Here is a 57,300-nt window from a genome sequence, read left to right on the forward strand (position 1 = left end):
GGAGAATTCATTGATCAAGTCGAAGATAGATTTCTTTTTTTAGTATTCCTCATCTGACGAAATATTGGCTCTCCCTTTTCATCAAAGTATCTTTCCGGCCATATCACATCGGGCGGAATATCTAGTGCCTGTGCGATAAGCAATTCACCTTTGGGCCATGGTCGGGTAAGCGCGTTTGCGAGTGTGGATGAGGAAAGGCCAGCCTTTCGGGACAACCCAGCCAGGCTTGTTCCATTTTTCTTTAGTGCGGCAATGATATCGGCAGGATGCCAGTTCTGATGACGCATTGTGTCCTCCTTACATATGTTTGTTACTTACTTGATTATCCTGTTTTGGGATAAAACCGCGACGAGAGGATATTCGATTTCAGGATATTTGTATGGGATCGGAACAATGGCCTCAGTTTACTCGGACGAATACCAGCGTGTTATCAATGCGTTGAAGAAAGCGCGTAAGGAGAAGGGGATTACTCAGGCACAGCTTGCTGAGGCTCTGGGTAAACCGCAATCGTTTATTGCTAAAGTGGAAAGTGGTGAACGCAGGTTAGATGTGGTGGAGTTTGTGCATCTGGCGAAGTTGGTTGACGCAGATGTACAGAGGATTATCGCCAGTATTTAATTAATGCCTGAAATAGGAATGACCACCTCAGCCGTATGTTCCCCTCACCCTAACCCTCTCCCCAGAGGGGCGAGGGGATAGCTCAGTGCTCGCATTAATTTGTGGGGATCACTCATCCCACGGGGAGAGGGAGAAAAGATTATGCCAGGCGCGGATACGCATCCGCGATCGCATCACCCGTAAACTGGGCAACCCAGCCTTCCGGATTGTCGAAAATACGAATCGCCGTAAAGTTCGGCTCTGAACCCATATCGAACCAGTGCGGCGTACCCGCGGGCACGGAAATCAGGTCGTTTTTCTCGCAGAGCACCTGATACACCTCATCGCCAATATGCAGGCAGAACAGCCCCGCGCCTTCTACGAAGAAGCGCACTTCGTCTTCGCCGTGGGTGTGTTCGTTCAGGAACTTCGCGCGCAGCGCCTCTTTCTGCGGGTTGTCGGCGCGCAGGCTGATCACGTCCCAGCTCTGGTAACCCTTTTCTGCGACCAGTTTGTCGATCGCATGCTGATACGCCTGGATCACGGCTTCGGGCGCAGGATCCTGGCCTAAATCGCGGTCAGCCGCCCAGCGTTCAAACCGCACGCCTTTGGCGTTGAGCTGTTGGGCAATTTCGGCGGCGTCGGTGCTGTGCCACTGGTGCTGACTGGCGTCTTTATCGGAATAAATGGTCAATGCGCTCATGAAGGGATCTGCTCCGGATTAATCTCGTCAAACTGGTGGACCTGATGGTGATGGCTTGCGCCGTCATCATCGCCGCGAATCAGCTGCAGGGTGCGAAAACCTGCCCGTTCAGCCGCGTCCAGCTCCTGATGGATATCGGACAGGAACAGGATCTGCGACGGGGCGATGCCCGTTTGTGCCGCAATGTTTTGATAAGACTGCACTTCGCGCTTGGCGCCGATGTGGGTATCAAAATAGCCGCTGAACAGATGAGTAATATCACCTTCGTCGCTGTAGCCAAATAACAGTTTCTGCGCGGCGACGGAGCCCGAGGAATAAACATAGAGATCAATCCCTTGCGCTTTCCACTTTTCCAGCGCAGGAAGGACGTCCGGGTAGAGGTGGCCGGTAAAGTCGCCGTTCACGTAGCCGTCGTGCCAGATGATCCCCTGCAGGGCTTTGAGCGCCGTGGATTTGCGATCTTCGTCCATAAAGGCAAACAGGGCATCGATAAGCTCGCTGACGCTGGCGTGCGGGTGACCGATTTCATCACGCAGGTTGTCCAGAATGGATGTGACCGGCTCGGCGTACTGCTGCGCGGTGACGAAGGCCGCCAGCCGCTCACGCGCATAGGGGAACAAAACATCATGGACAAAACGGATATCGCTGGTGGTGCCTTCAATATCCGTCACAATTGCGCGAATCATACTCTCTCCAGTTGTCGTAAACGCATTTCACATTCAAACAGGAATTCCAGTCCTTCCAGATGACGGCGGGCTTCGGCCACGTCGCGTCCCCAGCAGGTTAAGCCATGACCGCGCAGAAGAAAACCATAATTAAGCGGGCGTTCCTGCGCGTAATGGGCGATGCGCGAGGCGAGGGCATCGATGTCCTGGTCGTTATCAAATACCGGGATGGAAACCGTATCCAGATGCGTGGTCTGTCCGGTGAGGGATTTTTGCATCTCAAAGCCGCTAATATTCAGTTCAGCCTCTTTCACCAGGCGCGACAGTACCGTGGCGTTGACCGTGTGCACGTGCAGCACGGCATTGGCCTCCGGGAACAGGCGATAAATAAGGGTGTGTAGCCCCGTTTCGGCTGATGGCTTACGACCAGACGGCGCGCGGTTGGTGGCGATCTCCACCTGCAGAAAATCCTCCGTCGTCAGGCTGCCTTTGTCTTTGCCGGATTCGCTGAGCCAGCACAGGCGTTCGTCCTGACGCACCGACATGTTGCCGCCGGTGGCGGGTGCCCAGCCTTTGGCGCCAATCCAGCGGCAGGCGTCGACCAGATGTGTGAGTTGCAGGTTGTCTGTCATTTCCTTTTACCCTCGCGGCCAGGAATATTCATATGGTTTAGACGTCTAAGCGTCTTGATTGCCAAAGACTAACATCGTGTTATAGTGGCAGCAACATAAGTATTACAAGCAGGCACAGCACAATGAGCAATAACGCATTGATTCCGCAGAGTAAACTCCCCAATCTCGGCACCACCATCTTTACGCAGATGAGCGCCCTGGCGCAGCAGCACAACGCCATTAACCTTTCGCAGGGGTTCCCGGATTTCGACGGTCCGACCTATCTGCAGGAGCGTCTGGCGTACCACGTGGCGCAGGGGGCGAATCAGTATGCGCCAATGACGGGCATGCAGGCGTTGCGTGACGCCATTGCGGATAAAACGGCAGAGCTGTATGGCTATAAGCCCGATGCGAACAGCGAGATCACGGTGACGGCCGGGGCGACCGAAGCGCTGTATGCGGCGATTACCGCGCTGGTGCGTGCGGGCGATGAAGTCATTTGTTTTGATCCGAGCTACGACAGCTACGTGCCAGCCATCGAGCTTTCCGGCGGCGTGGTGAAACGCGTGGCGCTCCAGCCACCGCATTTCCGCCCTGACTGGCAGGCGTTTGCCGCGCTGCTGAGCGATAAAACCCGCCTGGTGATCCTGAATACGCCGCACAACCCGTCGGCGACGGTGTGGCAAAAGGCCGATTTCGCCGCGCTGTGGCAGGCCATTGCCGAACGTGAGATTTATGTCCTGAGCGACGAAGTGTACGAGCACATCTGCTTTGCAGAGGAAGGGCACGCCAGCGTGCTGGCGCATCCGCAGCTTCGCGAGCGGGCAATCGCCGTGTCGTCATTTGGTAAAACCTATCATATGACCGGATGGAAAGTGGGCTATAGCGTGGCACCGGCCGCCATTAGCGCGGAGCTGCGCAAAGTGCACCAGTACCTGACCTTTGCCGTGAATACGCCTGCTCAGCTGGCGCTGGCGGACATGCTGCGTGCGGAACCTGAGCACTATCGCGAGCTGCCGGACTTCTATCGAAAACGCCGGGATCTGTTTGTGAACGCGCTGAGCAAAAGCCGTCTGGAGATTTTACCCTGCGAAGGGACCTACTTCCTGCTGGCCGACTACAGCGCGATTTCCGATCTGGACGACGTGAGCTTTTGCCAGTGGCTCACGAAAGAGGTGGGGGTGGCCGCCATTCCGCTGTCGGTGTTCTGCGCCGATCCCTTCCCGCATAGGCTGATTCGCCTTTGCTTTGCGAAACAGGAATCGACGCTGCTGGCGGCGGCAGAGCGCCTTAACGCGCTCTGATTATTTTACCGTCCAGGCTTCTGAGTAACGACGGTCTGCGAAGAGTTCCAGCAGGCCGTTGATTTGCTTGAGGCGCAACACTTCATCGTTATCCATCCCCAGCTCCTTGCCAATCCTCTCGTCGTTCCAGCCAAGCTGAACCAGTTCACGAACAATCTCTGACATGGCGTTGATCTGGTGCCGTCCGCGCGCGCGGTTATGGCGAATGGTCGCCGCCATGCGGTTATGTTTGTCCTGCCGATCTTCGCGCAGGCAGGTGACGGGCAAGTACCCTTTGAGCTGGCGCTTTAACGACGCCCGGTTAGTGCCAATCTCATGGCGATGAAAACCATCGACAATTTCGTAGTGCTGAGATGGATTTTGCGTCACAACGATAGGTTGCGTGAATCCATCAAGTTCCAGTGATTTGCTTAGTAACCGTTTTTCCGGTGGCGCAACGTTATTGGGGTTGTAGTCGTTGGCGGTGATATCGTCCTGTTTCACCCAGAGCACGCAGTCTATAGGTTGCTCGCTAAACGGGCTGTTTTTGTGTATCGCGACTCGCAGGGCGTTAATGGCGTTTATTCGATCCTCTTCGGGAAGTGACTGCAGGTAGATATCTATTTCGTTGATTATTCGCTGTCGCATAAAATGCCCCACTCCTTGCGTTTTGCCTTCACTCTGTCGCTGTAGCGCTGATAATGTTTGGGTTTATTTGGGCTGAACGAGAGCGCCCGGCACCAGTAGTCGTTATTAAGTAAAACCTTACAAATACGTCGCCACGAGGGAATATCTTTTGCGCCGATGTCACCTTCCTGCGTGTCGGGAATATCGTCCATACCTCTCTTTTGATACCAGTGCAGATACACCGCGATTTTATTGCGGTAATGCTCAGCGGTATTTTGCGGCATGCTGTCGAACAGCAGCATGGCGTATTCGCGCCAGCAAAGATGTTCGGGTTTGAGTATTTTGCGGTGACCATAAAAGTGGTTGTCGTGACCTGCGTAAATTCCCCCGCTGCGTACCCCGCTGACGCGTTCGCACATGGCGGCCCAGCGATCGGGTTCGACCACATGGTAGAGCCAGAGTCCCTGACGCTGCTCGGGACCAAAAGGTTCGCAGATACGCATGTAGCGCGGGGGCACGCCGGCCTGGTACATCAGGTCGTAAAGCGGGTTGTAGCAGCAGCCGGTTTTTGCAAACCAGGTCCAGATATCGGCCGTTTTCCAGTCATAAAGCGGGTAGATATACCAGGCGTGCCCGCCCGGTGCGACCGTCGTCCAGGGTTTGTCATCAGAGAACCGTTGTTTACGCGCTGAAGCGATGGCCAGAAAGCGGTTATAGGATTCATCGGCGCGGATCCCAACCATGACTGCTGCAGGGCGTTTTTGTGCGTACCATTCCGCAAAATCGCGGACGAAGGCTTCGAACGTCATACCCTGCTGATAAAAATCGAAATAGTGTGGATCGGTAATGGCATCTTCTGGCGGTTGACGAACCCAGTGAGTGTCGGGCGCCCAGCATTGCCATTCAGGTTGAAACTGAGACAGGGAGTTCTGGGTGGTTATCGGTAGCGCGACCCACCAGAACTGATTAATGACGTCCTGATAAAGCGCTCGCACTGTTTCAATATGCTTAATGGTTAATGAGAACTGCGCTTCCCAGTCCAAAAATAAGATATCTATTTTTCGTTTTAGCCGCCGTGCCTGCCGGGCGACAAGGTGTAGCATCACGGTAGAATCTTTTCCGCCAGAAAAGGAGACGCACACCTTTGGAAAATTGTTAAGCGTCCAGTCTATGCGTTCTACAGCGGCTTCAAGAACATTTTCCCGTAGTGGGATTTTATAGATCGACATGGTTCATCGCATCCTGCGTGGTAAATGCCTAAATGAAATTCAAGCTTATTATGAAAGTAATTTCCCTTACTTTCACGAAATCATTTTTTTCAATGTGTGATTTTTTTATTTCCCATCCTGGAAATGATTCTTAATCAGAGGGCGCAGCAATACAGAGCTTATGCATTTTTTCAATGAATGTTGAAAAAACGCTGCTGTTCAGTGATGAACGACTGTAGAGCATATAAATATGTATTTCGGGCAGTGTAAACGGGGTCTCAACCCTTTTTAATTTCAACGCCTCTTTATATGTTTCATAGATGGATACGGGAATGAAGCCTAAGAGCTCGGATGAGCTAACCATGGAGATAAGCGAACTGACGGAGTCCGTGCGAAAAGCAATGTTTCGTTCCGGGAAAACCCCATTGGCGCGATTCTGAAACTCTTTAACGCCCGGGTGAGCACTCCGATAAAAGGTGTACTTCTCGCGGTATAACGCCTCGGTACTGGCCTGCTCGCCGATCCTCGGATGGTCTTCTCGGCAGATCAGCACGATAGGCACCGTCGTAAAGAGGGTACACACAACAGAGTGGTTTTTCACCGGTGCAATCGTAAAGATCAGGTCCGCTTTACGGTACGCAAGCAGGTCCTCCGCTGATTCCGGAGAGATAAGCATATCACGTTGTTCTACCTCGTAATCTTCCTCAGACATTAACAGCTTCATCGGTTCGAGCATATAACCGGGCGACACCATTTGAGAGCAGTAAATGACGAAGTTTTTCTTGACCCCAGAGTGATGCATCAGGTTGATCGTTTGCTCAATCTGGTTGAGATTCTGTTCAAGATGGTGGTGCAGGTTGATGCCTACCGTGGTCGGTGTAATCCCCTTACCGGAACGGATAAAAAGGGGGTCATTGAGCTGGTTGCGCAGGCGTTGCAGCGATTGGCTCACGGCAGAAGGCGTGATATAGAGCGTCTCGGCGGCCTTACTGATACTGAGATGTTGGTAAATACATTCGAAAATGACTAACAGATTGAGATCGAATTTTTTAAGCTCATAGAGATTTGCCATTTTTAGTCCTGCGGATGCCGGGTTTGCTGAAGTTATCACATTACTGATAACTATAGATTGAAGTTAACCATTTACAATCTTTGTGGTTCACTGACTTAATTTTATTTTAAAATCATCTTAATATATCACGGCGTCAGATTAATGAAATAGAACTTCAAGAGCGATTAAGATAATTTTATCTTTAAAGTCTGATTGGCTTTTTTGAAGGACAAGCGACATTTATATATGGCGGGAAATTCATAATAAAATTAAATCTATAACCTTCCGAAATTATTTTCGATTTTGCCTATCACAGTCATAGGCAGGAATGCCACTCTTATGGATTGCTCAACGCCGGGACGGATGGTGTAATCAAAGCGCTGTTACCGCCTTGATACTCTAGGTTGTAGAGCGCAACGCAACGCCAGTTTCGGCTGGCACTGAATGTACCTGCGGGGAATTCAGGTATCAGGGCCGCCCGTTGAGGCGGCCTTTTTACTTTCAGGCTTTCCTGTAAAAGGTTCACCTTGTTGTCTTGTCGAGGTTGTAAGGTTTGGCTGATTGATTTGATAAAGCATACGCATTAGCCCCGATGAATAAAGTTGGTTACCTTACATCTCAACGAAAACACGGAGGAAGTACAGATGTCTTTGATTAATACCAAAATTAAACCTTTCAAAAACCAGGCGTTCAAAAACGGTGAGTTCATCGAAGTTACCGAGAAAGATACCGAAGGCCGCTGGAGCGTCTTCTTCTTCTATCCGGCTGACTTTACCTTCGTTTGCCCGACTGAACTGGGTGACGTAGCAGACCATTACGACGAACTGCAGAAGCTGGGCGTAGACGTTTACTCAGTGTCTACCGATACCCACTTCACCCACAAAGCATGGCACAGCAGCTCTGAAACCATCGCAAAAATCAAATACGCGATGATCGGCGACCCGACTGGCGCCCTGACCCGTAACTTCGACAACATGCGTGAAGATGAAGGCCTGGCTGACCGTGCCACCTTCGTTGTTGACCCGCAGGGCATTATCCAGGCTATCGAAGTTACTGCTGAAGGTATCGGCCGTGATGCTTCTGACCTGCTGCGTAAAGTGAAAGCTGCTCAGTACGTGGCTTCTCATCCAGGCGAAGTGTGCCCGGCGAAATGGAAAGAAGGCGAAGCGACGCTGGCTCCATCCCTGGACCTGGTCGGCAAAATCTAAGTCTGTAAAGCCTGGCGGCGCTGCGCTTGCACAGGCCTACAGTATCGTAGGCCGGGTAAACGAAGTGCTACCCGGCAATCAATGGGCGCCCCCGCGCCCATTTCATTCCAGCACCATGATGCAAGTTGCATTCAGGCCGCCCGTATAAGGCAGCTTGCATGATGACGTCTTAAGAGAGGGAAGAACAATGCTCGACACAAACATGAAAACCCAGCTCAAGGCCTACCTTGAGAAACTGACCAAACCCGTTGAGCTGATTGCCACGCTGGATGACAGCGCCAAATCGGCAGAGATCAAGGAACTGCTGGCGGAGATCGCCGAACTGTCGCCGAAAGTAACTTTCAAAGAAGACAACGCGCTGGCCGTTCGTAAGCCCTCTTTCCTGATTACCAACCCAGGCTCCGACCAGGGACCGCGCTTTGCCGGATCTCCGCTGGGTCACGAATTTACCTCACTGGTGCTGGCGCTGCTGTGGACCGGTGGTCATCCGTCAAAAGAAGCGCAGGCGCTGCTGGAGCAGATCCGCGATATCGACGGTGATTTCGAGTTTGAAACCTATTACTCGCTCTCCTGCCACAACTGCCCGGACGTGGTACAGGCGCTGAACCTGATGTCAGTCCTGAACCCGCGCATTAAGCACACGGCGATTGACGGCGGTACCTTCCAGAATGAAATCACCGATCGCAACGTGATGGGCGTTCCGGCGGTCTACATGAACGGTCAGGAGTTTGGCCAGGGCCGTATGACCCTGACGGAAATCGTGGCCAAAGTGGACACCGGCGCAGAAAAACGTGCGGCAGAAGAGCTGAACAAACGCGATGCCTACGACGTGCTGATCGTCGGTTCCGGCCCGGCGGGCGCAGCGGCGGCGGTGTACTCCGCACGTAAAGGGATCCGCACCGGCCTGATGGGCGAACGTTTTGGCGGTCAGGTGCTCGATACCGTGGATATTGAAAACTACATTTCCGTGCCAAAAACGGAAGGTCAGAAACTGGCAGGGGCACTGAAAGCGCACGTCAGCGACTACGACGTGGACGTGATCGACAGCCAGAGCGCCAGCAAGCTGGTTCCGGCAGCGGTCGAGGGTGGTTTACACCAGATTGAAACCGCGTCCGGCGCGGTGCTGAAAGCGCGCAGCATCATCATTGCGACCGGCGCGAAATGGCGCAACATGAACGTGCCGGGTGAAGATCAGTATCGTACTAAAGGCGTAACCTACTGTCCGCACTGCGACGGCCCGCTGTTTAAAGGTAAACGCGTGGCGGTGATCGGCGGTGGTAACTCCGGCGTGGAAGCGGCAATCGACCTGGCGGGGATTGTTGAACACGTTACGCTTCTGGAGTTCGCTCCAGAGATGAAGGCCGATCAGGTTCTGCAGGACAAAGTACGCAGCCTGAAAAACGTCGACATCGTGCTGAACGCGCAGACCACGGAAGTGAAGGGCGACGGCAGCAAAGTGACGGGGCTGGAATACCGCGACCGCGTGAGCGGCGATGTTCACAGCGTTCAGCTTTCGGGGATCTTCGTGCAGATTGGCCTGTTACCAAACACCACCTGGCTGGAAGGCGCGATTGAGCGCAATCGCATGGGCGAGATCATCATCGATGCGAAATGCGAAACCAGCGTGAAGGGCGTGTTTGCGGCGGGCGACTGTACCACCGTGCCGTACAAACAGATCATCATTGCCACCGGCGAAGGTGCGAAGGCGTCTCTGAGTTCGTTTGACTACTTGATTCGCACCAAAACCGCATAATAAAAGAAAGTAAGACGACACCTGCAATAGCAAGAGGCCACCGAAAGGTGGCCTCTGTTTTTTTACCGAACCACCATCACCGGAATGTGGGTGTGGCGGATCACGCTGGAGGCATTCGACCCCAGCAGGTGAGTGGTGATCGACGGATTACGCGAGCCAATCACCACCACGTCGGCTTTCAACTCACCGGCCAGTTCGTTTACGGCATCACGCACGCTGCCAAAACGCACGTGGGTTTTGATGCGCGATGGGTCAATGCTGAAGTGCTCAACCATGGTTTGCAGTCGGGTTTCGGCTTCGTGCTGAAGGTGCTCTTCGAAGCGGCGCACGTCGGCGGCAAAACGATGCAGGCTCAGGCTGGCCGAACCCGGTAATACATGAAGAAGATGAATAATGCCGTCCTGCTGCGCAAGGAACTCCGCGTGGCGAACGGCCTTGTCGCTCAACTCCATCTCAAAAACATCAACCGGCATAATGATTGTCTGATACATACCCGTTTCTCCTTGTTTATAAACGCTGAATTCATTCAAACATAAAATATTATCGCTTTCTGTAATCTGAACAGCACTTTTCTATTCCGCCAGGATAAATCTCAAAACGGCCTGATTTCAGGGCTGACCTTCAGAGGACGCTACCCTTTTAGAAGCTTACTCACATCCTTTCGGAGGTCGCATGAAAGCACTCACGTACCACGGTCCACACCATGTTCGCGTGGATAATGTTCCCGATCCCATCATTGAACAACCTGACGATATCATCCTGCGCGTCACGGCGACGGCGATCTGTGGATCCGATCTGCATCTCTACCGCGGTAAGATCCCGAAGGTCGAGCATGGCGACATTTTTGGTCATGAGTTTATGGGTGAAGTGGTTGAAACCGGCAGGGATGTGAAGAACGTGCAGAAGGGTGAGCGGGTCGTGATCCCCTTCGTGATTGCCTGTGGCGACTGCTTTTTTTGCCGTCTGCAACAGTATGCGGCCTGCGAGAAAACCAACGCCGGGCAGGGCGCGGCGCTGAACAAAAAGCAAATACCTGCCCCTGCCGCACTGTTTGGTTACAGCCACCTTTACGGCGGCGTGCCGGGAGGACAGGCGGAATACGTTCGCGTGCCGAAAGGCAATGTCGGACCGTTCAAGGTGCCGCAACTGTTGTCAGATGACAAAGCGCTGTTCCTCTCGGATATTTTACCCACAGCCTGGCAGGCAGCAAAAAACGCGCAGATTACAAAAGGCTCGAGCGTGGCAGTTTTCGGCGCGGGGCCAGTCGGTTTACTGACCATCGCCTGCGCGCGACTGTTAGGGGCTGAACAGATCTTTGTCATTGACCATCATCCGTACCGGCTGCAGTTTGCTCAGGAACGTTACGGTGCCATTCCCATAAACTTTGATGATGATAACGACGCGGCGGAAAAAATCATTGAGCAGACGGCGGGGCAGCGCGGCGTGGATGCGGTGATTGACGCGGTCGGGTTTGAAGCCAAGGGCAGCACCACGGAAACCCTCCTCAGTAATCTCAAGATTGAAGGAAGCAGCGGCAAAGCGCTACGCCAGTGTATCGCGGCCGTACGACGTGGCGGGGTGGTGAGCGTGCCGGGCGTCTATGCCGGGTTTATTCATGGGTTCTTATTTGGCGACGCATTTGATAAAGGGATCAGCTTTAAGATGGGGCAGACACACGTTCATGCCTGGCTGGGCGAACTGCTGCCGCTGATTGAAAAAGGGCTGCTGACGCCGGAGGAGATCGTCACGCATTATTTGCCTCTGGCCGACGCTGAACGTGCGTACAAGATTTTTGAGAAACGGGAAGAGGCATGTCGCAAAGTCATTCTGGTTCCCGGCGCGGAAAGCCCCGAGGCGGCGGAGCAGCAGGTTAAGGGGCTGGTTAACGCTTTCCCCGGCGGGGTAGTGTGAGCGTAGTCGTTTACCAGTGGCGCTCAAGATACAGCACGGCCATGACGATAATCGCCAAAAAAATGAGAAAAATAAGTGTGATAGCCAGTATCTCACTCATAACCGTCCCCGCGGCAACAAAACAGATTAAGCGTGGATTAAGGTGATTTTGAGCGATATAGGACAATCGGGTGAAATGACGAAAAGAGGATGCAAGAGCATCCTCTTTGCAGGGCGGAAAGCGCGGGATTAACGGAGGTAATCGCCTGCGGCTTCTGGCTGGTAGAGCAGCTCAAGCACTTCCAGATGCGTCGACGCGCCACCCGGTAGTTCCCAGTGAATGGTATCACCTGTGCGCAACCCAAGCAGGGCCGCACCCACAGGTGCCAGTACGGAAAGCTGTGTGCTGCTGTCGGTCATTTGCGTCGGATAGACCAGCGTGCGGGTCAACTCTTCGCCCGTCGTCAGGTTACGAAATTTCACCTGGCTGTTCATGGTAACTACATCCTGAGGCATGGTCTCAGGCGTACACATCTGCGCCCGGTCAAGCTCCTCGTTCAGCGCATCGGCTACCGGGAGAGAAGCGAATTCGGGTTTCTCCAGAAGACGGTCAATACGTTCTGCGTCGAGCTCATTAATGATAATTGTGGGTCTGGACATTTTTTACTCCATGTCGTTAATACTGCGTGTAACGCAGAAACCAATCCAAAAGAAAACCCTCGCCGTCTGGCAGCGAGGGTTTAACTCTCCCGATGATACTGGCTGAGCGTGCAAGTTTGAAGTGATGAAGGTCACATTCATGGTCCATATGAATTTTCGCTGAAATTTATTCAGTCTTCATTCCGGGCGGAATACGTTACGCTGAGTCTCCTGAACCTGGGCGTTGCGCCCCATAAATGAGAGAGAACGATGTACTTCTACCAACCGTCTCAGGGTCACGGCCTGCCGCACGATCCGCTGAACGCCATTATTGGCCCGCGCCCGATTGGCTGGATCTCGTCCTGCGACACGAACGGCCTGCTTAACCTCGCGCCGTACAGCTTCTTTAACTGTTTCAACTATCGGCCACCGATCATTGGTTTTTCCAGCAACGGCTGGAAAGACAGCGTGCGCAATATTCATGAAACGGGCGAGTTTGTCTGGAACCTGGCCACGCGCGATCTGGCTGCTGCGATGAACAAAACCTCGGCCATGCTCCCCCATGATGAAGATGAGTTTTCCTTTGCCGGACTCACGCCCGTCGCCAGCCAGCTGGTGAAAGCGCCGCGCGTGGCAGAAAGCCCGGTAAATTTTGAGTGCCGCCTGTCGCAGTGCATCCAGCTGACCGGCGCAGACGGTACGCCGGTGGACACCTGGCTGGTATTGGGAGAAGTGGTCGGTATTCATATTGCTGATACGCTGCTGGAAGAGGGGATTTATCAGACCGCAAAAGCGCAGCCCATCCTGCGTGCGGGTGGGCCGACGGCGTATTACGGCATCAGCGATGAACACCGGTTCGATATGGTACGTCCGGGCGCGGGTCAGTAACCGGCTTTATCAATAACGAACTGTTTGCCGCAGTTGCCTGGATGCGGTTGCGGCGCAAAAGAGGCCGACGAGAGAGGGGCATTAATGGTGTCGGCTTTCAGGGAGATCTGCATCTCGGTCAGATAAGCCGGATTGCCGTTACAGGTAAGCTTAATGGCTTTGACGTTCTGTTTGCCCCAGCTTTTCGCGACGGCATTATCAAAGTCACGGCGGCTGACGGTCTTGCCGTAGTTATCCGCCAGAAATTTACCGACTGCGCTGGTTTTAACATCCTGATTTAAACGCACCATGGTGCCGAAGTAAGCGTCGGGATCAAAACCAAAGCAGACGCCATGTTTGGCATATTCGTAACGTTCCAGGCAGGAGTTCCCGCCCGCGCCGGGCATCACGCTGTTAAGCTTTGCGGCGCCTGAAAGTGACAGCCCGGTTTCTGCGGCAGAACATTTACGGCTTGCTTTTGCTTCAGGCATGTTCGGGACGGGGCGGGTGGCACAGCCAAAGCGCATCCAGCGGCGTTCATCTACCCCGCGTGACGCGATGGATTTTGGCAGGCCAGGCCATAAGCCGTGCACGGTCAGGAAATCAGTTTTGCTGGCGCTCTCTTTTTGCAGGCGACATTCATCGGGTTCATTGCGATTGCGTTCGACCATGCTCTGACAGAATCCGGTTTGCCAGGAGAGCGCCAGAACGTAGCGATCGAAATCGCCATATTGCGTTGCCTTGAGGGGTTCTGCTTGTGCGGAGAGGACACAAAGGGCAAGCGCCATAGCGCCAGATGGGATAGCGATATCCTTACTGAACATTTGATTTCCTGATCGATTGAGTGCAATTAATTTCTGGAAATTATTAAAGCACAAAAAGCGCCCGCAGGCGCTTTTTGGTTATCAGGAATTTCGCTTAGGCAGCGCCGGGAACCAGCACTTCAGTGGCGATGATCACGATGATCAGGCCAACCAGTACGGGTACTGACGTCCGTTTCACGACCTCAAACGGCGAGATTTTTGCCATACCGGCGACGGCAACCACCACACCCGATACCGGAGAGATGGTACGGCCCAGGTTTGAGGCCTGAAGCATCGGGATGGAAAGGTAAGCCGGGTTAATGCCAGAAGAGTGAGCCAGTTTCGGGATCATCTCAACGAAGGCATAAAACGGTGCGTTACCGGAACCCGTGGTCATTGCCGCCAGCATGGTGAGGATCACCAGGACCAGCATCAGGATAATGCTGGCAGAGCCGAACGAGGTGGCGATGGAGATCAGGCTCTGAATAAAGCCAATGGTGCTGAGACCCTGGGCAAACACGCCCGCGGCAACCAGCAGCATCACGACGCCAGCAAACGCATCCGCCATCCCGCGATAGGCTACTTCCAGTCCTGAGAACACCTTCTGCGTGTTAAAGCCGCGCACAAATTCCAGCAAGGCAGCCAGCAGCATACAGATCACCAGAATGGTGATGATGTGCAGCTGTGAACCCCATTTGCCGTCAAAAATCAGTACCCCGATAATCGGGGTGAACGGCAGAATGGCGTAAAACGCGGGCGCAGTGGTGGTGATTTCACTCACGTCCAGCATTTCATGGCTGATGTTCTCTTTCTTATCGAGATAGCGCTGCCAGAAGAAGTGGGCGATGCCCATACCCGCGATGGCAACAATGGAGATGGGCAGCGTGGTCTTAAAGGCGAAATCGATGAGTGACATCTCCGCCGCCTTTGCCGCCAGCACAACGTCGCCGGAGGTTGGGGAGAGAATAATGGCTGCCGGAGAGGCACAAATTGCCGCGGCCGCGCCACGGCTGATACCGACGTTGACCATAACCGGGAACAGGGTTGCCATTAACAGTACGCCAAGGCCGGTTGCAGACGACACCGCAAGGGACATCAGGCAGGCGAGGAAATAGGCTGCGACCATAAGCAAATAGGGGGAGTTGATGTACTGCAGTGGTTTCGACGCCAGTTTGACCACCATATCGTTTGCGCCGATATGGGTCATATAGGCGGCAAAACCGCACAGCATCATAATCATCATGCCCAGGTCGCCACCGCGGCTCATGAGCAGAATTTTTATATATTCAACAATGTCGGTGGCCGTGTAGCCGGTGCTGGCTGCGCTGGCAGGTAACACCTGATGACCCATTAGCGCGCTAACAATCAGCAGGGTTAAGCCGCCGACGAATAACACGCCTGTGGCTGAGTACCCTTTAATGATGTAGCGGGCTACACCGACAATGACGACGACTCCGATAAGGAGTTCGATAAACGTAAGCATGATTTCCCCTGTCTCCTTGCTACCCGAGAGCACAAATAATCAATAAAAAAGAAGGATGAGAATGTGCCGAATAATTGCTCAGTCCTTGCTGATTAAAATCAATAAAAAGACTACTAAAGAAGGCATTGACGCTATTTTTGCCATCACTCCGGCATTTATGTCATATGGGTATTGACCGCCGGATACACCATTATATGTCATTTAGCGCACGACAGGTCGGGAACGTGCGGGGCGCTGAAGCCTGTCTCTTCTGTGCACCTGGCAGCCTTTTCCCATAAGCCATATGATGCGTGTGGTTCAAAATCCTTTATTCTTCTCCGGGTATATTATTATTTTGGCGCAACGTATAAATATCTTTCACATACTATGTAAATTTAAAAAGACTTTGTGGGTTGTATTGAAATTTATATTTTATTGTGCGAATTAATTGTCTTTAATATAGCGTCATTGGCCTTCAGGTTTTGTGGCTGAATATAGTAGTTATGAGGTAGAAGTGCTACGAATATGGACAAAGGTGAGAACGGTTGGCGGGCTTACTGACGAGTGCTAAGGGCGGCGGCAGAGCCCGGCAGGGCTGGAGTGCATCTTCTCATCCTTTTTCTAAGAATATTCTCGGATTTAGGGCCATTAATTAGGAATAACGCTGATGTTGTTAAGGATTCATTCAACTATTCTATGGTAAACTTTGCCTTGAATACTAAGAATGGTAATTGCATTGTGATGGTACGTAATAAATTTTTCCTGATTTTATTGTTTATTTTTGGGCAGTTAACTTTCTCTTCTGTCGCCAGGGCAGAGGATAACGCGGCGGATGAAGGTTGGTTCTCAACGTTTACGGATAACGTCGCGCAAACCTGGAAGGAGCCAGAACATTACGATCTCTATATTCCGGCGATAACGTGGCATGCACGTTTTGCCTATGACAAAGAAAAAACGGACCGCTACAACGAACGTCCCTGGGGGGCGGGTTTTGGTCAGTCCCGTTGGGACGACAAAGGAAACTGGCACGGACTGTACCTGATGGCGTTTAAGGACTCCTACAACAAGTGGGAGCCGATTGGCGGTTACGGCTGGGAGAAAACGTGGCGTCCATTAGCGGATGACAACTTCCATCTTGGCCTGGGCTACACGGCAGGCTTTACGGCGCGTGATAACTGGAAATACATTCCGGTCCCGGTCTTGTTGCCGTTGGCATCCATTGGCTATGGTCCCGCGACGTTCCAGATGACCTACATCCCGGGAACCTATAACAACGGAAACGTTTACTTTGCCTGGATGCGTTTTCAGTTTTAACTGACAAAACGTTACAAACTGGCGAAAAAGTGCACTCTCGTTGAATCGTAAAGGATAAAAATCCGTCAGCGAAAATTAACGCGACTTTTGTCACTTTTTAGCAAAGATCCGCTGGACAAAAGGTTCCACAATTGATGTACTGATACCCGACACAGCATTTGTGTCGTTTTTTAATGTAAAGGTAATTTTGATGTCTAAGATTAAAGGTAACGTTAAGTGGTTTAATGAGTCCAAAGGATTCGGTTTCATTACTCCTGAAGATGGCAGCAAAGATGTGTTCGTACACTTCTCTGCAATCCAGTCTAATGGTTTCAAAACCCTGGCTGAAGGTCAGCGTGTTGAGTTTGAAATCACTAACGGTGCCAAAGGCCCTTCTGCTGCTAACGTAATCGCTCTGTAATTCAGACGCGTCAGCAAGAATTTCAAAACCCGCTCTTTGAGCGGGTTTTTTTCGTTCTGAATCAACCAATCAGATACATTTTCAGGAAGCTGGCGACGATTGCCACGCTCAGCAAAACCATTCCTGCGCTCATCAACTGTTCTTTCATACTGTCACCCTCGCTCCGTATTACGTCCAGAGTGGCAGAGAAAAATTAAGCCAACATTAACGTCGGGCGATTAATGCGCGCTGGCGGAAGAAAAGAGCCAAAATGCGATCCCGGTCATCGCAAATGAACCGAGCATATTGATGGCGATGTTCGTTAATGCCCAGCCAATGCGACCTTCCTGAAACAGGAACACCACTTCAGCAGAGAAGGTGGAGAACGTCGTTAAACCGCCGCAGAAGCCGGTGGTAATCAATACCTTCCACACCGGGTCGATATGTGTCATGCGGTTAAACCAGGCTAGCCCCATACCGATAATAAAGGCACCAATCAGGTTTGCTGCCAGGGTTCCCATGGGAATGGCCTGATGAAGAGGGTTAAACCGCATACTCAAAAACCACCGCGCAACGCTACCCGTGCCTCCGCCAATAAAAACGGCTATAAGTAGTTGTAACACTGTCAATACCTGCTATTGGATGTGTAAGTACGTCGAGTGTAACGCTGTTTTTGACCGGGGGACAAATATGTATGTTGCGGTAGGGCAGTTTGCGGTAACGCCGGACTGGAATGAGAATGCGGGAACGTGCGTCTCCCTGATGGCCCAGGCGCGACAGAAGGGGGCATCCTTGCTGGTGCTTCCCGAAGCGCTGCTGGCACGGGATGATAACGATCCTGATATGTCGGTTAAGTCGGCGCAGTCGCTGGACGGGGCGTTTTTACAGCAGCTGCTGGCAGAGAGCGCTGGCAATCTCATGACGACCATTTTTACGGTGCATGTCCCTTCTGCGCCGGGCCGGGCAGTGAATACGCTTGTAGCTATCCGTGGCGGCGAGATTATTGCACGCTACGCTAAGCTTCATCTCTATGATGCGTTCAACATTCAGGAGTCGCGACTTGTCGATCCTGGCGACAGCGTTTCACCCCTGCTGGATGTCGATGGATTTAACGTGGGATTAATGACCTGCTACGATCTGCGTTTTCCAGAAATGGCACTGAATCTGGCTTTACAGGGTGCCGACGTCCTGGTATTGCCAGCGGCCTGGGTTAAAGGGCCCTTAAAAGAGCACCACTGGGCGACGCTGTTGGCCGCAAGGGCGCTTGATACCACCTGCTACGTGGTCGCTTCAGGGGAGTGTGGGAATAAGAATATTGGACAGAGCAGGGTTATCGATCCGTTGGGTGTGGCCATCGCCTCAGCAGCCGAAGCGCCAGCGCTTTTAATGACGGAGATACTATCAGAGCGAATTGCGCTTGCACGTCGGAAGTTACCCGTTCTTCGCAATCGACGGTTTGCGCCACCGCAATTATTGTGATGTTTTTTTCAACAATGCTTGATTCACCTTGTTACAGATTGCTATTGTGTGCGCGCGTCAAATGTCCGTTAATACGATTGGGTTTTTGGCGCTTAATGCAGCCTGTTTTATGTAAAGAAGGTATCTATGGGTGAGATTAGTATTACCAAACTGCTGGTGGTTGCCGCACTGGTCGTCCTGCTGTTTGGTACCAAGAAGTTACGCACGTTGGGTGGAGACCTGGGTGCTGCCATTAAAGGCTTTAAGAAAGCGATGAATGACGATGACGCGGCCGCGAAGAAAAGCGCCGAAGATAGTGTTCCTGCAGAGAAGCTTTCGCACAAAGAGTAATGGCAATCCTGCAAGGCTTGCATAAAAAAACCGGCTCATGAGGCCGGTTTTTTTGTGTTTCTGTAAAAAGATATTACAGGTTTATTTTACTTCTTCGCCTTTCGCCTGCATATCGGCGTGGTAGGAAGAGCGAACAAACGGGCCACAGGCTGCATGGGTAAAGCCCATCGCCATGGCTTCGGCTTTCATCTCATCGAACTCATCAGGGCTAACATAGCGCTGTACCGGCAGATGGTGACGGCTTGGCTGCAGATACTGCCCCAGCGTCAGCATAGTGACACCGTGGCGGCGCAGATCGCGCATCACTTCGATGATTTCTGCATTGGTTTCACCGAGACCCACCATCAGGCCGGACTTGGTCGGAATATGCGGATGCGCTTCTTTAAAACGCTCCAGCAATTTCAGAGACCAGTTGTAGTCTGCGCCTGGACGCACCTGACGGTAAATACGCGGCACGTTTTCCAGGTTGTGGTTGAATACGTCTGGTGGGGTGGCGGTCAGGATATCCAGCGCGCGGTCCATACGTCCACGGAAATCGGGAACCAGCGTCTCAATCTTGATGCTTGGGCTTTTCTCACGGATGGCAGTAATGCAGTCTGCAAAGTGCTGTGCACCACCATCACGCAGGTCATCACGGTCAACCGAGGTGATAACGACATAACGTAACGCCATGTCGGCGATGGTTTGCGCCAGTTTCTGCGGCTCGTTCACATCTGGCGCAACAGGGCGGCCATGAGCAACGTCGCAGAACGGGCAGCGGCGGGTACAGATAGCACCCAAAATCATAAATGTCGCGGTACCGTGATTGAAACATTCAGCAAGGTTAGGGCAGGAGGCTTCTTCACACACGGAGTGAAGGCCATTTTTGCGCATCGCCGCTTTGATCCCCTGGATACGCGAAGAGTCCGCCGGCAGTTTGATTTTCATCCACTCCGGTTTTCTTAACAGCGCTTCGCGCTCTGTAGCCACGTTTTTAACCGGGATAAGGGCCATTTTATCGGCATCGCGGTATTTAACACCGCGTTCCATCACAATGGGTTTACTCATAGCGTGCGTGTTCCAGTTGCGAATATCGAAGGAAAGCGTTTCAATTCAAGGGAATGTTGCATTTATCAACTATTTTTGAACGAACGACAGGCAGTATATCATTGAAACGGTCGGTAAAGCAGCCTGCCAGGTCGCCAATTTGTAAAATAGTTGTTGTTTTGTGCGTTTTGCCCCGCATACAGCAGGGGCTTGTGCTGCCAGGCGGGTTCAGAAGGCCTGGCGGATAACGTTGATGACGTTTTCCAGTACCGGATCGCGCAGGCTTAGCTTGTTGTAATGCAGCGAAATTTCAAGCGTTTCGTCATTTAACTGATCGAGCGGAATGCTCTCCAGCGGCCAGCATTTGCGCAGCAGGTTAAAGAGGCGCAGAGGCATTACGCACAGCATGTCGCTACTGCCAATCAGGGATGCAACGGTAAACATATTGTAACTGCTGAAGCTCACCTGGCGCTCCGGGAAGAGTTCATCAATGCGCTGCCGTAGCGGGTTGGATCCCTGGCCTTCTGCCATAAAAGAGGAATGCTCGTAGGCACGCAGGTTTTCTAGCGTCAAAGGCGCATTGAACGCGGGATGATGCTGACGGCATACCAGGATCAGGCTGTCGGCGTACAGGACATGCTGGCCTAAAGCCCTTGCACTGAAATTATTGCTGTCAATGATCAGGTCGGTCTGGAACTGCGCCAGCTGGGTTTCAGGATCATTCACGGTGACGTTGCGGATCAACAGCTGCGGCGCATGTTGCTTTATTGTCTTGTAGATAGCAGGCATCACCAGCACGCCCAATGATGGAGAGGTGCCAATAGTGATGGTTCTGTGTTTATCGTAGCTGCCCGTGAGGTCCAGCGCGCCGAGAATCGATTCCAGCCCCTGGCTAATGTATTCATGCAGATGTGTGGCATAAGCCGTAGGGGTTACGCCCTGGCCCTTACGTATAAATAACGGATCCGGGAAAATTGCGCGCAGCTTTTGAATTGACTGGCTAATTGCTGAGGGGGTCAGATTAAGAATTTTCGCAGCGTTAACGATACCCTTATGGACATAAACTGCCTCAAAAATAGTCAACAAGTTGAGATCAATATTACGTAAAGTCCGAAAAATTTGTGGCTTATCTTCACCGCCGGGTTCATTCAGGCGTTTGGCTGGTAAATTAGTAGACTCCACGCTTTCACTCCGTATCCATTCACAATATGAATGATAGTTGAATTTATTTATTATGCTTGCAGAGATTCGTAAAGTGTTTCACATGTTTAACGAAAACAGACAGTTGGGTGATTGTCACGCAAGTAATATGGGATCCGCAGGCGGCACTATCAAATTGATGAATAATATGTATCGCTAATATGCGGGCGCTTCGAAAATATAGAATCTGCTGATTGTTGTAAAGCGTAAATGCGGGAAATAGCCGTGGCCCGTCAAATAATCGAGCCACTAGCAAGCATATATTAAGCAGGGATATATTCGTGAGGAGGATTGTTAAGCAGTGCTAAAAAGTTCTTCAAAAGTACAGGACGAATAATATCCGGGGTGGCGGTGGCTACCCACTGGCACATTTGCGTCATCTCCATACCCGCATAGCCGCACGGATTGATGCGCAGGAAGGGGGCGAGATCCATATTGATATTGAGCGCCAGCCCATGGAAGGAACAGCCTTTACGAATGCGCAGACCCAGCGAACAGATCTTCATCTCTCCCACATATACGCCCGGCGCATCCGCACGCGGATGGGCATCAATGCCGTATTCTGCGAGGGTGTTTACGACGGTTTGCTCCAGCAAGGTGACAAGTTCACGGACACCCAACTTTCTGCGCTTCAGGTTGAGCAACACGTACATCACCTGCTGACCCGGACCATGATAGGTGACCTGCCCACCGCGATCGCTTTGGATCACCGGGATATCCCCTGTCATCAACAGATGTTCGGCTTTTCCTGCCTGCCCCTGGGTAAACACAGGAAGGTGTTCAACTAACCAGATTTCATCGGGTGTGGTTTCATCGCGTGAATCAGTGAAGTCATGCATAGCCTGGGAGACAGGCTCGTAAGGTTGAAGCCCGAGATGGCGGACAAGAATGTTATCCTGGTACAAAACGACGTCTCCGAAGACGGGGAGAAAAGGGTGCGGAAAGTATATCACAGCAGGGAGAGGGGTTACCCGGCAAACCGGGTAACCCCAGAGGGACTACAGCACCATACGAACGATTTCGATATTGCCGAGTTCTTCGTACAGCGTCTCAACCTGCTCAATGTGTGTCGCAGTGATGGTAATAGAAACCGAGTGGTAGTTGCCCTTGCTGCTTGGTTTTACTGACGGAGAGTAGTCACCCGGCGCATGGCGCTGTACCACTTCAACCACCTGATCAACCAGCTCAGGCTTCGCCAGACCCATTACTTTGTAAGTAAATGAGGTAGGGAATTCAAGCAGTTCGTTAAGTTTGGTTTTCATGTCAGCTCCGGCGTAACGTCAAAAAATAATAACTCCCACATCGGGTGGGAGTTATCAGGATACTTAGTATATGGGGATCAAAATCACACTTTCAAGTGTTCATTTTTTAGCCAAACCAGTGGTGGAACATCAATTTAATGTAATCAATGATTTTGCTGAAGAAATTGCCTTCAGGAATTTCATCCAGCACCACGAGCGGACGCTGATCGATGGTTTTGCCGTCAAGCTGGAAGTTGATGGTGCCCACAACCTGGTTCTTCTGCAGCGGGGCGTGCAGTTCGGTGGTGTTGAGCACGTAGCTCGCTTTCAAGTCTTTCATGCGGCCACGAGGAATGGTCAGATACAGATCTTTATCCACACCCAGGGAAGCACGGTCATTATCACCGAACCAGACTGGCTCTGAGGCGAACTCTTTACCCGCTTTCAGCGGATTGACGGTTTCGAAGAAACGGAAGCCCCAGGTCAGCAGTTTTTTGCTTTCGGTTTCACGGCCTTTGAAGGTGCGACCGCCCATCACGGCGGAAATCAGGCGCATCTGGCCTTCAGTCGCAGAGGCCACCAGGTTGTAACCCGCTTTATCGGTATGGCCAGTCTTGATGCCGTCAACGTTCAGGCTGTTATCCCACAGCAGGCCGTTACGGTTGGTCTGACGGATGCCGTTGAAGGTGAACTCTTTTTCTTTATAGATGGTGTATTCGTTCGGGACATCACGGATCAGCGCCTGGCCAATCAGGGCCATGTCACGTGCGGAGCTGTACTGACCGTCTGCGTCCAGGCCGTGTACGGTCTGGAAGTGACTGTTTTTCAGACCCAGTGCGGAAACATAGCTGTTCATCAGGCCAACAAACGCGTCCTGGCTACCTGCTGCGAAATCTGCCATGGCGACGCAGGCGTCGTTACCAGACTGCAGGTTGATACCGCGGATCAGCTGGGAGACGGGAACCTGCATGCCAGGTTTCAGGAACATCAACGATGATCCTTTGAACACCGGGTTACCGGTCGCCCAGGCATCGTTACCGATGGTGACCAGGTCGGTTTCTTTGAATTTACCTGCCTTCATGGCCTGGCCGATAACGTAGCTGGTCATCATTTTAGTCAGGCTGGCCGGATCGCGACGGGCATCGGCATTCTGTTCTGCCAGAACTTTGCCAGAGTTGTAATCGATCAGGATGTAGGATTCCGCGTCGATTTGCGGAACGCCAGGGATCATGGTCTTGATGTTCAGGTCATCCGCGTGAGCTGCAGAGAGAGCAGCTGCGCAAAGGGCCGCGGTCAGCGCCATGCGCTGCACAAAACGAGCAGAAAAAGTGGTCTTCATGGTCAGAACTACGACATCCGTGATGGAATTAAAAAAAGTGCCTTACTATAGCAAATGCTATACAGGCAGGCATCCGACTTTCATCATGAGATTGTGAATGTGTTTTACACAAATTGACATTTCGGATACCGCCGATTCATTACTTCGCAACAGTGATAAATGACTGGAGCTGCGCTTCACTTTGCAAACGCTGTTGCAGGGAAGCTGCCTGAGATTTGCTGGCAAACGGCCCCATCTGAATACGCCAGACCGCGCCGTTTTGCTCAACGCGGCCCGGGACATCAAACTGCTGGGTTAAGCGCTGCTGATACTGTTGCGCACGTGCCCGATCGCTGACGGCGCCGACCTGAACCACGTAACTGCCGCTTGCGGCCGCAGGGGCGGGAGTACTTTGCGTGGTCGCTGGTGCGGTCACGGGAGCAGGTTGCGTGACTGGGGCTGCGACAACCGGGGCTGGCGTGGGTTCACTGCCTTCAAGGACGCCAGAGGATAAAGTTGTCGGCGCACCGAGGAAACCGCTGCTTTTCACCGGGGCACCGGTACTGTCATCGCTTTGTAACGTATCGTTACTGATGGCGCGGACTTCGCCCTGTGGTTGAGCTGGCTCTGTAGGGGTAGACGCGCCTCCCATTCCGCCACTCAGGTCAGGGCGAGCCGGCAGGGCATAGGTTTGTTTCGCGACAGTCGTACAGGCGGTGCCTGGACCTGAAAGGGTACCATCCTGCGCGACGATAATCGGATCGATACGCACTTTGGTGTTGTTCGAGGTGTTCAGACGGTCAGCCGCTGCGCGGGACAGCGAGATGACGCGGTCATTCCCGTACGGGCCACGATCGTTGATACGCACGACGATCATACGGCCGTTCGCGAGGTTGGTGACGCGAGCATAGCTTGGGATCGGCAGCGTAGGATGCGCCGCCGTGATTTGCATCGGATCGAAGGTTTCGCCTGATGCGGTCAGGTTACTGCCCGGCTCGGCATCATAAATGGCGGCAAAGCCAGCCTGGCTGAAACGGGAAGGATCCTGAACAATTTTGAAGCTTTTGCCGTCGCGCTGATAATCCTGATTCGCCGTTGCGTTCAGCGGTTCATAGATCGGATCGGCACCGCTAATTTCGACAATCGGGCCGTTACAGACCGCAGGCTGCGGCGGCGCGACGGTTGCCTGTTGCTGACCATCATCACTTGTGCAGGCTGCAAGTAAACTTGCTGCGATGCAGATCCCCAGCCACTGCTTACGCATTGCGATCCCCTTATTTTTATACGCTTTTGGACAACATTTTTCTGTGGGTATGGATCGACATGACGATACCAAACCCGGCCATCAACACGATCAGTGCCGAGCCCCCGTAACTCACCAGCGGCAGCGGTACGCCTACAACTGGCAGAATACCACTCACCATACCAATATTTACGAAGACATAAACGAATAAAATCAACATCAATCCGCCTGCCATCACGCGACCAAAGGTGGTTTGCGCTCGTGCGGCAATCCACAGACCTCGCATGATCAGCAGCACGTAGAGCGCCAGCAGAATTAAGATGCCAACCAGCCCTAACTCTTCCGCCAGTACGGCAAAGATAAAGTCGGTGTGGCGTTCCGGTAAGAACTCCAGCTGCGACTGTGTACCGTGCAGCCAGCCTTTCCCGCGCAGGCCACCGGAGCCAATCGCAATCTTCGACTGAATAATATGATAGCCCGCACCCAGCGGATCGGTTTCCGGATCGAGGAGCATCATCACGCGCTGGCGCTGGTAATCATGCATCAGGAAGAACCAGAGGATGGGGATAAAGGCGGCAACCAGCACCACCGCGATACCGATCAGACGCCAGCTCAGGCCTGACAGGAACAGGACAAACAGGCCGGACAGTGCGATAAGAATCGAGGTGCCGAGGTCAGGCTGTGCTGCAACCAGCAAGGTCGGCAGGAAAATCAGCACCAGCGCGATCGCGGTATTTTTTAGCGAAGGCGGGCAGACGTCGCGGTTAATAAAGCGCGCGACCATCAGCGGTACGGCAATTTTCGCGATTTCCGACGGCTGGAAGCGGACGATCCCCAGATCCAGCCAGCGCTGTGCGCCCTTGGATATCGCACCAAAGGCATCAACCGCAACAAGCAGGATGATACAGAAAATATAGAGGTAGGGCGCCCAGCCTTCGTACACGCGGGGTGGGATCTGCGCCATCACCACCATGATGACCAGGCCCATCGCGATTTGGCCGATTTTGCGCTCCATCATGCCGATGTCCTGACCGCTGGCGCTCCAGATAACCAGGGCGCTGTATACCAGCAAAGCCAGCAGAATCAATAGCATGGCAGGGTCAATGTGGATCTTGTCCCACAGCGATTTTTTATTCGGATTATCCGTCATGATTATTGGTCCTCCGCCGCAGCGGCTGCCGGATTTTCTGCCGGCAGTTCGGTGTTGTTATCACCCAGCATAATGTGGTCGAGGATTTGACGCATGATGGTACCTACAGCCGGACCTGCACCGCCGTTTTCGAGAATCATCGCCACTGCAACCTGCGGGTTATCATAAGGGGCAAACGCCGTCATGAGCTTGTGATCACGCAGACGTTCAGCAATTTTGTGCGCGTTATAGGTTTCGTTTGCCTTCAGGCCGAAGACCTGCGCGGTACCCGATTTAGCGGCCACTTTGTAGGGTGCGCCAGCGAAGTATTTATGCGCCGTCCCGTTTGGACGGTTTGCCACGCCGTACATACCGTCTTTGGCGATTTCCCAGAAGCCGGAATGGATGTCTCCCACCGGTGCTTCATGCGGCTGGATCCACGGGACTTTCTTGCCATTCTCAACCGTACTTTGCAGCAGATGAGGAACCTTCACTACGCCGTCGTTAATGAGGATCATCATCGCTTTGTTCATCTGCAACGGGGTGGCTGTCCAGTAACCCTGGCCGATCCCGACCGGAATGGTATCGCCCTGATACCACGGCTTCTTAAAGCGCTTCAGCTTCCATTCGCGGGTGGGCATATTGCCAGAACGTTCTTCCGCAAGATCGATACCGGTGTAGTGTCCGTAGCCGAATTTACTCATCCACGTCGACAGACGATCAATACCCATGTCATAGGCGACCTGGTAGAAGAAGGTATCCGCAGACTCTTCCAGTGATTTGGTCACGTTCAGATGACCGTGACCCCATTTCTTCCAGTCGCGGTAACGTTTTTCAGAGCCTGGTAGCTGCCACCAGCCGGGGTCAAACAGGCTGGTATTGCGATTGATCACGCCCGCACTCAGTGCAGAAACCGCAACGTAAGGTTTTACCGTTGACGCAGGCGGGTAAACACCCTGTGTCGCACGGTTCACCAGCGGGGTGTTCGGATCGTTAAGCAGACCGGAATAATCTTTGCTGGAGATACCGTCCACGAAGAGGTTAGGGTCGTAGCTCGGCATGGAGACCATGGCCAGAATTCCACCGGTGCGCGGGTCGGTGACGATAACGGCGGCACGGCTGCCTGCCAGCAGGGTTTCGATATACTGCTGCAGCTTAAGGTCGAGTGTCAGATACACATCATGGCCCGCCTGCGGCGGCACCTCTTTCAGCTGGCGGATTACGCGGCCACGGTTGTTAACTTCAACCTCTTCATAACCGGTTTCGCCGTGCAGCACATCTTCATAATAACGCTCAATCCCCAGCTTACCGATATCATGCGTTGCGGCGTAGTTGGCCAGCTTGCCGTCTTTATCAAGGCGGTCAACGTCTTTATCGTTAATCTTGGAAACGTAGCCAATCACGTGCGTCAGCGCAGAGCCGTAAGGATAGAAGCGGCGCTTATAGCCTTTCACTTCCACGCCGGGGAATCGATACTGGTTCACGGCAAAACGGGCCACCTGCACTTCTGTCAGGTTGGTTTTGACCGGAATAGACGTGAAGCGATGAGAACGGGAACGCTCTTTTTTAAAGGCGGCGATATCGTCATCGTTGAGATCGACCACGCTTCTCAGCGCGTTCAGCGTATCCTGCACGTTGTCGACCTTTTCCGGCATCATCTCGATTTGGTAGATGGTGCGGTTTAAGGCCAGCGGCGTGCCGTTACGGTCGTAGATAATGCCGCGGCTTGGCGCGATCGGTACCAGCTTGATGCGGTTCTCGTTTGAACGCGTCTGGTAGTCGGTAAAGCGGACAATTTGCAGATTATAGAGGTTGGCGATCAGCACGCCGGTCAGCAGCAAAATCCCCGTAAAGGCGACCAGTGCCCGGCGCACAAACAGCGCGGACTCAGCCGTATAGTCGCGAAAAGAATTCTGTAGTTTCATCCGCTGCTTAATCTACCCTGGTCAGTCATTACTCGCGGTGGTAGGGGTGGTTGGTAGTAATGCTCCACGCGCGGTACAGGCTTTCTGCCACCAGCACCCTAACAAGCGGGTGGGGGAGCGTCAGCGCGGAGAGAGACCAACTTTGTTCTGCTGCCGCTTTGCAGGCGGGGGACAACCCTTCAGGTCCGCCAATCAACAGACTGACATCACGACCGTCCTGCTTCCAGCGCTCCAGTTCGTGCGCCAGCTGCGGCGTATCCCAGGGTTTACCTGGAATATCGAGGGTAACGATGCGGTTTTTGCCTGCGGCAGCCAGCATCAGTTCGCCCTCTTTATCGAGAATACGTTTGATATCCGCGTTCTTGCCGCGCTTACCGGCAGGAATTTCCACCAGTTCGAACGGCATATCTTTTGGAAAACGACGCAGATACTCAGTAAAACCGGTTTGTACCCAGTCCGGCATTTTGGTGCCGACAGCGACCAGCTGCAACTTCACGCATTAACCCCAGAGTTTTTCCAGCTCATACAGGCGACGACTCTCTTCCTGCATGACATGGACAATCACATCGCCGAGATCGACAACCACCCAGTCGGCGGTCGCTTCACCTTCAACGCCAAGCGGTAACAGCCCTGCTGCACGAGATTCCTGAACGACGTGATCGGCAATCGAAACCACATGGCGAGTAGATGTACCGGTGCAGATAATCATGCAGTCGGTGATGCTGGATTTACCTTTAACGTCGATAGCGATGATGTCCTGACCTTTCAGGTCATCAATTTTGTCGATAACAAAATCCTGGAGTGCTTTACCCTGCAAGTTTTCCCCCTGGGTGAATGAGATTATGTAACTATAAATTCGTAGCCAGACAGTATACCTGAACTGACGCCAGTATCGGGACAAATGTCACCGGCCGGGCTTTTGAAGGCGGGTATCATCCCACCCTCCGCCGGAGATTGCATCGCCATTTTTGTAAAACAATTTCTGTAAAGCAATGATCGGCGGGAAAGTCTGGCAGCGGAGGATAACAGTATGGCTTACCCTGTCAAGGCAGGATAATCAATCAGCCGCTTTTTCTTGCCTCAGGCTATGCGTCTGCGCTTTTCTGATACAACCCGTGCTGATTGATATACGCCAGCACTGACGAAGGCAGCATATCGTCACAGGCTAAACCCTGCTGCAGGCGCTCGCGAATGAGCGTCGCAGAAATATCAAACCACGGTGTTTCTGCCAGATAAATTTTCCCGGCTGGCTGATTATGCAGATCTTCCACGTTGTCGGTGAGATGAGCTTCAAGCCATTGCTGGTACTGTGGTTCGCGCATGGTCAGCGGATACCCGGGGCGACGGCACACGAGAAGGTGGCTGTTCTCCAGTATGGTTTCATACTGATGCCAGGTAGGAAAGTTGAGCAGGGAATCCTGACCGATAATAAAGGCCAGCGGTTTATCCGGCCCTTGTTCAGCTCGCCACTCCTGCAGCGTCTGGGACGTCCAGGACGGGGTGTTGCGACGTAACTCCCGTTCGTCAAGACGGAAAAGGGGTTTATCCGCAATCGCCAGCGCGAGCATCTCTTTTCGCTGTTCGCTGGTGGCCTCTGGTTGAGGACGGTGCGGCGGAACGTTATTGGGCATAATGATTACGCGCTGCAGGCCGATCAGATTCGCCAGAATTTCAACCGGCTTAAGATGCCCGTAATGCACCGGGTCGAAGGTTCCGCCGTACAGCGCTTGTAGAGAATGCATGCTATCCATCGATAAATACGTCTGCCAGCGCCTTGTGGCAGAGCAGCAGTGAAAGGCTTTCCAGCTCCGACCAGACCGACTGACCGTAATCTTGTTTCAACGTGAGCTCGGCGCGCATCAAAAGCTGTACAGCCTGGCGCAGCTGTTCATGACTCAGGCGGTTGATGGCCTCGGTGGTCATCGCCCTGCGGTTTTGCCATACACGGTGTTTATCAAACAGTGAACGCAATGGCGTATGGGCAGACTGACGCTTGAGCGTATTCAGTAACAACAGCTCCCGCTGGAGCGTACGCAGCAAAATGACAGGTTCACTGCCTTCAAGGCGCAGCTGCTGCAAAATGTGTAGCGCGCGTTTGCTCTTTGCTGACAGCAGCGCGTCAACCCAGTGAAACGGCGTAAAGTGGGCGGCATCGTTTACCGCCTGCTCAACACGCGGTAACGTCAGTTTACCGTCAGGCCAAAGCAGAGAAAGCCTGTCGAGTGCCTGCGCCAGCGCCAGCAGGTTACCTTCATAGCAGTAGCAAAGCAGCTGGTTCGCCGCCTCGTCCAACTGAAGATTGTGCTGTTTTGCTCGCGCGGCTACCCATTTAGGCAGATGTGCCTGTTCAGGTGTCTGGCAGGTGACCTGCACAGCGTTGGTCGCAAGTTGAGTAAACCACGCTGCGTTTTCCTGCGCCTTGGTGAGCTTGTTGCCGCGCACAATCAGCAGCAGATCGCTGTGTAACAGGCTGACCAGGGTGGCGAGTTGCTCATTTATGGCCGCGTTAGGGCCATTTTCCGGCAGCAGGATCTGGATTGTCTGGCGCGATGCAAACAGGCTCATTGCCTGGCAAAGTGAAAAGACGGCGTTCCAGTCGGTGTTATTGTCCAGTTGGACGGTGTGGTGTTCATCAAAGCCCTGAGCGACCGCCGCATGACGAACGGCATCCAGACTTTCCTGAAGTAATAGAGGATCGTTTCCGAGCAGCAGATACGCCGCGCGCAGCCCTTCATTGAGCTGCGCGCGGAGTTGTTCAGGATACAACCTGATCATCAGTTACCCATCGACGTTGACATGGTCGGCGCGTTAGCGTCCGGTGTGTCGATAATGTCAGAGCCTTGTTTCGTCGACGCAGCAATGCTTGGCAGTTTACGGATCAGCTGTTCCGCTGCCTTATCATACATTTCGTTGATGATAATCTGCTGCTCGGCATCTTTTGCCAGCGCCGTTTGCGGGTTATCGAAGAACGAACGGTAGACTTTAGTACTGATTGGATAAATATCTTTACCCGGGATCAATACGGCCGCTTTCACGTTAAGCACCATCTGATATTCCGCAGTACGGCCATCCTGGAAGATGGACGCGGTATCTTTAGACAACGTCGAAGTCAGGATGCGGAATGACGGAACATCCTGGCGCAGAGTGCCTTTCTCAATCAACTCAACATCGTTCAAACGGAGCTGGTTACGAACAGCCCGACTGAGTGGGCCATTTGGATCCGAAGAGTCGAAGATCAACGTTTTCATCTGAGGCGGCACTGCCGTGGTATTGCGCAGATGCCACCCGCAACCTGCGGTGACAAGCACCGCCAGGGATAAGAGTATTGTTGCCAGTTGTCGCACGTTTCCTCCCGCGCTTAGCCAACGACCAGATTAAGCAGTTTACCTGGTACGTAGATCACTTTACGTACGGTAACGCCCTCAAGATATTTTGCAACCAGCGGTTCCTGACCTGCGCGTTCGCGAACCTGCTCTTCGGTTGCATCAACAGCCACGGTGATTTTACCGCGCACTTTGCCGTTGACCTGCACCACAACCAGGGTGGTGTTTTCCACCATCGCTGATTCGTCTGCCACTGGCCACGGCGCGTTGTCGATATCGCCTTCGCCTTTCAGCTCCTGCCACAGGGTGAAGCTGGCGTGTGGTGTGAACGGGTTAAGCATGCGAACAACGGCCAGCAGCGCTTCACGCATGATGGCACGATCCTGCTCGCCATCCTGCGGGGCTTTCGCCAGCTTATTCATCAGTTCCATAATAGCCGCAATTGCGGTATTGAAGGTCTGACGACGACCAATATCATCGGTTACTTTCGCAATGGTTTTATGAACATCGCGACGCAGCGCCTGCTGATCTTCAGTCAGTGCCGCAGCGTTCAGTGCTGGCGCATCACCCTGTGAGGTGTGCTCGTAAACCAGTTTCCAGACGCGTTTCAGGAAGCGGTTAGCGCCTTCAACGCCGGATTCCTGCCATTCGAGGGTCATGTCGGCCGGTGAGGCAAACATCATGAACAGACGTACGGTGTCAGCGCCGTAACGCTCAACCATGACCTGCGGGTCGATACCGTTGTTTTTGGACTTGGACATCTTGCTCATGCCGGTGTAAACCAGTTCATGACCTTCAGCGTCTTTCGCCTTCACGATACGGCCTTTTTCGTCGCGCTCAACGATCGCATCAACCGGAGAAACCCAGTTACGTTCGCCGTTCGCGCCCACGTAATAGAACGCATCTGCCAGCACCATGCCCTGACACAGCAGCTGTTTCGCGGGCTCGTCAGAGTTAACCATGCCCGCATCGCGCATCAGCTTATGGAAGAAGCGGAAGTAGAGCAGGTGCATGATGGCGTGTTCGATACCACCGATGTAGATGTCTACCGGCAGCCAGTAGTTTGCCGCATCGGAATCCAGCATACCGTCCTGATACTGCGGGCAGGTGTAGCGCGCGTAGTACCAGGAGGATTCCATAAAGGTATCGAAGGTGTCGGTTTCACGCAGCGCAGGCTGACCGTTGACGGTGGTTTTTGCCCACTCAGGATCGGCTTTGATCGGGCTGGTGATGCCGTCCATGACCACGTCTTCCGGCAGGATCACCGGCAGCTGATCTTCAGGCGTTGGCATGACGGTGCCGTCTTCCAGCGTCACCATTGGAATTGGCGCACCCCAGTAACGCTGACGGGAAACCCCCCAGTCGCGCAGACGGAAGTTCACTTTACGCTCGCCTACGCCCAGCGAAGCCAGCTTGTCGGCAATGGCGTTGAAGCCGTCTTCAAAGCTCAGGCCGCTGAATTCGCCGGAGTTGAACAGGGTGCCTTTTTCGGTCAGCGCTTGCTCGGACAGGTCGGGTTCAGAACCATCGGCGGCCAGAATAACGGCTTTAATCGGCAAGCTGTATTTGGTAGCAAACTCGTAGTCGCGCTGATCGTGGCCCGGTACAGCCATTACCGCGCCAGTGCCGTATTCCATCAGAACGAAGTTAGCTGCCCACACTGGAATGGCTTCGCCCGTCAGTGGATGTTTGGCATAGAAGCCCGTTGCAACGCCTTTTTTCTCCATCGTCGCCATGTCGGCTTCGGCCACTTTGGTGTTGCGGCATTCGTCGATGAAGCGAGCCAGTTCCGGATTGTTCTCTGCCGCTTTCTGCGCCAGCGGGTGACCTGCGGCTACGGCCAGGTAGGTCGCGCCCATGAAGGTATCCGGACGGGTGGTATAGACGGTCAGGGTCTGGTCGTAGTTCTCAACGTTGAAGGTAATCTCCACGCCTTCAGAACGGCCGATCCAGTTGCGCTGCATGGTCTTGACGGTATCTGGCCAGTGATCCAGTTTATCCAGATCGTTCAGCAGTTCGTCGGCGTAAGCGGTGATTTTGATAAACCACTGTGGGATCTCTTTACGCTCAACTTTAGTGTCACAGCGCCAGCAGCAGCCGTCGATAACCTGTTCGTTCGCCAGAACGGTCTGGTCATTCGGACACCAGTTAACGGCGGAGGTCTTCTTATACACCAGGCCTTTTTTGTACAGCTCGGTGAAGAACTTCTGCTCCCAACGGTAATATTCCGGGGTGCAGGTTGCCAGCTCGCGGCTCCAGTCATAGCCAAAGCCCAGCATTTTGAGCTGGTTTTTCATGTATGCGATGTTGTCGTACGTCCACGGCGCCGGTGCGGTGTTGTTTTTAACCGCCGCGCCTTCAGCAGGCAGACCGAATGCATCCCAGCCGATAGGCTGAAGAACGTTTTTGCCCAGCATACGCTGGTAGCGCGCAATCACGTCACCGATGGTGTAGTTACGCACGTGGCCCATGTGTAGTCGACCAGAAGGATAGGGAAGCATCGACAGGCAGTAATACTTCTCTTTGCTCTCGTCTTCGGTTACTTCAAAGGTGCGCTTCTCGTCCCAGTGTTGCTGGACTTTTGATTCTATCTCTTCCGGGCGGTATTGCTCTTGCATGGCAGCCAGTGGTCCTGTTTTCAATACAGCTACTAAATGTAGCCAATGGATGTGGTATCTCAGATCCGCATAGCATAGCCCAAACGCCCGCGTCAAAACAGCCTTTCGCACAAATGCACTTTGCAGGAATTTACCGGGTCTGTGCTTCACCTGTCAAAGCGGCGGCGAAATAAGGTCTATTATTAGAAATAGTTACTTACCCGGGAGGCAAAATGATGAACAAGGTTGCTCAATTTTACCGCGAACTGGTAGCGACACTGACGGAACGGCTGCGCAACGGCGAGCGCGATATCGACGCGCTGGTCGAACAGGCTCGCTCCCGGGTGGCGCAAACGGGTGAGTTAACGCGAACCGAAGTGGAAGAGGTGACGCGCGCCGTGCGCCGTGATCTGGAGGAGTTCGCGCGCAGTTACGAGGAGAGCCAGGACGAGGTCGCGGACAGCGTCTTTATGCGGGTGATTAAAGAGAGTCTGTGGCAGGAGCTGGCGGATATCACCGACAAAACGCAGCTGGAGTGGCGCGAGGTGTTTCAGGATTTGAACCACCACGGCGTCTACCAGAGCGGTGAAGTGGTGGGGCTGGGGAACCTGGTCTGCGAGAAGTGTCATCACCATATTGCGGTGTACACGCCGGACGTGCTGCCGCTGTGTCCGAAGTGCGGGCACGATCAGTTCCAGCGTCGGCCGTTTGAGCCCTAGGTAAAGCGTGGGGTGCTCCCTCTCCCCGTGGGAGAGGGTTGGGGTGAGGGCATCAGGCCGCACTATAGTAAGCCAGTCTCTCCGCCAGCAAATCCACAAACGCCTCCCGGTCGATATCCACCATCACCGTTGTATTCGGTTTATTCCCCGTCAGCGAGTAATAATCCACCACCGTCATGCCCTGAGTGTATTTTCCTTGCGTCTCAACGCCAACCCATCTGTCCACCGTGGTAAACATCTCAGGTTTTAACAGCCAGGCAATGGTGCACGGGTCGTGCAGCGGTGCGCCGTGGAAGCCCCACTTCTCGGCTTTGTGATACTCCATAAAGAAGTCGAGCAGTTCGGCCACGGTTGTCGCAACCGGGTTGCCCACCGAGCGGAAGCGCTCAATATCGTCCGCCATAATCTGCGCGCGGTGGGTAACATCCAGCCCCGCCATCACAATCGGTAATCCTGACTGGAAGACAATCTCCGCCGCTTCCGGGTCGACAAAGATGTTGAACTCCGCCGCCGGCGTCCAGTTACCTAGCCCCATGGCCCCGCCCATAATCACAATCCGGGCAATTTTATTATGCAGCTCAGGATGGCTGTTCAGCAGCAGCGCAACGTTGGTTTGTGGTCCGGTTGCCACCAGCGTTACGGGCTCCGCGCTTGCGCGCAGCACCTTCGCCATCAGCTCGACGGCGGTACAGTTTTGCGGTGCAAACACCGGTTCCGGCAGCGTAGGGCCGTCCAGCCCGCTTTCACCATGAACGTTGTCGGCAATAATGAGCTCGCGCATCAGCGGCTTCACGGCCCCACCCGCAACCGGAATATCGGTGCGTTTAAGCAGCGTGAGCATGCGCAGCACGTTGCGCAGGGTTTTTTCAGGCGTCTGGTTTCCGGCGGATGAGGTGACGGCTTTTACGTCGAGTTCAGGGGAGGCAAGTGCAAGGACGAGTGCGATCGCGTCATCATGACCTGGATCGCAATCGAGAATGATCGGCTGTGCCATAGGGTTCTCCATTCTTAGCGTTATTTTGTGACAAGGTTAACGCTGCAATGTGACGCCGACGAGAAGCAGAGTGTGAAAGCGTGAAGCAGTGCGCAATCCGCAGATCGCGCACCGGGAAGATTAATGCAGGATTTTGGCGAGGAAGTCTTTGGCGCGGTCAGATTTTGGGTTGGCAAAGAACTCTTCTTTCGGAGAGTCTTCCACAATTTTCCCTTCGTCCATAAAGATCACGCGGTTGGCCACTTTACGGGCGAAGCCCATTTCGTGGGTTACGACCATCATGGTCATCCCTTCGTGCGCCAGCTCGACCATTACGTCCAGCACTTCGTTGATCATCTCAGGATCGAGCGCCGACGTTGGCTCATCAAACAGCATCGCCACCGGATCCATACACAGCGCGCGGGCGATCGCCACGCGCTGCTGTTGGCCGCCAGAAAGCTGTGCCGGGAACTTATCGGCATGTGCCGAGAGACCCACGCGTTCCAGGAGCTTCAGCCCTTTCTCGCGCGACGCCTTTTTATCACGTTTAAGCACTTTTACCTGTGCCAACGTCAGGTTCTCGATGATAGAGAGGTGAGGGAACAGCTCAAAATGCTGGAACACCATGCCGACGTGTGAGCGAAGCTGAGCAAGATTGGTTTTCTTGTCGTTCACTTTGGTACCGTTGACGACAATTTCACCCTGCTGCACCGGCTCCAGGCCGTTAACGGTTTTGATCAGCGTCGACTTACCGGAGCCGGACGGTCCACACACCACCACGACGTCGCCTTTTTTCACTTCGGTGGAGCAGTCGGTCAGCACCTGAAAGTGCCCATACCATTTCGAAACATTTTTCAGGGAAATCATTATACAGTCCTTTTCTTCAGCCAGCTGACCAACAGCGACGCGCTTAAACTAATCACAAAATAGACCCCACCCGCGAAGAGGACCATCTCAACCTGCGTACCATCACGCTCGCCGATGGTGGACGCGGTACGGAAGAAGTCTGCCAGGCTCAGGACGTAGACCAGAGAGGTATCCTGGAACAGCACGATGCCCTGTGTCAGCAGGAGCGGAACCATGGCGCGGAACGCCTGCGGCAGAATAATGAGCTGCATGGATTGCCAGTGGGTCATCCCCAAAGCCAGTGCGGCGCTGGACTGCCCGCGGGAGATACTCTGAATGCCCGCACGGATAATCTCGGAGTAGTAAGCGGCCTCAAACATCGAGAATGCCACCATGGCGGAGATCAGGCGGATATCGGTTTTTGGCGACAGTCCCAGTACGTTCTGCAGGAAGCCGGGAACAATCAGGTAAAACCACAGCAGCACCATCACCAGCGGAATGGAGCGGAAGACGTTAACGTAGGCAGTCGCAAACCAGGCGAGGGGTTTAAAGCTCGACAGGCGCATCACCGCCAACAGGGTGCCCCAGACGATACCGATGATGATGGCGATCACGGTGATCTTTAAGGTGATCACCAGGCCATCCAGCAGGTAAGGCATGGATGGAACGATAGAACTCCAGTCAAATTCGTACATTATTTGCCCCCCAGATTGCCCGGCAGGCGAATTTTGCGTTCAACCAGGTTCATCACCAGCATGATGAAAGCGTTAATCAGAACGTAAGCGAGGGTAATCGCGGTGAAGGATTCCCACGCGTGGGCGGAGTAGTCCAGCAGCTTACCCGCCTGCGCCGCCATATCCACCAGACCAATCGTCGAGGCGATGGCCGAGTTTTTCACCAGGTTCATCATCTCTGAGGTCATCGGTGGAACGATAACGCGATAGGCGTTAGGCAGCAGAACGTAACGGTAGGCTTGCGGCAGCGTCAGGCCCATCGCCAGAGCCGCGTTCTTTTGCCCGCGCGGCAGTGACTGGATAGCAGCACGCACCTGTTCGCAAACGCGCGCGGCGGTGAACAGCCCTAGGCACAGCATGGAAGAGACAAAGAACTGAACGTTAGGATCCAGTTCCGCCTTGAACCACATGCCGATATTTTCCGGCAGCAGTTCCGGAATGACCAGATACCAGGTAAAGAACTGCACGATCAGCGGAACGTTACGGAACAGTTCCACGTACAGGGTGCCGAGTGTTGAAAGAAAGCGATTGGGAACGGTGCGCAGAATACCGAACAGCGAACCGACAAGAAACGCGATAATCCACGCCGTTATCGATAGCGCAACGGTGACCTGAAAGCCGCTCCACAGCCAGCCAAGATAGGTGGTGTTGCCGAACGGGGCTTGTTGCAGAAAGATGCCCCAGTTCCAGTCAATTGACATAATAAACTCCAGAAAAAAAAGGGTAGCAGCGCTACCCTCGAAGATTGGTGAGAAGCTCATTTTCGCGCTGAGTGGGGAACGACCACTCAGCGTATAGTCTGTCCATGCTTCCCGACAATCGAGAGGGCAGGAGATCCCGCCCCTGTCGTTCTAATTAGTTAAGCGCTTTATCGTTTGGTGATTTGAACAGTGCTTTCATGTCGTCAGACAGTTCAAAGTTCATGTTGAGGTTCTTTGGTGGAATCGGGTTCTTGAACCATTTGTCGAACCATTTTTCCGCGTCGCCGGATGTCTGTGCCTGCGCGATGGTGTCATCAATCAGCTTTTTGAAGTCAGCATCGTCTTTACGCAGCATACAACCGTAGGCTTCTTTCGACTGCGCGGTGCCCACGATTTCCCAGTTGTCTGGTTTCTTCGCTTTCGCACGTTCGCCCGCCAGCAGGGCGTCATCCATCATAAACGCGACGGCACGACCGCTTTCCAGGGTACGGAAGGAGTCGCCATGGTCTTTCGCGCTGATGATGCGCATATCCATTTTCTTCTCGTCGTTCAGCTTGTGCAGCAGCACTTCGGAAGTCGTACCGGAGGTCACAACGACCGCTTTGCCTTTCAGGTCAGCAAAATCTTTGATTGCGCCGCCTTTCTTGGTCAGCAGACGGGTGCCCACGACAAAGATGGTGTCGGAGAAGGCGGCCTGTTTCTGACGCTCAAGGTTGTTGGTGGTGGAGCCACACTCGAAATCAAAGGTGCCGTTTTGCAGCAGTGGAATACGGTTTTGTGAAGTGATTGGGATCAGCTTCACCTGCAGGTCAGGTTTGTTCAGCTTTTTCTTCACAGCTTCAACGATGGCGTTGGAGTAATCCTGTGAATAGCCTACGACTTTTTGCGTGTTGTCGTAGTAAGAGAACGGGACAGAAGATTCACGGTGGCCGACCACGATGACGCCGTTTTTGGCAATCTTGTCGAGAGTACTGCCTGCTGCCGGAGCATCTTCAGCGTGAACGACGCCAGCAGACATTCCCATAACCAGCATTGCTGTGGCCAGTTTACGTAATTGCATACCCAACTCCTTTCTTATCAGCGCCAGTGACGCATTGATACCCATTGTGATGTTGTTATATCTCGCGCTATGCGAGTGCAGTGTTATGCAAGCTTGTTAACATTTAGTCTGGCTTAATGTAAAGATTTTGCTGCGTTATTGTTTATTTTTGCGAAGCGCGCCGCACCATTCAGAGGCAATAATCTTTCGTTGCACCGTTTCGGTGCTGCCGATGATCGACGCTGGTGCGACAAGGTTGCACGTTAAGCCAAACTGCGTTTGCGCGAATAAACAAAGCAATAGGCGTGCCAGAATGGGATTTTGGAGGGTATTGTCGGGTGGCGGCTACGCCTTACCCGACCTACGGGAGCAAAAATGTAGGCCGGGTAAGCGTCAGCGCCACCCGGCAACAGAAGGTAAAAATTATTTACGACGCTGACGCAGGCTCATCAGCACTGCGCCAAAGCCGAACAGCGTGGTCAAAATCCACAGCGGCCAGTTGCCGGTACGCGCGTACGGCGTCAGCCCCGTGGTAGGCGTGACTGTAGTGGTCAGCACCTCGCGGGTGAACTGCGGGATCATCGCCTGAATGTCACCCTGCGGACCAATCACAGCGGTGATGCCGTTGTTGGTGCTGCGCAGCAGCGGACGCGCCAGCTCCAGGGAGCGCATGCGCGCCATCTGGAAGTGCTGCCACGGGCCGATTGACTTACCAAACCACGCATCGTTGGAGATGGTCAGCAGATAGTCAGTATCCGGGCGGAAGTTATCGCGCACCTGTTCCCCGAGAATGATTTCGTAGCAGATGGCCGCCGTCAGGGCGAGACCGTGCGCGTGCAGCTGAGGCTGAACGTACGGACCGCGGCTGAAAGAGGACATCGGCAGGTCAAAGAACGGGGCCAGCGGGCGCAGAATCGACTCCAGCGGGACAAATTCACCAAACGGTACCAGGTGATTCTTATTGTACCGGTCGGTGGAGTTGTAGCTGTATTCGCTGTCTTTGCCGAGCGTAATAATGGTGTTGTAGGTGTCGTAGCGGTTTTGCTGATTCAGGCGTGCATCAACGATGCCGGTAATCAGCGTGCTGCCGCGCGCCACCAGCAGATCGTTCATCATGTTCAGGAACGGCTGCTGGTTAATTTCCAGATCGGGAATGGCGGATTCCGGCCAGATGATCAGCTGCGATTTACCCATCACCTCCTCGGTGGCATTGGCGTAAATCTTCAGCGTATTCAGCAGCTCTTTCTCGTCCCACTTCATCGACTGCGGGATATTCCCCTGCACCATGGAGACCTGCATGGCGCGCTCGGGTTCAGGCGTGAACCACTGGATATAGCGCAGCGGGAAGGGCAGAGCGAACAGCACCAGCGCCACAGCCAGCGTTTTCCAGCAGCGTTGGACCAGCGCCAGCACCAGCAGGCCGCTGACCACCATCAACAGGAAGTTAATGGCTTCAACGCCCATCACCGGTGCCAGCCCTTTCAGCGGGCCGTCAATCTGGCTGTAGCCGAACTGCAGCCACGGGAAGCCGGTAAGCACCCAGCCGCGCAGGAACTCGGTAATTTGCCAGACAACCGGCGCGGCAATCGCGACGCGCAGCCAGGTGGTTTTAGGCCACAGACGCGAGAGGATCCCTGCGAACAGTCCGGTATAGAGCGAGAGATAGGCGGCGAGCAGCACAACGAGGAAGACGTTAACCGGCCCCGGCATGCCGCCAAACTGGGCGATGCTGACGTAGACCCAGTTGATGCCTGAGCCAAACAGCCCCAGCCCCCAGAAGTAACCGATGGCGGCAGCCTGTACCGGACGCCGATTCAGGGTTAAACCCTGAAGCCCCATCAGGGAGAGAAGGGCCGCGGGCCAGATGTCATAAGGAGAAAAAGCCAGCGTACCGCTGGCTCCGAGCAACAGCGCCAGCAGCAAACGGACGCGCTGGCGTTCAAGTAATGGGGCAAATGCCATTTACATTAATCTTCCAGTTTTGGCACCGGTGAGTCGTCCGGCGTTCTGACGTGAACCTGAATAATACGTCGGCTGTCGGCCATGGCGACTTTGAATTGGTAACCGTCGATGTCAACGGTCTCTCCGCGCGCCGGAAGATGACCAAAGGCCTGCATCACCAGTCCGCCTATGGTATCGACCTCTTCATCGCTGAAGTGAGTGCCGAAGGCGTCGTTGAAGTCCTCAATCGAGGCCAGCGCGCGCACGGTCCATGTGTGGCGGCTAAGCTGACGGAAGTCGATATCTTCTTCTTCGTCATACTCGTCTTCGATTTCGCCTACGATCAGCTCAAGAATATCTTCGATCGTGACAAGACCTGAGACGCCGCCGAATTCATCAATAACAATCGCCATGTGGTAACGCTGAGAGCGAAATTCTTTCAGCATCCGATCCACACGTTTACTTTCCGGCACAACCACGGCCTGGCGTAACACTTTTTCCATGCTGAAGGCTTCGGCATCGCTGCGCATAAACGGCAGCAGATCTTTGGCCATCAAAATCCCTTCGATGTGATCTTTGTCTTCGCTGATGACCGGGAAACGCGAGTGGGCGGATTCGATGATCACATCGAGGCACTCGTCCAGCGTCTGGTTACGTTTCAGGGTGATCATCTGCGAGCGGGGGATCATGATGTCGCGGACGCGCTGGTCGGCGATGTCCATGACCCCTTCGAGCATTTCGCGCGTATCTTCGTCGATAAGGTCGTTCTGCCCGGAATCACGAATCAGCTCCAGCAGTTCATCACGGTTTTTCGGTTCGCCGTGGAAAAGCTGGTTCAGAATGAGGGAGAAAAATCCCTTTTTACTGTTTGTCGTGTCGCTACTGTGTGAATTGTCGTCGCTCATGGCGTTTGTTAAGGGTTCTCTTGTGAGTTCAATGTTTACCGCCGCGCGATGTCCTTACGCGGCGGCATGTTAGTCAGGCGTTAGACCGACTATTCTTTCTCGGCAATGTACGGATCCTCATAGCCCAGAGCAAGCATTATCTCTGTCTCGAGGGACTCCATCTCTTCCGCTTCGTCATCTTCAATGTGATCGTAGCCCAGCAGGTGCAGGCTGCCGTGTACCACCATATGCGCCCAGTGGGCGTCGAGCGGCTTTTGCTGCTCTTTGGCTTCCTGTTCAACCACCTGACGGCAGATGATCAGATCGCCAAGCAGCGGCATCTCGATGCCCGGTGGCGCTTCGAACGGGAAAGAGAGCACGTTGGTCGGCTTATCTTTCCCGCGGTAGGTCAGGTTAAGCTCATGGCTTTCTGCTTCATCCACCAGGCGAATCGTGACTTCTGATTCTTCCTGAAACTGGGGGATAACCGCATCCAGCCATTTCTGAAACTGTGCCTCATCTGGCATGCCGGAATTGTCTTCACAGGCCAGCTGTAAATCGAGGATCACCTGACTCATTTCTGTTCTTGCTCCTGCGCTTCGCGCTTACGTTCCGCGGCCTGTTCGGCCCTGCGTTTTTGATCTGCCTCTTCCCAGGCTTCATAGGCGTTAACGATACGTGCGACCACCGGGTGGCGAACGACGTCTTCACTGTGGAAGAAGTTGAAGCTGATTTCATCGACCTCGGCCAGGACTTCAATGGCGTGGCGCAGGCCAGATTTGGTGCTGCGCGGCAGGTCGATCTGGGTGACATCACCGGTGATAACCGCTTTCGAGTTAAAGCCAATACGCGTCAGGAACATCTTCATCTGTTCGATGGTGGTGTTCTGGCTCTCATCGAGAATGATGAACGCGTCGTTAAGCGTACGGCCACGCATGTAGGCCAGCGGCGCAACTTCAATCACGTTACGCTCAATCAGCTTTTCAACTTTCTCAAAGCCTAACATCTCGAACAGCGCGTCATAAAGCGGACGCAGGTAAGGGTCCACTTTCTGACTTAAATCGCCCGGCAGAAAGCCCAGTTTTTCACCCGCTTCAACGGCAGGGCGGGTCAGCAGAATACGACGGATATCCTGACGCTCCAGCGCATCCACCGCAGCGGCAACGGCGAGATAGGTTTTACCCGTACCTGCCGGGCCCACGCCAAAGGTGATGTCGTGGTCGAGGATATTGGCGATATACTGCGCCTGGTTCGGCGTACGTGGCTTAATGACGCCGCGTTTAGTCTTGATGTTGATCGCCTTGCCGTAATCCGGCACGCTTTCCGCGCTTTGCTCAAGCACGCGTGCCTCTTTAATGGCGAGGTGAATTTGTTCCGGTTCGATGTCCTGAATCTCGCCACGCATTGGGGCGGTATCGACATACAGGCTGCGCAGAATATCCGCAGCCGCGTTGACGCAGATAGGGCGTCCGGTGAGTTTGAAATGGTTATCGCGACGATTGATTTCGATACCCAGACGTCGTTCCAGTTGTTTGATGTTGTCATCAAACGGCCCGCACAGGCTCAGCAGGCGAGCGTTGTCTGCGGGCTCAAGGCTAATTTCACGCGTGTCTATATTCAAACCGTTCCTCTTTGAGTGTTTTGTAGGCCTGGCGACATAAAACTGTCATTACCGAAAGTATTCACGCCTTAGATTAAAGGCGCAAGCATTGCTATGCATATTGGGACGACGAGAGGAAATACAAGGCCTGCCGGAAAGGCAGGCCAGAAGGATTACGGCTGGTAAATGCCCACGCCTGAATCGTTGACTTTGCGAGTGCGAGAGATAACGGATTCCGGAGATTCAGCAATTCGCAGGCCCATTTCGTCTTCGGTGCGTACCAGCTTCGCGCGCAGCGAGTTGGTCAGCACGTCGACAATCTCGACGTCCACGAATTTACCGATCATGTCCGGGGTGCCTTCAAAGTTCACCACGCGGTTGTTTTCGGTACGACCGGACAGTTCCATAATGCTCTTGCGCGAGGTGCCTTCCACCAGAATGCGCTGAACGGTGCCGAGCATACGGCGGCTCCACGCGTTGGCCTGCTGGTTAATACGCTCCTGCAGAATATACAGACGCTGCTTTTTCTCTTCTTCCGGCACATCGTCAACCATATCGGCCGCAGGTGTTCCAGGACGCGCAGAGAAGATGAAGCTGTAGCTGACGTCAAAATTCACTTCACCAATGAGCTTCATGGTGCGCTCGAAGTCATCGGTGGTTTCGCCAGGGAAGCCAACGATAAAGTCGGAGCTGATCTGGATATCCGGACGCGCGGCAAGCAGCTTACGAATGGTGGATTTATACTCCAGCACCGTATGTGGACGGCCCATCAGGTTCAGCACGCGGTCAGAGCCACACTGAATCGGCAGGTGCAGGAAGCTCACCAGCTCTGGCGTATCGCGATACACGTCAATGATGTCGTCGGTAAATTCCATCGGGTGGCTGGTGGTAAAGCGAATGCGGTCAATGCCGTCAATCGCAGCCACCAGGCGCAGCAGTTCAGCAAAGCTGCCGGTGGTGCCGTCGTAGTTCTCACCGCGCCAGGCGTTAACGTTCTGGCCCAGCAGGTTCACTTCGCGAACGCCCTGTGCGGCAAGCTGCGCGATTTCAAACAGAATGTCATCCGCCGGGCGGCTGACCTCTTCACCGCGGGTGTAAGGCACCACGCAGTAAGTACAATATTTGTTGCAGCCTTCCATGATGGAGACGAAGGCGGTCGGGCCATCGGCGCGCGGCTCTGGCAGACGGTCAAATTTTTCGATTTCCGGGAAGCTCACGTCAACGACCGGGCTACGGTTGCCGCGCACTTTATTGATCATCTCCGGCAGGCGGTGCAGGGTCTGCGGGCCAAAGACAATGTCCACATAGGGGGCTCTCTGGCGGAGCAGCTTACCTTCCTGCGATGCAACGCAGCCGCCCACGCCGATGATCAGGTCCGGATTTTTGCGCTTGAGAAGCTTCCAGCGGCCTAATACGTGAAAGACTTTTTCCTGCGCTTTTTCACGAATCGAACAGGTGTTCAGCAGCAGCACGTCCGCTTCTTTCACGTTTTCTGTCAGCTGGTATCCGTGGGTTGAATCCAGCAGATCGGCCATCTTAGATGAATCGTATTCGTTCATCTGACAGCCCCAGGTTTTTATATGGAGTTTTTTCGTCATCGACTTGCTCAGCTCAGGATTGCAAGCCGCGTATTGTAATGCTTTGGTGGGGTTGTGACCAGTATGAAGGTTATGCGTCTCAAGACCGCAAAAATCCGGTAAACTTAAGGGATTCTCCAATAAGGAAAAATGACCATGACACTCCTACACACCGAAGTTGCCGTTGTCGGCGGCGGTATGGTCGGCGGCGCGCTGGCGCTGGGGCTGGCACAGCAGGGATATGAGGTGACCGTTATTGAACAGGCTGCCCCGCCGGCCTTTGATCCCGCCAGCAAACCGGACGTGCGCATTTCTGCGATAAGCGCGGCGTCGGTCGATCTGCTGCGCGGGCTGGGCGTCTGGGAGGCGGTGCTGGCGATGCGCGCCCATCCTTACAGCCGCCTCGAAACCTGGGAGTGGGAAAATGCCCACGTCGCGTTTGATGCCGCCGAGCTGAAGCTGCCGCGCCTGGGCTATATGGTAGAGAACAACGTGCTCCAGCTCGCGCTCTGGCAGGCGCTGGAGGCGCACCCGAACGTCACGCTGCGCGTTCCTGATTCCCTCAAGGCGTTGCATCATCAACCGGGTGGATATGTGCTGACGCTGGATAACGGCGATGAGCTGGCCGTGAAGCTGGTGGTGGGAGCCGATGGTGCCAACTCGCAGGTCAGGCAGATGGCCGGTATTGGGGTTCACGCCTGGCAGTATCAGCAGTCCTGCATGCTGATCACCGTTCAGTCAGAAAATGCGCCGGGTGAAAGCACCTGGCAGCACTTCACCCCGAACGGCCCGCACGCGTTTTTACCGCTGTTTGATAACTGGGCCTCGCTGGTGTGGTACGACAAGCCGGCGCGCATTCGTCAGCTGCAGGGGCTTACCATGGAACAGCTGCAGCGTGAGATTCTGCTGCACTTCCCGAGCCGCCTGGGCCACGTCACGCCGGTTGCGGCTGGCGCATTCCCGCTCACGCGCCGCCATGCCCTGCAGTATGCCCGTGAAGGGTTAGCCCTGGTGGGGGATGCGGCACACACCATTCACCCGCTGGCCGGGCAGGGGGTGAATCTCGGGTATCGTGACGTTGACGCCCTGCTGGACGTGTTAGGCAAAGCGCGCGCTCACGCTGAGGCCTGGTCCAGCCAGAGGGTACTGAAGCGCTACCAGACGCGTCGCATGGCGGATAACTTCATCATGCAGTCGGGGATGGATCTGTTCTACGCAGGGTTCAGCAACGACCTGGGGCCGGTGCGCATTTTGCGAAATATTGGATTGATGGCGGCAGAGCGTGCAGGCGGGTTGAAGCGTCAGGCCCTGAAATACGCCCTGGGCCTTTAATCTTTATTCCCTCTCCCTGTGGGAGAGGGCCAGGGTGAGGGCATCAGGCCGCACAATTCTGAACAACAAAAACAAAAAAGCCCGCAGAGCGGGCTTTTTTGTTACTGATTGGCTGGGGTGCAGGGATTCGAACCCCGGAATGCTGGTATCAGAAACCAGTGCCTTACCGCTTGGCGACACCCCAATTGCGTTAAACAAACTGCTTAACGACTTTTTAAATTGGCTGGGGTACGAGGATTCGAACCTCGGAATGCTGGTATCAGAAACCAGAGCCTTACCGCTTGGCGATACCCCAACAATTTTTTTTAGTCTATCGAATCATTCGACAGATTACTAATATGGTGGCTACGACGGGATTCGAACCTGTGACCCCATCATTATGAGTGATGTGCTCTAACCAACTGAGCTACGTAGCCAGTACTGCAATCTTCGATGGCTGGGGTACCTGGATTCGAACCAGGGAATGCCGGTATCAAAAACCGGTGCCTTACCGCTTGGCGATACCCCAATACCGCGGAGAACCGCAAAATCGAAGAAATATGGCTGGGGTACCTGGATTCGAACCAGGGAATGCCGGTATCAAAAACCGGTGCCTTACCGCTTGGCGATACCCCATCCGTGCAACGCTTACTTGGGAATGGTGCGGGAGGCGAGACTTGAACTCGCACACCTTGCGGCGCCAGAACCTAAATCTGGTGCGTCTACCAATTTCGCCACTCCCGCAAAAAAAGATGGTGGCTACGACGGGATTCGAACCTGTGACCCCATCATTATGAGTGATGTGCTCTAACCAACTGAGCTACGTAGCCATCTTTTTTTCGCGTTACCTTATCGGCGTTGCGGGGCGCATTATGCGTATAGACCCTTGCAGCGTCAACACCTTTTTCAACGAAAATAGCCGGAATGTGACTGTTTGGTTAGGTTGCGAACAGCGAGGCCGAATATTCGACAATTATTGGTTATTTATCGTTTTTGACGGGTGAAAAGTGGGGCAAAAAAATCAGGCCCCGGAGGGCCTGATTACAATCTGAACGTTATTTATAGGCTGACTGGTGAACGCCTACCGCGCGTCCTGATGGATCGTTCATGGATTTGAAAGATTCATCCCATTCAATGGCTTTGGCGGAAGAGCAGGCGACGGACGGGCCACCCGGTACACACTCAGCGGCACTCGGAACCGGGAACAGCTCTTCGAAGATCTCACGGTACAGATACGCCTCTTTCGAGCCCGGCGTGTTGTACGGGAAGCGGAAGCTCGCGGTTTCCAGCTGTTGGTCAGAAACCTGTTTTGCGGCCACCTCTTTCAGGGTGTCGATCCAGCTGTAACCTACGCCATCGGAGAACTGCTCTTTCTGACGCCAGGCAACGCTCGCCGGCAGGTAGGATTCAAAACATTCGCGCAGAATATGTTTTTCCATTTTGCCGTTGCCGCACATTTTATCCTGCGGGTTAATGCGCATCGCCACGTCAAGGAAGGCCTTGTCCAGGAACGGCACGCGCGCTTCCACGCCCCAGGCGGACATCGCTTTGTTGGCACGCGCACAGTCAAACATGTGCAGCGCCTGCAGCTTACGCACGGTTTCTTCGTGCAGCTCTTTAGCATTTGGCGCCTTATGGAAGTACAGATAGCCGCCAAATACTTCGTCAGAACCTTCACCGGACAGCACCATCTTGATGCCCATCGCCTTGATCTTACGCGACATCAGGTACATCGGCGTAGAGGCGCGGATGGTGGTCACGTCATAGGTTTCAATGTGATAGATCACATCGCGGATCGCATCCAGACCTTCCTGCACGGTGAAGTGAATCTCGTGGTGCACGGTGCCGAGATGGTTTGCCACTTCCTGCGCGGCTTTCAGGTCAGGCGCACCCTCCAGGCCAACGGCAAAGGAGTGCAGCTGCGGCCACCAGGCCTCAGAGCGTTCCTGATCTTCTACGCGGCGCGCGGCGAACTTCTTGGTGATCGCGGAGATCACGGAGGAGTCCAGCCCGCCGGAGAGCAGCACGCCGTACGGCACGTCTGACATCAGGTGGCTTTTCACGGCGTCTTCCAGCGCCTGACGCAGCTCGGCTTTGTCAGTCACGTTGTCTTTTACCGCGTCGTAGTCGAACCAGTCGCGCTGGTAGTACTGGCGGATCTCACCGTCTTTGCTCCACAGGTAGCTGCCCGCCGGGAACTCTTTAATGGTGCGGCACACCGGGACCAGGGCCTTCATTTCAGACGCCACGTAGAAGTTACCGTGCTCATCGTGGCCCATGTACAGCGGGATAATGCCGATGTGGTCGCGGCCAATCAGGTAAGCATCTTTTTCGCTGTCGTACAGGGCGAAGGCAAACATGCCCTGCAGGTCGTCCAGGAACTCTGGGCCTTTCTCCTGATACAGCGCCAGGATCACTTCGCAGTCAGAGCCGGTCTGAAACGCGTAGCGATCGCCATACTCTGCGCGCAGCGCCTGATGGTTGTAGATTTCACCGTTCACAGCCAGCGCGTGCGTTTTTTTCTCGTTATACAGCGGCTGTGCTCCGGCGTTGACGTCAACAATCGACAGACGTTCGTGGGCCAGAATCGCTTTATCGCTGGCGTAAACGCCTGACCAGTCCGGGCCGCGATGGCGCATCAGGCGCGACAGTTCGAGTGCCTTTTTACGCAGTTCGACCGCGTCAGTTTTAATATCCAGTACGCCAAAAATTGAACACATAACCTTCTCCGTTAACCCTGTTGCTTTGTAATGTTGCTTGCTTATGAAAATGCCGCAAAGGGTGAGGGGGCGCAAGCGTTTTGCCGAAGAAAACGCAAATAGTGCAACAGTGATTGCTGAATGTTGAAAAAAGCGTACGCCTGACGCGCTTTTATTGAGGATTATTTAATAGAAGGCGTTTTTTATTAGATAGCGCTTCGGTTTTGCGAGCCAGAAATGAAAAACCACGCCCTGAGGCGTGGTTGGGTATCAGATAATGTCGATTTCATCGACGGAGGGGTAAATCCAGCTTGGCCGGAATGGCATCGCGTCAATGTCATCAAGTTGAGAGACGCCAGAAAGCACCAGGATGGTCTCTAGACCCGCCTGGAAACCGGCCAGAATATCGGTGCGCAGGTTATCGCCGACAATCACGGTTTCTTCGGAGTGTGCCTGCATCTTGTTCAGCGCGGCACGAATGATCCACGGGCTCGGTTTACCGACCACAAACGGCTGACGACCGGAGATTTTCTCAATACCGGCGCACAGCGCGCCGCAGGCCGGATAAAAACCACGGCCGTGCGTATCCGGATTGGTGGCGATAAAGCGCGCGCCGCTGGCGACAAAATAGGCAGCTTTATGCATCATCTCCCAGTTAAAGGAGCGCGTTTCGCCGACAATCACAAAGTCCGGGTTCACATCGGTAATGGTAAAGCCTGCTTTATACAGCTCGTGGATCAGCGCGCCTTCACCGACGACATAGGCCTTTTTTCCTTCCTGACGCTTCAGAAAATCAGCGGTTGCCATCGCGGAGGTATAAAACACGCTGTCCGGCACGTTGACGCCCGCCGTGGCAAAGCGGTTTGCCAGATCCTGACCGGTTTGGGAAGGGTAGTTCGTGAGAAGAACCAGAGGCATTCCTTTGTCGATGATGCGGTGAAGAAACTCCGCAGCACCCGGCACGGCAACGTTGTCGTGCATCAGCACGCCGTCGATATCACAAATTACATTCTTAATGGTCATGGACAATCCGGCATCAAAAAAAGAAGGCGTTACTATAAGTCCCGATCAACTTTCCAGCAAATGCTGGAGCAGGATCCCGTTGAGCATGGCGCGTTTTACAAGGGCAAACGCACCAATTGCGGAGCGGTGATCCAATGTAGATCGCACTACCGGTAAATTCTGACGAAACGCTTTCAGCGCCTGGGTATTGATGCAACCTTCAATGGCGGGCAGTAAGACTTTTTCGGCTTCGACGATTTCCCCGGCAATCACGACTTTTTGCGGGTTAAACAGGTTGATAGCAATGGCGATGGTTTTGCCAAGATGGCGTCCAACCTGCTCGATCACTTCGCAGGCCAGCGCATCGCCTTTATTAGCGGCTTTGCAGATGGCGCCGATCTTACAGTCGTTCAGCGTTACACGGCTTTGATAGCCCTGTTCCAGCAGATGGCGAACGCGGTGCTCGATGGCGGCATTGGCGGCAACCGTTTCAAGGCAGCCGAAGTTGCCGCAGTGGCAGCGCTCGCCGAGCGGTTCAACCTGAATGTGACCAATCTCGCCGACGTTGCCGTTGCGACCGATAAAAATGCGGCCATTCGAGATAATGCCCGCACCCGTCCCCCGGTGTACGCGCACCAGAATGGAGTCTTCGCAGTCCTGGCTTGCACCAAAGTAGTGCTCAGCCAGCGCCAGCGAGCGAATATCATGTCCCACAAAGCAGGTGACTTTAAAGCGCTTTTCCAGCGCGTCGACCAGCCCCCAGTTCTCGACCTGGATATGCGGCATGTAACGAATCACGCCGCTTTCCGGGTCGACAAGGCCGGGCAGGATCACTGAGATAGCGATAAGTTCGCGGATCTTACGCTGACAGCTCTCAATAAAGTGCGCGATGGTGTTCAGCAGCGCGTGTTCCAGCGTCTCCTGGGTGCGCTCCGGAAGCGGATAGTGCTCTTCAGCGATGGCTTTACTGCTCAGATCGTAAAGCGTAAGGGTGGTGTCGTGACGCCCAAGACGCACGCCAATCGCCTGGAAATTGCGGGTTTCGGTAATGATGGAGATGGCGCGGCGGCCCCCGGTGGAGGCCTGCTGATCGACTTCTTTGATCAGACCGCGCTCAATAAGCTGACGCGTAATTTTTGTTACGCTGGCGGGAGCAAGCTGGCTTTGTTCGGCTATCTGAATTCGAGAGATTGGCCCGTGTGAGTCAATCAGGCGATAAACCGCCGCGCTGTTAAGTTGTTTAACGAGATCGACATTACCGATTTGAGCTTGTCCGCCTGGTGTCATACTTTTACTTACTCAGTGACGACCTCGTTACCATTAACGATGGTCTTAATAATTTTATAATCGTGTGTGAACGCCGTCAGGTTTGCAACCATACCCGGTGCAATTCCGCCAAGCTGTTTATCCACGCCCATTGCGCGAGCCGGATAAAGCGTCGCCATACGCAGCACTTCATCAAGCGCAATGCCGCAATGCTCAACCAGGTTACGTACCCCTTCAATCATGGTCAGGGCGGAACCGCTCAGCGTGCCGTTTTCGTCCACACAGAGTCCATTGCGGTAGTATATTGTTTTACCAGCAAAAATGAACTGCTCAATATTTGCCCCTGCTGGCGCTGTGGCATCTGTCACCAGACACAGCTTGTCGCCTTTCAGGCGTTTTGCGTTGCGAATGTTGGTGAAATCGACGTGCAAGCCGTCTGCGATAATGCCACAGTAAACGTCTGGTTCATCCAGAATCGCGCCAACCAGCCCCGGCTCGCGACCGGTAATATACGGCATTGCGTTGTACAGATGCGTCGCAAAAGTAATACCTGCGCGGAAACCGGCTTTCGCTTCTTTCTGCGTGGCGTTTGAGTGACCCGCTGACACCACGATCCCGGCGGCAGCCAGTTTGCTGATAACGTCAGTACCGGTCATTTCAGGTGCCAGCGTCACTTTGGTGATCACATCGGCGTTAGCACACATGTAGTCGACCAGCTCAGCGTCCGGTTTGCGGACGTAGTCCGGGTTATGCGTACCTTTCTTCACCATGTTCAGCCACGGCCCTTCAAGGTGCAGACCCAGCGCCTGATTAGGGTGTTTGGCCAGGTATTCACGCATCACGCGAATACCCTGCTTCATGAGGTCATCACTGCTGGTAATGAGCGTTGGCAAATAGCTGGTGCAGCCCGATTTCTCGTTGGCTTTCTGCATGATCTCCAGCGTTTCGACCGTCACGGCATCCGCGGTGTCATTGAACTGCACACCGCCGCAGCCGTTAAGCTGTACGTCGATGAAACCGGGGGAGATTACTGCTCCATTGAGTGAGCGCTGTTCAATCTCCGGCGGCAGTTCTGCCAGCGGACAAACACGTTCAATCAGGCCATTCGCGATAACAATCGCGTGGTCATCCAGAATTTCATGGCCGGTATAAATCCGACCGTGGGTTAAAGCGTACATAACGACCCCCGGTTTAAAAAAAGCGACCGCCCCTGCATACAGAGGCGGTTATTCAATTACAGACCTTTGATGTTCTCTGCTTCTAACTCGTTGAAGTATTTCAGCGTTTTCACTTTCAGCTCCATCGTGGACGGTTCGTCACACACGACGACGGCTTTAGGATGCAGCTGCAGGCAGCTGATGGTCCACATGTGGTTAACGTTGCCTTCAACGGCAGCCTGGAGTGCTTGCGCTTTCACGCCGCCCAGTACCAGGATCATCACTTCTTCGGCATCCAGCAGGGTGCCTACGCCAACGGTCAGGGCGTATTTTGGAACCTGGTTCACGTCGCCGTCAAAGAAACGGGAGTTTGCCACGCGGGTGTCATGGGTCAGCGTCTTAATACGGGTACGGGAAGCCAGAGAAGACGCTGGTTCGTTGAACGCGATATGACCATCGTTGCCCACGCCACCCATGAACAGGTGGATTTTACCGTAAGAACGGATTTTTTCTTCGTACTGACGGCATTCTGCGTCAATATCAGGCGCGTTTCCATTCAGCAGGTTAATATTTTCAGCAGGGATATCAACGTGATCAAAGAAATTACGGTGCATGAAGCTATGGTAGCTTTCCGGATGTTCCTTTGGAAGGCCAACATATTCGTCCATGTTGAAGGTCACAACATGCTTAAAGCTAACCTGGCCCGCTTTGTGCATTTCAACCAGGGCTTTATACGCTGTCAGCGGGGTACCGCCGGTTGGAAGGCCAAGAACGAAAGGACGATCGGCGGTAGGTTTGAACGCATTAATGCGGTTAACGATATGACGCGCAGCCCATTTACCGACTTGTTCAGCTGTTGCCAGGGGGATCAGTCTCATTGTTCACCTCTAAAGTTTAATTAAAAAAGTGGGCGGATGATTAGTGCAACCTGATACTCAAGCGTAACCTGGAACCTTTCAGGCCGGATCAATCCGTCTTGATTTTTTGAATGATAAAATAAGTTTTCGCTGTTAGCCAGTGGAAGGGAGGGGTGATTACGATATTTGGTGACAAAAATCACAAAAAACGGGTGTTTAATTTGCGATACGAATTAATTTTTCACACACTCACACTGCCAGTGAATCATCAACGGTATCTATCGTTCGTGACACAATAAAAACATAGTTTATGCACGAGCCTTAATAAGGGGTCTCGTAGGGGGAATAGGATGAATATTTTAGGTTTTTTCCAGCGCCTCGGTAGGGCTTTGCAGCTCCCTATCGCCGTGCTACCGGTTGCAGCGCTGCTGCTGCGATTCGGGCAACCCGATCTTCTTAATGTGCCGTTTATTGCTCAGGCAGGCGGTGCAATTTTTGACAACCTGGCGCTGATTTTCGCCATCGGTGTGGCATCAAGCTGGTCCAAAGACAGTGCTGGTGCAGCGGCACTGGCTGGGGCAGTGGGTTACTTCATCCTGACGAAAGCAATGGTCACCATTAACCCTGAAATTAACATGGGTGTCCTGGCGGGTATCATTACCGGTCTGGTCGGTGGTGCGGTCTATAACCGCTGGGCGAATATTAAGCTGCCAGACTTCCTGAGCTTCTTTGGCGGCAAACGTTTCGTGCCGATCGCGACGGGCTTCTTCTGTCTGGTTCTGGCCGCTATCTTTGGCTACGTTTGGCCACCGGTGCAGCATGCGATCCATGCGGGCGGCGAGTGGATCGTCTCTGCGGGTGCAATGGGTGCAGGCATCTTCGGCTTCATTAACCGTCTGCTGATCCCAACCGGTTTGCATCAGGTACTGAACACCATCGCCTGGTTCCAGATTGGTGAATTCACCAACGCGGCAGGTGCGGTATTCCACGGCGACATCAACCGCTTCTATGCGGGTGACGGCACCGCGGGTATGTTCATGTCTGGCTTCTTCCCAATCATGATGTTTGGTCTGCCGGGCGCTGCGCTGGCAATGTACCTGGCTGCGCCAAAAGCGCGTCGCCCAATGGTTGGCGGTATGCTGCTGTCCGTTGCGATTACCGCGTTCCTGACTGGCGTAACCGAACCGCTGGAATTCCTGTTCATGTTCCTGGCTCCGCTGCTGTATCTGATGCACGCGGTGCTTACCGGTATCAGCCTGTTTGTGGCGACTCTGCTGGGCATCCATGCTGGCTTCTCCTTCTCCGCAGGCGCAATCGACTATGTGTTGATGTACAACCTGCCAGCGGCAAGCAGTAACGTCTGGATGCTGGTGGTGATGGGCCTGATCTTCTTCGTTGTCTACTTCCTTCTGTTCACTGCGGTTATCCGCATGTTTAACCTGAAAACGCCAGGTCGTGAAGATACCAGCGACGAAGTGGTGACCAGCGAAGCCAACAGCAATACCGAAGAGGGTCTGACTCAGCTGGCGACCAGCTATATCGCTGCCGTCGGAGGGACTGACAACCTGAAAGCCATTGATGCCTGTATTACCCGTCTGCGTCTGACGGTTGGTGACTCGGCGCGCGTAAGCGATGCAATGTGTAAACGCCTTGGCGCATCGGGCGTCGTTAAACTGAACAAACAAACTATCCAGGTTATCGTGGGTGCCAAAGCGGAATCCATCGGTGACGAAATGAAGAAAGTGGTTGCCCGTGGCCCGGTAGCGGCGGCCTCAGCCGACAGCGCGCCTGCATCGACGGCAGCCCCGGTAGTGAAGCCGCAGGCCGTGCCTAACGCCGTGACGGTGGCAGCGCTGGTTTCCCCGGTTACGGGTGACGTGGTTGCCATTGAGCAAGTACCTGACGAAGCGTTCGCCAGCAAAGCGGTCGGTGACGGCGTGGCCGTGAAGCCAACGGACAAAACCGTTGTGTCTCCTGCTGCCGGTACCATCGTGAAAATCTTCAACACCAACCACGCGTTCTGCCTCGAAACGGAAAAAGGCGCGGAGATCGTTGTCCACATGGGTATCGATACCGTTGCGCTGAACGGCCAGGGCTTTACTCGCCTGGTGGAAGAGGGTGCAGAAGTAGTGGCAGGCCAGCCGATTCTGGAAATGGATCTGGACTTCCTGAACGCCAACGCGCGCTCGATGATCAGCCCGGTCGTGTGCAGCAACATCGACGACTTCAGCGGTCTGGTTATCCAGGCGAAAGGCCAGGTGATTGCGGGCCAAACGCCACTGTATGAGATTAAAGGCAAGTAATCGCTCCTGAGTAGAGTCATGCCTTAAGCGGCGGGGGATATCCTCCGCCGCTTTTTTTTGCAGCAAACGCCCCCATTATTTTCATCTGATACGTATTTTCCGTAACTAAGGGTTGTCACTACGTCCGGCTTATAAGATCATATGCCGTTATACGTTGTTTACGCTTTGAGGAATCCACGATGAGTGAGGCAGAAGCCCGCCCGAGTAACTTTATTCGTCAGATCATCGATGAAGATCTGGCCAGTGGTAAGCACACCACAATTCATACCCGCTTCCCGCCGGAGCCGAACGGCTACCTGCATATTGGGCATGCAAAATCTATCTGCCTGAACTTTGGTATTGCGCAAGATTATCAGGGCCAGTGCAACCTGCGTTTCGATGACACCAACCCAGTAAAAGAAGACATCGAATACGTTGAGTCCATCAAGAACGACGTGCAATGGCTGGGCTTCAGCTGGTCTGGCGATATCTGCTACTCCTCTGACTATTTCGATCAGCTGTACGCCTACGCTGTAGAGCTGATCAACAAAGGTCTGGCGTATGTGGATGAACTCTCTGCTGACGAAATCCGTGAATACCGCGGCTCGCTGACCGCACCGGGCAAAAACAGCCCATACCGCGATCGCAGCGTAGAAGAGAACCTGGCACTGTTTGAAAAAATGCGTGCCGGTGGCTTCGAAGAAGGCAAAGCGTGTCTGCGTGCCAAAATCGACATGGCCTCTCCGTTCATCGTGATGCGCGATCCGGTGTTGTACCGCATTAAGTTTGCGGAACACCACCAGACCGGTAACAAGTGGTGCATCTACCCGATGTACGACTTCACCCACTGCATCAGCGATGCGCTGGAAGGCATTACGCACTCTCTGTGTACGCTGGAGTTCCAGGACAACCGCCGTCTGTACGACTGGGTGCTGGATAACATCACCATTCCTGTGCATCCGCGTCAGTACGAGTTCTCTCGTCTGAACCTGGAATACACCGTGATGTCCAAGCGTAAGCTGAACCTGCTGGTCACCGACAAGCACGTTGAAGGCTGGGATGACCCGCGTATGCCGACCATCTCCGGTCTGCGTCGTCGTGGTTACACCTCTGCGTCAATTCGCGAGTTCTGCAAACGTATCGGCGTCACCAAACAGGACAACACCATTGAAATCGCTTCTCTGGAATCCTGCATCCGTGAAGACCTGAACGAAAACGCCCCGCGCGCGATGGCGGTGATCGACCCGGTTAAGCTGGTTATCGAAAACTACCCGCAGGGCGAGAGCGAGCTGGTGTCTATGCCTAACCATCCGAGCAAGCCGGAGATGGGTACCCGCGACGTGCCGTTCAGCGGCGAAATCTGGATCGATCGTGCTGACTTCCGCGAAGAAGCGAACAAGCAGTACAAGCGTCTGGTGCTGGGCAAAGAAGTCCGTCTGCGTAATGCATACGTGATTAAAGCTGAGCGCGTTGAGAAAGATGCAGAAGGTAACATCACCACTATTTTCTGTTCTTACGATGCAGAAACGCTGAGTAAAGATCCTGCTGATGGCCGCAAGGTGAAGGGCGTTATTCACTGGGTGAGCGCTTCCCACGCGCTGCCGGTTGAGATCCGTCTGTATGACCGTCTGTTCAGCGTGCCTAACCCAGGCGCGGCTGACGATTTCCTGGCGACCATTAACCCGGAATCACTCGTTATCAGGCAGGGTTACGCTGAGCCGTCCCTGAAAGCGGCTGAAGCGGGTAAAGCGTTCCAGTTCGAGCGTGAAGGTTACTTCTGCCTGGACAGCCGTTACAGCACCGCAGAAAAACCGGTATTTAACCGTACCGTCGGCCTGCGT

At 53.8% G+C, this 57,300-nt stretch carries 55 protein-coding genes and 7 tRNA genes (1 of these 62 only partly in view); 14 read left to right on the forward strand and 48 right to left on the reverse strand.

The window, feature by feature from the left end; translation table 11 throughout:
* Positions 1 to 14 precede the first annotated feature (14 nt).
* Complete coding sequence (locus tag HV355_RS15365) at positions 15 to 287, reverse strand: helix-turn-helix transcriptional regulator (RefSeq protein WP_126815853.1); 273 nt, start codon at positions 285 to 287, stop codon at positions 15 to 17.
* Between the two features lie 106 nt (positions 288 to 393).
* Here HV355_RS15365 and HV355_RS15370 point away from each other — a divergent pair, with 106 nt between their 5' ends.
* Positions 394 to 618: a helix-turn-helix transcriptional regulator gene (locus HV355_RS15370; protein ID WP_182402546.1), complete on the forward strand. Its 225-nt coding sequence runs from the start codon at positions 394 to 396 to the stop codon at positions 616 to 618.
* A gap of 139 nt (positions 619 to 757) precedes the next feature.
* Here the strand turns inward: HV355_RS15370 and HV355_RS15375 are convergent, their stop codons facing one another.
* Genes HV355_RS15375 through HV355_RS15385 form a run of 3 tightly spaced genes read right to left on the reverse strand, consistent with a single transcriptional unit; the run spans position 758 to position 2,597 of the window.
* Complete coding sequence (locus HV355_RS15375; protein WP_182402548.1) at positions 758 to 1,300, reverse strand: acireductone dioxygenase; 543 nt, start codon at positions 1,298 to 1,300, stop codon at positions 758 to 760.
* Positions 1,297 to 1,986, reverse strand: coding sequence for an acireductone synthase (gene mtnC / locus HV355_RS15380; protein WP_148401336.1), 690 nt, complete (start codon positions 1,984 to 1,986; stop codon positions 1,297 to 1,299). Before mtnC ends, HV355_RS15375 begins: the two co-directional genes overlap by 4 nt.
* On the reverse strand, positions 1,983 to 2,597 hold the full coding sequence (locus HV355_RS15385) for a methylthioribulose 1-phosphate dehydratase (RefSeq protein WP_108415841.1): 615 nt from the start codon (positions 2,595 to 2,597) through the stop codon (positions 1,983 to 1,985). The genes mtnC and HV355_RS15385 overlap by 4 nt, the downstream gene beginning before the upstream one ends.
* Before the next feature lie 122 nt (positions 2,598 to 2,719).
* On the opposite strand from HV355_RS15385, the gene HV355_RS15390 reads away from it, so the two are divergent.
* A complete protein-coding gene (locus HV355_RS15390; protein WP_182402550.1) occupies positions 2,720 to 3,880 on the forward strand; it encodes a pyridoxal phosphate-dependent aminotransferase in 1,161 nt (386 codons plus the stop codon).
* Here HV355_RS15390 and HV355_RS15395 read toward each other — a convergent pair whose 3' ends face one another.
* The 3 genes from HV355_RS15395 to HV355_RS15405 form a co-directional block, all read right to left on the reverse strand.
* The gene (locus HV355_RS15395; RefSeq protein ID WP_108415843.1) at positions 3,881 to 4,507 is read right to left on the reverse strand and encodes a ParB/RepB/Spo0J family partition protein; all 627 of its coding nucleotides are present in this window, start codon (positions 4,505 to 4,507) and stop codon (positions 3,881 to 3,883) included.
* Positions 4,492 to 5,715 carry a phosphoadenosine phosphosulfate reductase gene (locus HV355_RS15400; protein ID WP_108415844.1) on the reverse strand — a complete coding sequence of 408 codons (1,224 nt, stop codon included), beginning with the start codon at positions 5,713 to 5,715 and terminating at the stop codon, positions 4,492 to 4,494. Before HV355_RS15400 ends, HV355_RS15395 begins: the two co-directional genes overlap by 16 nt.
* A gap of 130 nt (positions 5,716 to 5,845) precedes the next feature.
* Entirely contained in the window at positions 5,846 to 6,766 is a 921-nt protein-coding gene (locus HV355_RS15405; protein WP_108415845.1) for a LysR family transcriptional regulator, read from the reverse strand.
* Positions 6,767 to 7,389: 623 nt separating this feature from the next.
* On the opposite strand from HV355_RS15405, the gene ahpC reads away from it, so the two are divergent.
* Positions 7,390 to 7,953, forward strand: coding sequence for an alkyl hydroperoxide reductase subunit C (gene ahpC / locus HV355_RS15410; RefSeq protein ID WP_008501015.1), 564 nt, complete (start codon positions 7,390 to 7,392; stop codon positions 7,951 to 7,953).
* A gap of 187 nt (positions 7,954 to 8,140) precedes the next feature.
* Positions 8,141 to 9,706, forward strand: coding sequence for an alkyl hydroperoxide reductase subunit F (gene ahpF, locus HV355_RS15415; RefSeq protein WP_109081159.1), 1,566 nt, complete (start codon positions 8,141 to 8,143; stop codon positions 9,704 to 9,706).
* Positions 9,707 to 9,768: 62 nt separating this feature from the next.
* Here the strand turns inward: ahpF and uspG are convergent, their stop codons facing one another.
* Entirely contained in the window at positions 9,769 to 10,197 is a 429-nt protein-coding gene (uspG, locus tag HV355_RS15420) for a universal stress protein UspG (protein ID WP_042715222.1), read from the reverse strand.
* A 181-nt stretch (positions 10,198 to 10,378) separates the two neighbouring features.
* Here uspG and HV355_RS15425 point away from each other — a divergent pair, with 181 nt between their 5' ends.
* The gene (locus HV355_RS15425; RefSeq protein ID WP_182402552.1) at positions 10,379 to 11,617 is read left to right on the forward strand and encodes a zinc-dependent alcohol dehydrogenase; all 1,239 of its coding nucleotides are present in this window, start codon (positions 10,379 to 10,381) and stop codon (positions 11,615 to 11,617) included.
* A 228-nt stretch (positions 11,618 to 11,845) separates the two neighbouring features.
* Here HV355_RS15425 and rnk read toward each other — a convergent pair whose 3' ends face one another.
* Entirely contained in the window at positions 11,846 to 12,256 is a 411-nt protein-coding gene (rnk, locus tag HV355_RS15430) for a nucleoside diphosphate kinase regulator (protein WP_010428502.1), read from the reverse strand.
* Positions 12,257 to 12,505: 249 nt separating this feature from the next.
* On the opposite strand from rnk, the gene HV355_RS15435 reads away from it, so the two are divergent.
* Entirely contained in the window at positions 12,506 to 13,123 is a 618-nt protein-coding gene (locus HV355_RS15435; RefSeq protein WP_120159136.1) for a flavin reductase family protein, read from the forward strand.
* Here the strand turns inward: HV355_RS15435 and rna are convergent.
* On the reverse strand, positions 13,117 to 13,926 hold the full coding sequence (gene rna, locus HV355_RS15440) for a ribonuclease I (RefSeq protein WP_042716444.1): 810 nt from the start codon (positions 13,924 to 13,926) through the stop codon (positions 13,117 to 13,119). The genes HV355_RS15435 and rna overlap by 7 nt on opposite strands.
* A gap of 94 nt (positions 13,927 to 14,020) precedes the next feature.
* Positions 14,021 to 15,388 carry an anaerobic C4-dicarboxylate transporter DcuC gene (gene dcuC / locus HV355_RS15445; protein WP_182402554.1) on the reverse strand — a complete coding sequence of 456 codons (1,368 nt, stop codon included), beginning with the start codon at positions 15,386 to 15,388 and terminating at the stop codon, positions 14,021 to 14,023.
* Between the two features lie 717 nt (positions 15,389 to 16,105).
* Between dcuC and pagP the strand changes: the two genes are divergently transcribed.
* Both pagP and cspE read left to right on the forward strand, forming a co-directional pair.
* Positions 16,106 to 16,681 carry a lipid IV(A) palmitoyltransferase PagP gene (gene pagP, locus HV355_RS15450; protein ID WP_346010240.1) on the forward strand — a complete coding sequence of 192 codons (576 nt, stop codon included), beginning with the start codon at positions 16,106 to 16,108 and terminating at the stop codon, positions 16,679 to 16,681.
* A gap of 190 nt (positions 16,682 to 16,871) precedes the next feature.
* On the forward strand, positions 16,872 to 17,081 hold the full coding sequence (gene cspE / locus HV355_RS15455; RefSeq protein ID WP_002439184.1) for a transcription antiterminator/RNA stability regulator CspE: 210 nt from the start codon (positions 16,872 to 16,874) through the stop codon (positions 17,079 to 17,081).
* Between the two features lie 218 nt (positions 17,082 to 17,299).
* Here the strand turns inward: cspE and crcB are convergent, their stop codons facing one another.
* A complete protein-coding gene (gene crcB, locus HV355_RS15460; protein WP_100165302.1) occupies positions 17,300 to 17,683 on the reverse strand; it encodes a fluoride efflux transporter CrcB in 384 nt (127 codons plus the stop codon).
* A 67-nt stretch (positions 17,684 to 17,750) separates the two neighbouring features.
* On the opposite strand from crcB, the gene HV355_RS15465 reads away from it, so the two are divergent.
* Positions 17,751 to 18,539: a deaminated glutathione amidase gene (locus HV355_RS15465; RefSeq protein ID WP_182402556.1), complete on the forward strand. Its 789-nt coding sequence runs from the start codon at positions 17,751 to 17,753 to the stop codon at positions 18,537 to 18,539.
* Positions 18,540 to 18,665: 126 nt separating this feature from the next.
* On the forward strand, positions 18,666 to 18,869 hold the full coding sequence (gene tatE, locus HV355_RS15470; RefSeq protein ID WP_010428567.1) for a twin-arginine translocase subunit TatE: 204 nt from the start codon (positions 18,666 to 18,668) through the stop codon (positions 18,867 to 18,869).
* Between the two features lie 81 nt (positions 18,870 to 18,950).
* Here tatE and lipA read toward each other — a convergent pair whose 3' ends face one another.
* The 14 genes from lipA to leuS form a co-directional block, all read right to left on the reverse strand.
* Entirely contained in the window at positions 18,951 to 19,916 is a 966-nt protein-coding gene (gene lipA, locus HV355_RS15475) for a lipoyl synthase (protein WP_010428570.1), read from the reverse strand.
* 207 nt (positions 19,917 to 20,123) lie between these two features.
* Positions 20,124 to 21,077 (reverse strand): YbeF family transcriptional regulator, encoded by a 954-nt coding sequence (locus tag HV355_RS15480; RefSeq protein WP_010428572.1) that lies wholly within the window; start codon positions 21,075 to 21,077, stop codon positions 20,124 to 20,126.
* Positions 21,078 to 21,358: 281 nt separating this feature from the next.
* Positions 21,359 to 22,000, reverse strand: a complete 642-nt coding sequence (lipB, locus tag HV355_RS15485; protein WP_010428573.1) for a lipoyl(octanoyl) transferase LipB — start codon at positions 21,998 to 22,000, stop codon at positions 21,359 to 21,361.
* A gap of 93 nt (positions 22,001 to 22,093) precedes the next feature.
* The gene (gene ybeD, locus HV355_RS15490; RefSeq protein WP_006177135.1) at positions 22,094 to 22,357 is read right to left on the reverse strand and encodes a DUF493 family protein YbeD; all 264 of its coding nucleotides are present in this window, start codon (positions 22,355 to 22,357) and stop codon (positions 22,094 to 22,096) included.
* A gap of 106 nt (positions 22,358 to 22,463) precedes the next feature.
* Entirely contained in the window at positions 22,464 to 23,675 is a 1,212-nt protein-coding gene (gene dacA / locus HV355_RS15495) for a D-alanyl-D-alanine carboxypeptidase DacA (protein WP_042715190.1), read from the reverse strand.
* 139 nt (positions 23,676 to 23,814) lie between these two features.
* Entirely contained in the window at positions 23,815 to 24,918 is a 1,104-nt protein-coding gene (gene rlpA / locus HV355_RS15500) for an endolytic peptidoglycan transglycosylase RlpA (protein ID WP_182402558.1), read from the reverse strand.
* Between the two features lie 16 nt (positions 24,919 to 24,934).
* On the reverse strand, positions 24,935 to 26,047 hold the full coding sequence (gene mrdB / locus HV355_RS15505) for a peptidoglycan glycosyltransferase MrdB (protein WP_042715186.1): 1,113 nt from the start codon (positions 26,045 to 26,047) through the stop codon (positions 24,935 to 24,937).
* A gap of 2 nt (positions 26,048 to 26,049) precedes the next feature.
* Positions 26,050 to 27,951 carry a peptidoglycan DD-transpeptidase MrdA gene (gene mrdA, locus HV355_RS15510; protein WP_089598886.1) on the reverse strand — a complete coding sequence of 634 codons (1,902 nt, stop codon included), beginning with the start codon at positions 27,949 to 27,951 and terminating at the stop codon, positions 26,050 to 26,052.
* 28 nt (positions 27,952 to 27,979) lie between these two features.
* A complete protein-coding gene (gene rlmH / locus HV355_RS15515) occupies positions 27,980 to 28,447 on the reverse strand; it encodes a 23S rRNA (pseudouridine(1915)-N(3))-methyltransferase RlmH (RefSeq protein ID WP_003858701.1) in 468 nt (155 codons plus the stop codon).
* A gap of 3 nt (positions 28,448 to 28,450) precedes the next feature.
* Positions 28,451 to 28,768, reverse strand: coding sequence for a ribosome silencing factor (gene rsfS / locus HV355_RS15520; RefSeq protein ID WP_003858696.1), 318 nt, complete (start codon positions 28,766 to 28,768; stop codon positions 28,451 to 28,453).
* Between the two features lie 268 nt (positions 28,769 to 29,036).
* Positions 29,037 to 29,702 (reverse strand): nicotinate-nucleotide adenylyltransferase, encoded by a 666-nt coding sequence (nadD, locus tag HV355_RS15525; RefSeq protein WP_089598887.1) that lies wholly within the window; start codon positions 29,700 to 29,702, stop codon positions 29,037 to 29,039.
* Positions 29,695 to 30,726, reverse strand: coding sequence for a DNA polymerase III subunit delta (gene holA, locus HV355_RS15530; RefSeq protein WP_120159142.1), 1,032 nt, complete (start codon positions 30,724 to 30,726; stop codon positions 29,695 to 29,697). Before holA ends, nadD begins: the two co-directional genes overlap by 8 nt.
* Positions 30,726 to 31,295 carry an LPS assembly lipoprotein LptE gene (gene lptE, locus HV355_RS15535; protein WP_041951371.1) on the reverse strand — a complete coding sequence of 190 codons (570 nt, stop codon included), beginning with the start codon at positions 31,293 to 31,295 and terminating at the stop codon, positions 30,726 to 30,728. The genes holA and lptE overlap by 1 nt, the downstream gene beginning before the upstream one ends.
* A 14-nt stretch (positions 31,296 to 31,309) precedes the next feature.
* The gene (leuS, locus tag HV355_RS15540; RefSeq protein WP_182402560.1) at positions 31,310 to 33,892 is read right to left on the reverse strand and encodes a leucine--tRNA ligase; all 2,583 of its coding nucleotides are present in this window, start codon (positions 33,890 to 33,892) and stop codon (positions 31,310 to 31,312) included.
* 215 nt (positions 33,893 to 34,107) lie between these two features.
* On the opposite strand from leuS, the gene HV355_RS15545 reads away from it, so the two are divergent.
* A complete protein-coding gene (locus tag HV355_RS15545) occupies positions 34,108 to 34,590 on the forward strand; it encodes a zinc ribbon-containing protein (protein WP_089599024.1) in 483 nt (160 codons plus the stop codon).
* A gap of 52 nt (positions 34,591 to 34,642) precedes the next feature.
* Here the strand turns inward: HV355_RS15545 and rihA are convergent, their stop codons facing one another.
* The 10 genes from rihA to miaB all read right to left on the reverse strand — a co-directional run bounded on the left by rihA (position 34,643) and on the right by miaB (position 44,906).
* Positions 34,643 to 35,584 carry a pyrimidine-specific ribonucleoside hydrolase RihA gene (gene rihA, locus HV355_RS15550; RefSeq protein ID WP_148401326.1) on the reverse strand — a complete coding sequence of 314 codons (942 nt, stop codon included), beginning with the start codon at positions 35,582 to 35,584 and terminating at the stop codon, positions 34,643 to 34,645.
* Between the two features lie 120 nt (positions 35,585 to 35,704).
* Complete coding sequence (locus HV355_RS15555; protein WP_010428605.1) at positions 35,705 to 36,430, reverse strand: amino acid ABC transporter ATP-binding protein; 726 nt, start codon at positions 36,428 to 36,430, stop codon at positions 35,705 to 35,707.
* On the reverse strand, positions 36,430 to 37,104 hold the full coding sequence (gene gltK, locus HV355_RS15560) for a glutamate/aspartate ABC transporter permease GltK (protein ID WP_042718003.1): 675 nt from the start codon (positions 37,102 to 37,104) through the stop codon (positions 36,430 to 36,432). Before gltK ends, HV355_RS15555 begins: the two co-directional genes overlap by 1 nt.
* The gene (gene gltJ, locus HV355_RS15565; RefSeq protein WP_010428609.1) at positions 37,104 to 37,844 is read right to left on the reverse strand and encodes a glutamate/aspartate ABC transporter permease GltJ; all 741 of its coding nucleotides are present in this window, start codon (positions 37,842 to 37,844) and stop codon (positions 37,104 to 37,106) included. The genes gltK and gltJ overlap by 1 nt, the downstream gene beginning before the upstream one ends.
* A gap of 154 nt (positions 37,845 to 37,998) precedes the next feature.
* Complete coding sequence (locus HV355_RS15570; RefSeq protein ID WP_010428610.1) at positions 37,999 to 38,904, reverse strand: amino acid ABC transporter substrate-binding protein; 906 nt, start codon at positions 38,902 to 38,904, stop codon at positions 37,999 to 38,001.
* A 402-nt stretch (positions 38,905 to 39,306) separates the two neighbouring features.
* On the reverse strand, positions 39,307 to 40,845 hold the full coding sequence (gene lnt, locus HV355_RS15575; RefSeq protein WP_182402562.1) for an apolipoprotein N-acyltransferase: 1,539 nt from the start codon (positions 40,843 to 40,845) through the stop codon (positions 39,307 to 39,309).
* Between the two features lie 5 nt (positions 40,846 to 40,850).
* The gene (gene corC, locus HV355_RS15580; protein ID WP_010428614.1) at positions 40,851 to 41,729 is read right to left on the reverse strand and encodes a CNNM family magnesium/cobalt transport protein CorC; all 879 of its coding nucleotides are present in this window, start codon (positions 41,727 to 41,729) and stop codon (positions 40,851 to 40,853) included.
* 89 nt (positions 41,730 to 41,818) lie between these two features.
* The gene (ybeY, locus tag HV355_RS15585) at positions 41,819 to 42,286 is read right to left on the reverse strand and encodes an rRNA maturation RNase YbeY (protein ID WP_010428616.1); all 468 of its coding nucleotides are present in this window, start codon (positions 42,284 to 42,286) and stop codon (positions 41,819 to 41,821) included.
* Entirely contained in the window at positions 42,283 to 43,329 is a 1,047-nt protein-coding gene (locus tag HV355_RS15590) for a PhoH family protein (protein WP_010428617.1), read from the reverse strand. Before HV355_RS15590 ends, ybeY begins: the two co-directional genes overlap by 4 nt.
* Before the next feature lie 152 nt (positions 43,330 to 43,481).
* A complete protein-coding gene (miaB, locus tag HV355_RS15595; RefSeq protein WP_182402564.1) occupies positions 43,482 to 44,906 on the reverse strand; it encodes a tRNA (N6-isopentenyl adenosine(37)-C2)-methylthiotransferase MiaB in 1,425 nt (474 codons plus the stop codon).
* Positions 44,907 to 45,041: 135 nt separating this feature from the next.
* Here miaB and ubiF point away from each other — a divergent pair, with 135 nt between their 5' ends.
* On the forward strand, positions 45,042 to 46,217 hold the full coding sequence (ubiF, locus tag HV355_RS15600) for a 3-demethoxyubiquinol 3-hydroxylase (protein ID WP_182402566.1): 1,176 nt from the start codon (positions 45,042 to 45,044) through the stop codon (positions 46,215 to 46,217).
* Between the two features lie 109 nt (positions 46,218 to 46,326).
* On the opposite strand, the gene HV355_RS15605 is transcribed toward ubiF, so the two are convergent.
* The 12 genes from HV355_RS15605 to nagB form a co-directional block, all read right to left on the reverse strand.
* Positions 46,327 to 46,401 (reverse strand) — tRNA-Gln (locus HV355_RS15605).
* A gap of 36 nt (positions 46,402 to 46,437) precedes the next feature.
* Positions 46,438 to 46,512, reverse strand: a tRNA-Gln gene (locus HV355_RS15610).
* 44 nt (positions 46,513 to 46,556) lie between these two features.
* Positions 46,557 to 46,633: transfer RNA gene (locus HV355_RS15615), tRNA-Met, on the reverse strand.
* A gap of 17 nt (positions 46,634 to 46,650) precedes the next feature.
* Positions 46,651 to 46,725, reverse strand: a tRNA-Gln gene (locus HV355_RS15620).
* A gap of 32 nt (positions 46,726 to 46,757) precedes the next feature.
* Positions 46,758 to 46,832 (reverse strand) — tRNA-Gln (locus tag HV355_RS15625).
* 23 nt (positions 46,833 to 46,855) lie between these two features.
* Positions 46,856 to 46,940 (reverse strand) — tRNA-Leu (locus HV355_RS15630).
* A gap of 9 nt (positions 46,941 to 46,949) precedes the next feature.
* A tRNA-Met gene (locus HV355_RS15635) sits at positions 46,950 to 47,026 on the reverse strand.
* A gap of 225 nt (positions 47,027 to 47,251) precedes the next feature.
* A complete protein-coding gene (gene asnB, locus HV355_RS15640; RefSeq protein ID WP_119935076.1) occupies positions 47,252 to 48,916 on the reverse strand; it encodes an asparagine synthase B in 1,665 nt (554 codons plus the stop codon).
* Positions 48,917 to 49,165: 249 nt separating this feature from the next.
* Positions 49,166 to 49,918 (reverse strand): ribonucleotide monophosphatase NagD, encoded by a 753-nt coding sequence (gene nagD, locus HV355_RS15645; RefSeq protein WP_010428628.1) that lies wholly within the window; start codon positions 49,916 to 49,918, stop codon positions 49,166 to 49,168.
* Positions 49,919 to 49,963: 45 nt separating this feature from the next.
* Complete coding sequence (locus HV355_RS15650; RefSeq protein WP_010428629.1) at positions 49,964 to 51,184, reverse strand: N-acetylglucosamine repressor; 1,221 nt, start codon at positions 51,182 to 51,184, stop codon at positions 49,964 to 49,966.
* Positions 51,185 to 51,192: 8 nt separating this feature from the next.
* A complete protein-coding gene (gene nagA / locus HV355_RS15655; protein WP_108415857.1) occupies positions 51,193 to 52,341 on the reverse strand; it encodes an N-acetylglucosamine-6-phosphate deacetylase in 1,149 nt (382 codons plus the stop codon).
* 56 nt (positions 52,342 to 52,397) lie between these two features.
* Entirely contained in the window at positions 52,398 to 53,198 is an 801-nt protein-coding gene (nagB, locus tag HV355_RS15660; protein WP_010428635.1) for a glucosamine-6-phosphate deaminase, read from the reverse strand.
* Between the two features lie 329 nt (positions 53,199 to 53,527).
* Here nagB and nagE point away from each other — a divergent pair, with 329 nt between their 5' ends.
* Together nagE and glnS are read left to right on the forward strand one after the other, a co-directional pair.
* A complete protein-coding gene (gene nagE, locus HV355_RS15665) occupies positions 53,528 to 55,480 on the forward strand; it encodes a PTS N-acetyl glucosamine transporter subunit IIABC (protein ID WP_126815869.1) in 1,953 nt (650 codons plus the stop codon).
* A gap of 179 nt (positions 55,481 to 55,659) precedes the next feature.
* On the forward strand, positions 55,660 to 57,300 hold the 5' portion of the coding sequence (gene glnS / locus HV355_RS15670; protein ID WP_010428641.1) for a glutamine--tRNA ligase. 27 nt of this gene lie beyond the right edge of the window; the window shows 1,641 of its 1,668 coding nt (coding positions 1-1,641); the start codon lies at positions 55,660 to 55,662; its stop codon lies beyond the right edge, outside the window.

This window comes from Enterobacter sp. RHBSTW-01064 (assembly GCF_014103035.1).
Classification (GTDB): Bacteria; Pseudomonadota; Gammaproteobacteria; order Enterobacterales; family Enterobacteriaceae; genus Enterobacter; species Enterobacter mori.

Coding starts and splice junctions, on each gene's coding strand:
- HV355_RS15365 (WP_126815853.1), bottom strand. CDS start 287: ATGCGTCATCAGAACTGGCATCCTGCCGATATCATTGCCGCACTAAAG.
- HV355_RS15370 (WP_182402546.1), top strand. CDS start 394: ATGGCCTCAGTTTACTCGGACGAATACCAGCGTGTTATCAATGCGTTG.
- HV355_RS15375 (WP_182402548.1), bottom strand. CDS start 1,300: ATGAGCGCATTGACCATTTATTCCGATAAAGACGCCAGTCAGCACCAG.
- mtnC (WP_148401336.1), bottom strand. CDS start 1,986: ATGATTCGCGCAATTGTGACGGATATTGAAGGCACCACCAGCGATATC.
- HV355_RS15385 (WP_108415841.1), bottom strand. CDS start 2,597: ATGACAGACAACCTGCAACTCACACATCTGGTCGACGCCTGCCGCTGG.
- HV355_RS15390 (WP_182402550.1), top strand. CDS start 2,720: ATGAGCAATAACGCATTGATTCCGCAGAGTAAACTCCCCAATCTCGGC.
- HV355_RS15395 (WP_108415843.1), bottom strand. CDS start 4,507: ATGCGACAGCGAATAATCAACGAAATAGATATCTACCTGCAGTCACTT.
- HV355_RS15400 (WP_108415844.1), bottom strand. CDS start 5,715: ATGTCGATCTATAAAATCCCACTACGGGAAAATGTTCTTGAAGCCGCT.
- HV355_RS15405 (WP_108415845.1), bottom strand. CDS start 6,766: ATGGCAAATCTCTATGAGCTTAAAAAATTCGATCTCAATCTGTTAGTC.
- ahpC (WP_008501015.1), top strand. CDS start 7,390: ATGTCTTTGATTAATACCAAAATTAAACCTTTCAAAAACCAGGCGTTC.
- ahpF (WP_109081159.1), top strand. CDS start 8,141: ATGCTCGACACAAACATGAAAACCCAGCTCAAGGCCTACCTTGAGAAA.
- uspG (WP_042715222.1), bottom strand. CDS start 10,197: ATGTATCAGACAATCATTATGCCGGTTGATGTTTTTGAGATGGAGTTG.
- HV355_RS15425 (WP_182402552.1), top strand. CDS start 10,379: ATGAAAGCACTCACGTACCACGGTCCACACCATGTTCGCGTGGATAAT.
- rnk (WP_010428502.1), bottom strand. CDS start 12,256: ATGTCCAGACCCACAATTATCATTAATGAGCTCGACGCAGAACGTATT.
- HV355_RS15435 (WP_120159136.1), top strand. CDS start 12,506: ATGTACTTCTACCAACCGTCTCAGGGTCACGGCCTGCCGCACGATCCG.
- rna (WP_042716444.1), bottom strand. CDS start 13,926: ATGTTCAGTAAGGATATCGCTATCCCATCTGGCGCTATGGCGCTTGCC.
- dcuC (WP_182402554.1), bottom strand. CDS start 15,388: ATGCTTACGTTTATCGAACTCCTTATCGGAGTCGTCGTCATTGTCGGT.
- cspE (WP_002439184.1), top strand. CDS start 16,872: ATGTCTAAGATTAAAGGTAACGTTAAGTGGTTTAATGAGTCCAAAGGA.
- HV355_RS15465 (WP_182402556.1), top strand. CDS start 17,751: ATGTATGTTGCGGTAGGGCAGTTTGCGGTAACGCCGGACTGGAATGAG.
- tatE (WP_010428567.1), top strand. CDS start 18,666: ATGGGTGAGATTAGTATTACCAAACTGCTGGTGGTTGCCGCACTGGTC.
- lipA (WP_010428570.1), bottom strand. CDS start 19,916: ATGAGTAAACCCATTGTGATGGAACGCGGTGTTAAATACCGCGATGCC.
- ybeD (WP_006177135.1), bottom strand. CDS start 22,357: ATGAAAACCAAACTTAACGAACTGCTTGAATTCCCTACCTCATTTACT.
- dacA (WP_042715190.1), bottom strand. CDS start 23,675: ATGAAGACCACTTTTTCTGCTCGTTTTGTGCAGCGCATGGCGCTGACC.
- rlpA (WP_182402558.1), bottom strand. CDS start 24,918: ATGCGTAAGCAGTGGCTGGGGATCTGCATCGCAGCAAGTTTACTTGCA.
- mrdB (WP_042715186.1), bottom strand. CDS start 26,047: ATGACGGATAATCCGAATAAAAAATCGCTGTGGGACAAGATCCACATT.
- mrdA (WP_089598886.1), bottom strand. CDS start 27,951: ATGAAACTACAGAATTCTTTTCGCGACTATACGGCTGAGTCCGCGCTG.
- nadD (WP_089598887.1), bottom strand. CDS start 29,702: ATGGATAGCATGCATTCTCTACAAGCGCTGTACGGCGGAACCTTCGAC.
- holA (WP_120159142.1), bottom strand. CDS start 30,726: ATGATCAGGTTGTATCCTGAACAACTCCGCGCGCAGCTCAATGAAGGG.
- leuS (WP_182402560.1), bottom strand. CDS start 33,892: ATGCAAGAGCAATACCGCCCGGAAGAGATAGAATCAAAAGTCCAGCAA.
- HV355_RS15545 (WP_089599024.1), top strand. CDS start 34,108: ATGAACAAGGTTGCTCAATTTTACCGCGAACTGGTAGCGACACTGACG.
- rihA (WP_148401326.1), bottom strand. CDS start 35,584: ATGGCACAGCCGATCATTCTCGATTGCGATCCAGGTCATGATGACGCG.
- HV355_RS15555 (WP_010428605.1), bottom strand. CDS start 36,430: ATGATTTCCCTGAAAAATGTTTCGAAATGGTATGGGCACTTTCAGGTG.
- gltK (WP_042718003.1), bottom strand. CDS start 37,104: ATGTACGAATTTGACTGGAGTTCTATCGTTCCATCCATGCCTTACCTG.
- gltJ (WP_010428609.1), bottom strand. CDS start 37,844: ATGTCAATTGACTGGAACTGGGGCATCTTTCTGCAACAAGCCCCGTTC.
- HV355_RS15570 (WP_010428610.1), bottom strand. CDS start 38,904: ATGCAATTACGTAAACTGGCCACAGCAATGCTGGTTATGGGAATGTCT.
- lnt (WP_182402562.1), bottom strand. CDS start 40,845: ATGGCATTTGCCCCATTACTTGAACGCCAGCGCGTCCGTTTGCTGCTG.
- corC (WP_010428614.1), bottom strand. CDS start 41,729: ATGAGCGACGACAATTCACACAGTAGCGACACGACAAACAGTAAAAAG.
- ybeY (WP_010428616.1), bottom strand. CDS start 42,286: ATGAGTCAGGTGATCCTCGATTTACAGCTGGCCTGTGAAGACAATTCC.
- miaB (WP_182402564.1), bottom strand. CDS start 44,906: ATGACGAAAAAACTCCATATAAAAACCTGGGGCTGTCAGATGAACGAA.
- ubiF (WP_182402566.1), top strand. CDS start 45,042: ATGACACTCCTACACACCGAAGTTGCCGTTGTCGGCGGCGGTATGGTC.
- asnB (WP_119935076.1), bottom strand. CDS start 48,916: ATGTGTTCAATTTTTGGCGTACTGGATATTAAAACTGACGCGGTCGAA.
- nagD (WP_010428628.1), bottom strand. CDS start 49,918: ATGACCATTAAGAATGTAATTTGTGATATCGACGGCGTGCTGATGCAC.
- HV355_RS15650 (WP_010428629.1), bottom strand. CDS start 51,184: ATGACACCAGGCGGACAAGCTCAAATCGGTAATGTCGATCTCGTTAAA.
- nagA (WP_108415857.1), bottom strand. CDS start 52,341: ATGTACGCTTTAACCCACGGTCGGATTTATACCGGCCATGAAATTCTG.
- nagB (WP_010428635.1), bottom strand. CDS start 53,198: ATGAGACTGATCCCCCTGGCAACAGCTGAACAAGTCGGTAAATGGGCT.
- nagE (WP_126815869.1), top strand. CDS start 53,528: ATGAATATTTTAGGTTTTTTCCAGCGCCTCGGTAGGGCTTTGCAGCTC.